The sequence below is a fragment of the Nocardioides sp. genome (genome assembly GCF_964228225.1).
Lineage (GTDB): Bacteria > Actinomycetota > Actinomycetes > Propionibacteriales > Nocardioidaceae > Nocardioides.
This window is the reverse complement of record NZ_CAXQZB010000061.1, coordinates 1-52,890: the sequence shown is the minus strand read 5'-3', so window position 1 is coordinate 52,890 and position 52,890 is coordinate 1. Positions and strand designations below refer to the sequence as shown.

Below are 52,890 nucleotides of genomic sequence, written 5' to 3'. Positions count from 1 at the left end.
CGGCGCGTGCCGCGCGCTGGCGCGCGCGCCGCGCCGCCCGGGCCGGCGCCGGGCGCCGCGGAGGCGCCCGTGCCGTCGCCGGTCGTCGAGGAGGCGCCCCGGCGCCGTCACGAGACGCCGCGAGGTGGGGGCGGCGCTGGGGCGGGGTGGGGTGTCGGGTGCGGGCGCCTCGTGACGCTCGCTGGGGGCTCGCTCCTCGACGTCCGTGCCACCGGCGGTCGTCGAGGAGGCGCCCGTGCCGCCCGACGGTCGTCGAGGAGGCGCCCGTGCCGCCCGACGTTCGTCGAAGAGGCGCCCGTGCCGCCCGACGGTCGTCGAAGAGGCGCCCATGCCGCCCGACGGTCGTCGAGGAGGCGCCCCGGCGCCGTCACGAGACGCAGCGAGGTGGGTGGCGGCGCCGTCGGAAACCGGGTCGAGGCGGGGCGTCGTGCTGTGACAGGGTGGCGGGGTGTCTCGGCCGAATCGTCTCTCGGGTCTGCTGCCGCCGACCGCCCTCGAACGCAACCTGGCCCTGCAGTCGGTGCTCTCGGCGTTCGCCACCGGCTCCTTCCTCACCGGCACCGCGGTGTTCTTCACCCAGATCGTGGGGCTCTCCGGCGCCCAGGTCGGGCTGGGCATGTCGGTGGCGGCCGCGGTGGGCCTCGCCCTGTCGATCCCGCTCGGGCGGCTCACCGACCGCGTCGGGGCCAAGCCGCTGTGGATCGTGACCGCGTTGCTGGAGGCGGGTCTGTACTTCATCTGGCCGCTGATCGGTTCGTTCGCGGCCTTCGTGGTGATGCTCGCGGTGCTGGCGAGCGTCGAGACCGCCGGCCGGGCCGCGCGGCAGGTGTACCGGATCGCCGCCTTCCCGCGCGACACCCGGGTGCGGGCGATGGCCTACCAGCGGGCGGCGCGCAATGTCGGCTACACCCTCGGCGCCGGTGCGGGCGGCGTGGCCCTCGGCATCGGCACCCGTGAGGCGATCATCGCGGTGCCGCTGCTCACCGGGGCGCTGCTGGTGGTCAACGCCGTGATGGTCGCGGGACTGCCGGCCATCGAGCGGCCCCCGGACGTCGAGACCGACCTCGAGGCGATGGGCCCGGCGGCCTGGCGCAACCGCGGCTACGTCGGCGTCGCGCTGTGCAACGCGGTGCTGGCCTCCAACCAGCAGCTGCTCAACGTCGTCGTGCCGCTGTGGCTGGTGGAACGCACCGACGCACCCCAGGAGCTGCTGGCCTGGCTGTTCGGCACCAACACCGTGCTGGCCGTCGCGCTGCAGGTGCGCGCCGCGCGCGGCGCCGACAGCGTCGCCGGCGGACTGCGCGCGTTCCGCTGGTCGGGGTACGCCTTCCTCGCCTCCTGCCTGGTGATCTCGGTCACCCACGAGACCGTCGGGTGGGTCTCGATCGTGCTCATCTGGGTGGGCCACGTGACGATCACCGGCGCGGAGCTGTGGCAGTCCGCCGGCGACTGGAGCCTCTCGGTCGAGCTCGCCGACGCGCGCCGGCAGGGCGACTACCAGGGGCTGTGGGGCATGGGGTACTCGGTGGAGTCGATCGTGTTCCCCGCCCTCTACACCTTCCTCGCCCTCACCTGGGGACCCCCGGGCTGGCTGGTGATCGCCGCGCTCGCCCTCGCCGCGACCGCGCTCGCGCACCCGGCTGCCCGCGCCGCCGAGCGTCACCTCGTCCGGGTGGGAGCGCCGGTCGCGGCCTGAGGGTGCGGCCTCCCTAGACTGAGCGCCGTGACTGCGCAGAAGCTGGACGGGGCCGCCACGCTCGCGGCGATCAAGGCCGAGCTCACCGAGCGGGTGGCGGTGCTGCGCGAGCGCGGCGTCGTGCCCGGGCTGGGCACGGTGCTGGTGGGCGACGACCCCGGCTCGCACTGGTACGTCGGTGCCAAGCACAAGGACTGCGCCGAGATCGGCATCGAGTCGATCCGCGTCGACCTCCCGGCCGGCACCTCCCAGGAGGAGGTCGAGGAGGCCATCGACACCCTCAACGCCGACCCCGCCTGCACCGGCTTCCTCGTCCAGCAGCCCACCGGCCTGGACGAGTTCCGGCTGCTCTCCCGCGTCGCCCCGGACAAGGACGTCGACGGCCTCCACCCGGTGAACCTCGGCAAGCTCGTGCTCGGCGAGCAGGGCCCGCTGCCCTGCACCCCGATCGGCTGCATCGAGCTGCTGCGCCGCCACGGTGTGGAGCTGAACGGCGCCGAGGTCGTGGTCGTGGGTCGCGGCCTCACCGTCGGGCGCCCGATGGGCCTGTTGCTCACCCGCCGCAGCGAGAACGCCACCACGACGCTGTGCCACACCGGCACCCGCGACCTCGCCGCGCACGTCCGCAACGCCGACGTCGTCGTGGCCGCCGCGGGCGTGCCCGGGATCATCCGCGGCGACATGGTCAAGCCCGGCGCCGCCGTGCTCGACGTCGGGGTGTCGCGGGTCGACGGCAAGATCGCCGGCGACGTGGCCGACGACGTCTGGGACGTCGCCGGCTGGGTCTCGCCCAACCCCGGCGGCGTGGGGCCGATGACCCGGGCCATGCTGCTGTCCAACATCGTGGCCAGCGCCGAGCGCGCGCTGTCCTGAGCCGGTCGGCCCCGCCCGTGAGCGCCCCGGCGCCGCCGCCCTCCCCGGAGGGTCGCCGCTACCCCTCGACCCTGGGCGGTCTGTGCTACCTGGTGCTGCTCGTCGTGGCCGCCGTCGCGGTGCTGCTCAGCGCCTTCGACGACTGGCGGCTCGGCGTGCGCATGCTGGCCGGCGTGCTCGGCGCCGCCGCCCTGCTGCGCCTCGTGCTGCCCCAGCGCGACGCCGGCATGCTCGCCGTCCGGCACCGCGCGATCGATGTCGCACTGCTGCTCGGCGTCGCCCTCGCGCTGTTCCTGCTGGTCGGCAGCATCGCCGCCGACCAGCCCCGCTGACCCCGCACCGACGGCCCCACGGCCCGGACGCGACGACGCCCCGGCCCCCCACGCGGGGGACCGGGGCGTCGTGGCGTCGGGTGGGAGGTGCTCAGATCAGGCCGAGCTCGGTGACGGCGTCGCGCTCCTCGGCCAGCTCGGCGGTCGAGGCGTCGATCCGGGCGCGGGAGAAGTCGTCGATCTCCAGGCCCTCCACGATCGTCCAGTCGCCGCCGGAGGTGGTGACGGGGAAGGAGGAGATCAGGCCCTCCGGCACGCCGTAGGAGCCGTCGGAGACGACCGCCATCGAGACCCAGTCGTCGGCCGGGGTGCCGTACAGCCAGTCGCGGGCGGCGTCGATGGTGGCGGAGGCGGCCGAGGCGGCCGAGGACGAACCGCGGGCGTCGATGATCGCCGCGCCGCGCTTGGCGACGGTCGGGATGAAGTAGTTCTCCAGCCACTCCTGGTCGCCCACGACCTCGGCGGCGTTGCGACCGGCGATCTCGGCGTGGAACAGGTCGGGGTACTGGGTGGCGGAGTGGTTGCCCCAGATCGTCATCTTGGTGATGTCGGTGACCGCGGCGCCGGTCTTGGCGGCCAGCTGCGAGATCGCGCGGTTGTGGTCCAGGCGGGTCAGCGCCGAGAAGCGCTCGGCCGGGATGTCCGGGGCGTTCTTCGAGGCGATGAGGGCGTTGGTGTTGGCGGGGTTGCCGCTGACGCCGATGCGCACGTCGTCGGCCGCCACCTTGTTGAGTGCCTTGCCCTGGGCGGTGAAGATCGCGCCGTTGGCGGAGAGCAGGTCGCCGCGCTCCATGCCCGGGCCGCGCGGACGGGCGCCGACCAGCAGCGCGAGGTTGACGCCGTCGAAGATCTTCTCGGCGTCGTCGCCGATCTCCACGCCGGCCAGGCCGGGGAAGGCGCAGTCGTCGAGCTCCATGACCACGCCCTCGAGGGCCTTGAGCGCCGGGGTGATCTCGAGCAGGCGGAGCTCGACGGGCCGGTCGCCGGTGAGCGCGCCGCTGGCGAGACGGAAGAGCAGGCTGTAGCCGATCTGGCCGGCGGCGCCGGTGACGGCGACCTTCAGCGGGGTGGTGCTCACGGGGGACTCCCTGTCATGTACGTCGGACTGGACGTCCGACGCACGGTGCGGCCGGACGGGTGGAGGACGGTGTCGCTGGTCGGCGGTGTCGTCCGCGCCCGGCATGCCGGTCCGCAGGGCCCGCCAAGGGCGAAACTAGCAGCGCCGGGGCTCCGAGCGGGTGTCGGGCCCCGGCGCTGGACGCCGTCGCCGCGGGCTCAGCCCTGCGGTCGGATCTGGGTGCGCTCGCCGGCGCCGGGGTCGCCGCCGGTCGGCGCGGACGGTGCGGACGGCGCCGGGAACCACTGCTGCGCCTGCGGGTCCCACTGCCAGCCGTCCTGGATGATCGGCGGCTCGGGAGCTGCGGGCGCCGCGGGGGCCGCGTAGGCGGCGTGCTGTCCCGGCTGGCCGGCCTGGGGGGCCTGCTGTCCGGCGTACGGGGACGCGCCTCCCCAGCCCTGGCCGGCCGCGGGCGCGGAGGCGCCGGGGGCTCCCCAGGTCTGGGGGGTCGCGGCCCACGGCTGCTGCGCGCCGGCGGTGCCCGAGGAGAGCGCGAGGCCGGAGCCGGGCACGGGGTCGGCGTCGCGGCCGAAGATCGCGGGGTGGAGCAGGCCGGCCGCGGCCGCGCCGAGCAGCGGGGCCAGGACGAAGAGCCACAGCTGCACGATCGCGTCGGAGCCGGAGAAGGGGGCGGTGGCGATCGAGAGGGCCGGGTTGAGCCCGCCGCCGGTGGCGGGAACGGCCGCGAGGTAGGTCGCGGTCACGACGAAGCCGATCGCGACCGGCGCGGCGGCGACCGACTCGTGACGCCCGTCGCGCGCGGCGAGCACGACCAGGACCACCACGAAGGTCAGCACGAGCTGGAAGAGCAGCGCCCCGAACAGGGCGTAGGTCCCGTTGTCGCCGAAGCCGCCCACCAGACCGAGTGGGTCGCCGGTCTCGTAGCCGAGGTCGGCCGCGAGCACCGTCACGAGCACCACGACGCCGCCGAGCAGACCGCCCAGCACCTGACCGGCGACGTACTTGCCGGCGTCGCCCCACGACAGGCGGCCCGCCAGGGCGGCACCGACCGTGATCGCGGGGTTGAGGTGTCCGCCCGACACCCGGCCGAAGGCGAAGGTGAGCGCGGTGTAGGTCAGGCCGAGCGCAAGCGCGACCACCACGGGCGCCTGGTCGCGCGAGAACACGGAGACGACGCCGACGACGACGAGCAGAGCGGTGCCGACCGTCTCGGCGAGCACGCGCGAGAGGACGGGGGAGGGACTGGCTTCCATGGCCGCTGACCTGCCCGGACCGCTCGCGGCGCAAACCTGCGGGTGCCGCGGACGCTCCCGCTCGCGCGGGGGTTGGCCGGCGGCGCCCGGCCTGGGAGGCTCTCGGGGTGCGCGGGGTCGCCCCGCGCCCCTCTTCCATGTATCTTGACGTCAAGACATCTGCGTCACCCAGTGACCCTCACCTCGCAGGAGCGGACCGCACCCATGGCCGACCAGCCGAAGATCATCTACACCCACACCGACGAGGCGCCGCTGCTGGCGACGTACTCGTTCCTGCCGATCGTCTCGGCCTTCGCTGCGAAGGCGGGGGTGGCCGTCGAGACGCGCGACATCTCGCTCTCGGGCCGCATCATCAGCCAGTTCCCCGAGCGCCTCACCGAGGACCAGCGCATCGCCGACCACCTCGCCGAGCTCGGCGAGCTGGCCACGCGCCCCGAGGCCAACATCATCAAGCTGCCCAACATCTCGGCCTCGATCCCGCAGCTCAAGGCCGCGATCGCCGAGCTGCAGTCGCAGGGCTACGACATCCCCGACTACCCCGAGAACCCGAGCACCCCCGAGGAGCAGGAGATCCGGGCGAAGTTCGACAAGGTCAAGGGCTCCGCGGTCAACCCGGTCCTGCGCGAGGGCAACTCCGACCGTCGCGCCCCCGCCTCGGTGAAGAACTACGCCAAGGCCCACCCCCACCGCATGGGCGTCTGGAGCCCCGACTCCAAGACCAACGTGGCCACGATGGGCGAGCGCGACTTCCGCAGCAACGAGATCTCGGTCGTGATCCCGGCCGACGACACCCTGCAGATCGCCCACGTCGCCCCCGACGGCACCCGCACGGTGCTCAAGGAGGCCGTGAAGGTGCTGGCCGGCGAGGTCGTCGACGCCAGCTACCTCGACGTCGCCGCGCTGCGCACCTTCCTCGCCGAGCAGGTGCAGCGCGCCCAGGACGAGGGCGTGCTGTTCTCCGCCCACCTCAAGGCCACGATGATGAAGGTCTCGGACCCGATCATCTTCGGCCACGTCGTCGAGGTCTTCTTCGCCGACGTCTTCGCGACCTACGGCGCCGACCTCCAGGCCGCCGGCCTGTCGGCCAACGACGGCCTCGGCGCCATCCTCGCCGGGCTCGACAAGCTGCCCAACGGCGCGGAGATCAAGGCCGCCTTCGAGGCCGGCATCGCCGCGGGCCCCGCGCTCGCGATGGTCGACTCCGACAAGGGCATCACCAACCTCCACGTGCCGAGCGACGTCATCATCGACGCCTCGATGCCCGCCATGATCCGCACCTCGGGCCACATGTGGAACGCCGCGGGCGAGGAGCAGGACACCCTCGCGGTGATCCCCGACTCCTCCTACGCCGGGGTCTACCAGGCCGTGATCGACGACTGCCGCGCGAACGGCGCCTACGACCCCGCCACCATGGGCTCGGTGCCCAACGTGGGGCTGATGGCCAAGGCGGCCGAGGAGTACGGCTCCCACGACAAGACCTTCGAGATCCCCGCCGACGGTCTCGTGCAGGTGAGCAACAGCGCCGGTGAGGTGCTGCTCGAGCACGCCGTGAAGGCCGGCGACATCTGGCGCGCCTGCCAGACCAAGGACGCGCCGATCCGCGACTGGGTGAAGCTCGCCGTGAGCCGCGCCCGCGCCACCGGTTCGCCGGCGGTGTTCTGGCTCGACCAGGACCGGGCCCACGACGCCAACCTGATCGCCAAGGTGCGCGAGTACCTGCCCGAGCACGACACCGAGGGCCTGACCATCGAGATCATGGCGCCGGCCGCGGCCGCCGCCTACTCGGTGGAGCGCATCCGTCGCGGCGAGGACACCATCTCGGTGACCGGCAACGTGCTGCGCGACTACAACACCGACCTGTTCCCGATCCTCGAGCTCGGCACCTCGGCCAAGATGCTCTCGGTGGTCCCGCTGATGAACGGCGGCGGCCTGTTCGAGACCGGTGCCGGCGGGTCGGCGCCCAAGCACGTGCAGCAGCTGGTCAAGGAGAACTACCTGCGCTGGGACAGCCTGGGCGAGTTCTTCGCCCTGGTGCCCAGCCTGGAGCTCTACGCCGAGCAGGCCGACGCCCCGGGGGCCACCGTGCTCGCCGGTGCGCTCGACCGCGCCACCGAGACCTTCCTCAACGAGGATAAGTCGCCCACCCGTCGCGTCGGTGGCATCGACAACCGCGGCTCGCACTTCTTCCTGGCCCTGTACTGGGCCCAGGAGCTGGCGGCCCAGACCGAGGACGCCGACCTCGCCGCGGCGTTCGCGCCGCTCGCGGCGACCCTGGCCGAGCAGCAGGAGACCATCGTCGCCGAGCTCAACGGCGTCCAGGGCAGCCCGGCCGACATCGGCGGCTACTACCGCCCCGACGACGCCCTGGCCTCGGCGGTCATGCGGCCCTCCGCCACGCTGAACGCCGCGCTCGACGCGTTCTGATCCACCCGCACACCGGCCCGTCGTCCCTCCCGGGACGGCGGGCCGGTGGCGTCTGCGGCCCGCCGACCATTCGTCAGGTACCTGACGTCTTCTCGGCGCGCCGGGGAGCGCCGGGGTCCGCCGGGGAGCGTCGCGGAGCGCCGGAGGTGGCGGGGCGGGCGGGTGCTCAGGAGCGGGTGAACCCGGCGAGGAGCAGCAGGTCCCGGTCGTGGCGGCCGACCTCGGTGGTGAGCAGGGTCCAGCCGGAGCCGAGGGCGAGGGCCCGCAGCTGCGCGGGAGTGGCCACGGCCTCGTGGTCCCGGGGGAACGGTGCCGAGCCGCCGCCGGCCGCCGCAGGCGGGGCCGGGGGCGCGTCGGGGTTCGGGGCGAAGGTGGCGGTCCAGAGCCGCCCGCCGGGCCGCACGACGCGCGCCCACTCCCGCAGCGCCGCCCGGCGGTCCGGCAGCAGGTGCAGCACGGTCGCACACGTGACGACGTCGACCGCGGCGTCGGGCAGCGGCAGCCGCGCGGCGTCGGCGAGGGCGAGCGGGAGGTCCGGGTCGGCCGCACGGGCGCGGGCGAGCAGGCCGGGGGAGCGGTCGACGCCGAGGCGGCGCACGCCCGGCGCGTCGGTCGGCGCGTCGGTCAGGTGTGCGGCGAGCGCGCGGAGCACGAGCCCCGTGCCGGTACCGACGTCGAGCACGAGGGACCCCGGGCGCGGCCCGACCGACCCCGCGGCCAGCCGGGCGAGCCCGACCGCCACGCTGCGGTGCATCGCGGAGTCGTCGTAGGTCGCGGACCGCGCGTCGTAGTGCGCCGTGCACGCCGCCGCGGCCGCCTCCGTCCCACCCACGCGGATCAGCATGCCAGCCTCCGCGGCGCGGGTCGTGCGGTCGCGCGGCGGTCGCGGGGGAGGATCTGCGGCGGGAGCGGTTATCGAGTCGAGAACCGTCGGTGATCGCGCGTAGGGTCGCCAGCGATGTCCACGAGCACCCGCGCCGACCGCACCGATCCCACGGGTCGCCCCGACCCGACCGACGGGTCCGGCGCGGCCCCGCCCGCGACGCCGCGCGACCCGGCCCGCACGGTCGGCCTCGCGCGGCTGCGCCGACCCCTCACCGCCGTCGCGCTCGCGCTGGCCGGGGTCGCGGCGATCGGCGGCGCGCTCGGCACCGTCGTCGCCGGTCGGCTGGCCGAACAGGCCAGCACCCGCCTGGTGCTCGTGCTCGCGCTGTGCCTGGTGGGGGCGGCCCTGCTCGACGCCGCCGGCCGCACGGTCTGGGCCACCGTCGTCGACCGCGCCGAGGGCCGGCTGCGTGCCGATCTCCTCGCGGCCGCGCTCCACCAGCCGCTCAGCGCCCTCTCCGACCAGGCGGTCGGCGAGATCCTCGACCGGGTCGACGACGACACCCACCAGGTCGGCGCCATGCTGCGCCGCCACGTCTGGGGACTGATCCGCACGATCGTGGCCTCGGTGCCGATCTGGATCGTCGCCGGCCTCACCTGGTGGCCCGCCTGGGTGCTGTTCCCCCTGGTGGGTGCAGGGGTGTTCGCCAGCATCCGTTCGATGCTGGGCGAGATCTCACGGCGCAAGATCGTGGAGGAGATCGCCTGGACCGACCACGCCGCTGCCCTGGAGGAGGGCATCGCGGGCCGCGACGACCTGCGCACCAGCCTCGGGCAGGCCCACGTGCTCCAGCGCGTCAGCGGGCTCTCGGCCCGGGTCCTGGCCCGCGTCGACGACGTCCTCGCGGTCGAGACCCGCGTCACCCGCCGCGCCGGACTGCTGCTCCACGGCCTGCTCGCCGGCGTGGCGGTCGGCGGCGTCGCCCTGGTCGAGCAGGGCGCGCTGGGCGTGGGTGCCCTGGTCACGCTGTTCCTGGTCACCACCACCTTCGTGGGCCAGCTCGACCAGCTGGCCCGCAACCTGCCCGACCTCCAAGCCGGCATCGGCGCGGTCCTGCGGCTGCGGCAGCTGGTCGAGACCGAGCCCGAGCCCGTCGGCGGCGCCCCGATGCCCTCGGCCCGTCCCCGGCTGCGGTTCCGGCACCTCGACTTCGCCTACGTCGAGGGCGCCTTCGCCCTGCGCGACGTCGACCTCGAGATCGCGGCCGGCCACACCCTCGCCCTCGTCGGGCGCTCCGGCTCCGGCAAGTCCACGCTCGCCTCGCTGGTCTCCCGGGCGGTCGACCCGCCGCGCGGCACCGTCCTGCTCGACGACGTCGACGTACTCGACCTCGACCTGCACCAGCTGCGGCGCGCCGTCGGCGTCGTCACCCAGCGCACCGAGATCCTCGCCGGCACCCTCGCCGAGAACATCGCGCTGTTCGCCCCGGTGGACCGCGCGGTCCTCGAGACCGCGGTGGAGGAGCTCGGGCTCGGCGACTGGGTGGGTGCCCTGCCCGCCGGTCTCGACACCCTGCTCGGGCCGGGCGGCACCACGCTGAGCGCGGGGGAGGAGCAGCTGGTGGCCTTCGCCCGGCTGCTGGTGCGCGACGTCGCCATCGTGGTGCTCGACGAGGCCACCGCACGCATGGATCCGCTCACCGAGGAGCTCGTGGTCCGGGCGGCCGACCGGCTGCTGGTGGGTCGCACCGGGCTGCTCGTCGCCCACCGGCTCTCCACCACCGCCCGCGCCGAGGCGGTCGCGGTGCTCGACCACGGCCGCGTCGTGCAGTCCGGCCCCCGCGCCGAGCTGGCCCTCGAGCCGGGTCCCTTCCGGGCCCTGCTGCTGGCCAGCGGTGAACTCGACCCGGCCGACCCGCCGCCGGGTGAGGACGAGGCCGCCACCGGCGCCGGCGACGCGCTCACCGTGGGCGGCACCCGCCGCAGCGGGCCGGCGCCGGAGTTGCCCGACCCCGGTGACGGTCCGTCCCTGGCGCGCGGGATCGCCCACGCGTTGCGGGTCGAGCCGCGCTGGGGCCTGCTCGGCGCGGTCCTCTTCTTGCTGACCACCCTGGTCGGGGCCTACGGCGCCCTCACCGGCTGGGTCTGGGGGCACGTCGTGCAGGACCTGCGCGCGGGCCGCCACGACTGGTGGCTCACGCTCGCCCTGGTCGCGACCCTGCTCGCCGGTCCGCTGCTGCTGAGCATGGCCTTCCGCCGCTACCCGCTGTGGTGGATCAGTGTCCTGCTGCGCACCCGCATGTCGGTGCTGGCCGGCCAGACCCGCACCCGTCGACTCACCCGCACGCCCCCGGGCGAGGTCGTCGCGCGCTCGATGGACGCCGACCGCTTCGCGATGTACGCCGACCGGTGGGTCGACCTCACCAACGGTGCGATCGTCGTGGTGATCACGGCCGCGGTCGCCGGCACGCCCCTGGCCGGCCTGGTGCTCCTCGTGGTGATGGCCGGGTCCGCCGCCGCCTCCCTGGTGGGTCGACCCATCGCCGGACGCTCGGCCGCGGCCTCCTCCGCCGCGCGGGCCCGCTTCGGACGCTCCCTGGTCTCGGCGCTGGAGTCGGCGCGCACCGTCAAGCTCGCCGCGGCCACCCCCGACGTCCACCGCCACCTCCGCGCGGTCGACGCCGGCCGGGTCGACGCCGCCGTCCGGGAGCACCGCGTGCAGGCCATCCTCGACGGCGTGCCCACGGTCATCGTCCAGGCCGGCGTCGTCACCTCCTGGGCCGTGTACGTCGGCGGCGGCTGGAGCCTGGCCACCGCACTCCTCGTGGCCGGCGCGGTCACCGGCTTCGACTGGTTCGGCCGCGTGGCGGGCGCGGTGATCACCGAGGCCCCCGGCACCCGCGCCTGGCAGCGGGCCACCAGCCGGCTGGCCGGCGGCACCGACCTCATGGACCTCCCGCCCGGGGTCGACCTCGTGGCCGGTCGCGCGCCCGCGCCCGCCGAGCCGCCGCGCGTGCCGCTGCGCCGGCTGGAGCTGCGCGGCCTCGACGCGGTGCACGACGACGGCACGCGCGGCGTCACCGGCGTCGACCTCACCCTGGAGGCCGGCGAGCTGGTGCTGCTGCTGGGGCAGGTGGGGTCCGGCAAGTCCTCGCTGCTCTCCGCGCTCGCAGGCCTGGTCGAGCACGAGGGGTCGCTGCGGTGGAACGGCCAGGAGGTCACCGATCCGCAGACGTTCCTGCGCCCCGGGCAGGTCGCCCACGTCGCGCAGGTGCCGCGGGTGCTCTCGGGCACCTTCGCCGACAACGTGCACCTGGGCCACGACCGCGACTGGCAGGAGGCCCTCGACCAGGCCCGGCTCGGCCTCGACGTCGCCGACGCCGGCGGCGCGGACTCGATGGTCGGACACCGCGGCGTGCGGCTCTCCGGCGGCCAGGTGCAGCGCCTGGCCCTGGCCCGGTCGCTGGCCACCGACGCCGAGCTGCTGTTGGCCGACGACGTGTCCTCCGCCCTCGACGCCGCCACCGAGCTCGAGCTGTGGGCGGGCCTGCGGGCGCGGGGTCGCACGGTCCTCGGAGCCACCTCCAAGCGGGCGGCGCTGAGCCAGGCCGACCGGGTCGTGGTGCTCGTCGACGGTGCCGTCGCCGCCGTCGGACCCTGGACGGACCTCGAGGAGGCCTGGGGTCACCTGGCGGGCTGAACCGGGGCCGCGCCGCGCCCGACACGCTCCTGGACAGGATGTCCAGACGTGATGCCCAGCATGTGGGCGGCGCCGTTGACCGGCGGGGTGACCGCGGTCACGCTGGAGCAGTGAGCACGACCCTGCCCGCCCTGCGTCGCCGCGACCGCGGCCTGCCCGTGTTCGGCAAGCTGTTCAGCTACCTCAAGGACCCGGTGGCGCTGATGCAGCACCACTGGGACACCTACGGGGCCGTGTCGCCGTTCCCGTCGCTGGCCGGCCGTCATGCGGTGCTGCTGCTGGGGCCGGAGGCGTGCGAGGCGGCGCTGGTCAACCGGGACAAGGCCTTCGTCAACGGCCCGGCCTGGTCGCGCATCATCGGACCGTTCTTCCACGACGGACTGATGCTGCTGGACTTCGAGGAGCACCACCAGCACCGCAGAATCATGCAGGGCGCGTTCACCCGCGACCGGCTCGCCGGCTACGTCGACCTCCTCCACCCCGCCCTCGACGCCGGCCTCGCCGACTGGCGGCCCGCCGATGCCTTCCCGGCCTATCCGCGGCTCAAGCAGCTCACCCTCGACATCGCGGCCCACATCTTCATGGGCGGCGCCGAGGACACCTCACCGGCCGAGATGGACCGGCTCAACGCCGCCTTCATCGACTGCGTGCAGGCCGCGGCCGGGGTCGTCCGCGCCGACGTGCCGTTCACCCGCTGGGGGCGGGCCTACCGCGGGCGCCGCGAGCTGGAGACCTGGATCCGCCACTACGTCCCGAAGCGGCGGGCCGAGCCGCGCGAGGACCTGCTCTCCGCGCTGTGCCACCTCGACGACGAGGGCGGCACCGGGTTCAGCGACGACGCCATCGTCGACCACATGATCTTCTTGATGATGGCGGCCCACGACACCTCCACCATCACGGTCTCCACCATGCTCCAGCACCTCGGTCAGCACCCGGAGTGGCAGGAGCGCTGTCGGGCCGAGGCACTGGCCCTGGGGCCGACGCCGAGCCTGGCCGAGCTGGAGTCGATGACCGACACCGCCCTGGTGATGAAGGAGGCGCTGCGCCTGGTCGCGCCCGTCACCGTGCTGATGCGGCGCACGGTCGCCGACACCGAGGTCTGCGGGGTGGCGATCCCCGCCGACACCGACGTGATCGTCGGGGTGCAGTTCTCCCACGTCATGCCGCGCTACTGGCGCGATCCCGAGCGGTTCGACCCGGAGCGCTTCGCGGAGCCGCGGCGCGAGGACAAGGGCCACCGCCTGGTCTGGCAGCCCTTCGGCGGCGGCGTGCACAAGTGTCTGGGCCTGCACTTCGCCGGCGCGGAGGTGCACGCGATCCTGCACCGGATGCTGCGCGAGTTCACCTGGCAGGTGTCGCCCGACTACCGCGCGCCGCTGGACTTCCACTCCCTGCCCTACCCGACCGACGGCCAGCCGATCCGGTTGCGGCACCGGTGACCGTTCCCGCCCGCCGGCCCGGCTGGGTGCGGTTTGGCATCCTGTGCGCATGCGACGCGCTCTCGTGATCTCCTCGGCCCTGCTGGTCACCACGCTCACGCTGTCGGCGTGCGACGCCGTGGGGGAGGCCGCCAGCAACGCGGCCGGCGCCGCCGGCTGCGCGGTGGCGCAGGAGACGTTGGACCAGGTCACCGCCGACGCGCGCGGCGCGGTCGATCGCCTCACCTCCGACCCGCAGGCGGCCCAGGAGGACGTGCGGGCGCTCAGCATCCTGCTCGACACCCTCGACAGCACCCTCGGCGACGACATCGCCGCGCCGCTCACCGAGGCCCGCGACGCCGTCGACAGCCTCACCGACCAGGCTCGCCAGGCGGCCGACGGCACCCAGGTCGACGACGTCGCCGTCGACGCCGCCCGCGCCGAGCTCGACCGTGCGGTGGCCGACATCACCCAGATCTGCTGAGCGGAATACGGCCGGGGGCACGTGAGGTTGGTCCGGGGTGAGTGACATCTCGGAGCGCGCCAGAGCACCCCGTCCCCGAACCGACCGCCCCCGGTCCGCCGGTGCCGCGATCGTGGCGCTCGCCGTCGGCGGCTTCACCATCGGCACGACCGAGTTCGTCACGATGGGGCTGATCCGCGAGATCGCCGCCGGGGTCGACGTCTCGATCCCCACCGCCGGGCACGTCATCTCCGCCTACGCGCTCGGCGTCGTCGTCGGTGCCCCGCTGCTGGCCCTGCTCGGTGCCCGGCTGCCGCGTCGCGCCCTGCTGGTCGGGCTGATGCTGGGCTACGCCGCCGCCAACCTGCTCTCCGCGGTGGCGTCGTCCTACGAGGTGCTCATGCTCGCCCGCTTCCTCGACGGCCTGCCCCACGGCGCGTACTTCGGCGTCGCCTCGCTCGTGGCGGCCGACCTCGTGGCGCCCGAGCGGCGCGGACGCGCGGTGGCCGGCGTGATGCTCGGACTCTCGGTCGCCAACGTCGTCGGCGTGCCCGCCGCCACCTGGCTGGGGCAGCACCTGGGCTGGCGCGCGGCCTTCGCCGTCGTGGCGGTGCTCTCCCTGGTCACGGTGGCCTGGGTGCTGGCGATCGTGCCCTCCCTGCCCGCCGACCGCGGGGCCAGCGGCCGCCGCGAGCTGCGTGCGCTCGGCGACCCCCTGGTGCTGCTGACCCTGCTCGCCGGCGCGATCGGATTCGGCGGCATGTTCGCCGTGTACTCCTACATCGCCCCGACCGTCACCCGGGTCGGGGGGCTCGGCGACGGCGCCGTACCGGTGTTCCTCACCGCCTTCGGACTCGGCATGGTCGCAGGCACCTGGCTCGCGGGCCGGCTGGCGGACTGGTCGGTGGACCGGTCGCTGCTGATCGGCGCCGGGGGCATGGCGCTCTCGCTCGTGGCGTTCTGGGTGCTCGCCCCGCTGGGCTGGGCCAGCGCCCCGGCGGCGTTCGCCCTCACCACCCTCGGCTCGGTGCTGGTGGTCAACCTGCAGATGCGGTTGATGTCGGTGGCCACCGACGCCCCGACCCTGGGCTCGGCCATGAACCACGCCGCCCTCAACGTCGCCAACGCCCTCGGGGCCTGGCTCGGCGGCCTGGTCATCGCCGCCGGCGCGGGCTACCGCGCCACGGCCCTGGTCGGCATCGCGCTGGCCCTCGCCGGGCTCGTGGTGCTCCTGCTCGCGGCCGCCGTGGCCCGCGGCCGCGCGCTCGACCCGCAGCCCGTCACCCCGGGCCCGTCCGGCGTCCCGACCGGCCCGACCAGACCGACCGGCCCGACCCGGCCCGTCGCGGTCGCGGCTCAGCCCGAGAACTCCTCGCGCAGGACGTCGTAGCGCACGGCGTCGCTGGGTCCGGTGCGCAGCACGGTGCCGATCCGCTCCGGCCCGGCCTCGCGCAGACCGGCCGAGCGCAGGACGTGGCGCGAGGCGGCGTTCTCCACCGCCGCGGTGGCCCGGACCCGGGTCAGGCCCGGCCCCGTCGGCGGCGCGGTGAAGGCCCAGGCCAGGCAGGTGCGCACGGCGGCGGTCATCAGCCCGCGCCCGCGGGCCTCGGGATGCGCCCAGTAGCCCACCTCGGCGTCGCGGGCGGTGAGGTCGAAGAGGTTGATCGCCCCGAGCAGTCGGTCCTGCCGCTGGTCCTGCTCAGGGTCGGTCAGGGCCCAGGTGACGGAGTCGCCGCGCGCCTCCTGCTCGCGGATCGCGTCGAGCCAGATCCGGGCGTCCTCCGGACCGTAGGGTGCCGGCATCCGGCCCAGCCAGTGCTGCGTCCGCGGATCGGAGCAGGCCTCGACCACCCGGGGGAGGTCGGTGTCGCGGACCGCGCGCAGCCGCACCCCGGTGCCGATGAGCACCGGCGGGCGCCACCACGGCGTCGTCGGCTCGCGGGGGTCCTGCGGGGACAGGCTCGCCAGCCACACCTCGCGCGCCTCGGGGTCGCCGGCCGCGCCGCGCAGCACGCCGTCGTGGCGGAAGCCGAGGCGCCAGGCGATCCGGCGGGCGGCCCCGTCGCCGACCGGGATCCGCGCCCGCAGCAGTGCCGGAGCGGCGTCCGAGCCGTCGTCGGCGCGGCGGGAGAACACCAGGTCGCGCGCCCGTCGCGCCGCCGCCGACGCCAGGCCCCGACCACGGTGGGCGGGATCGATCTCCACCGACAGCACGGCGACCAGCGCCGACTCCGCGTGCAGGGTCACCGTCCCGACCGGGACGTCGTCCTCCAGGACGCGCCAGCGGCCGGTCGCGGCGACGTCGGGCACGAGGACGGGGTCGCTCACAGCACCGCCGTGTCGTGCCACAGCGGCCAGACGGGGGAGTCGGCGAGCTCCTCGCTGCGGTGCCACAGCGCCAGGTACAGCTGCACGGCCGTGCCGCGCACCACGAGGTCGCCGTCGGGCTCGGGTCCGGTAAGGGTGCCGATCGGCGGGGCGTCGTGCACGTCGAGGGTGAAGCCGACGGCGGCGTCGGTCACGTGCACCGCGACCCGCACCGGCGTCGTCGAGCGGATCCGCGTCTTCGAGCGGGGCAGGAACCCGAGGATCAGCTCGTCGACGCCGTCGAGGGCGAACCCGGGGTCGAGCCAGGTCTGTGCGGCCGTGGGGAGGGCGCCGGTCCGGGCGGCCAGCGCGTCGACGGCGTGCATGGTGGTCTCGTGCGCCTGGCGGCGGGTCCAGAACGCACGGGGCGCGGGCGCGTCCTTGAGGAACGTCACCGCGACGGCGTCGTCGGCGGCCTCGACGAGGGTCGTGCGCAACCGCGCGGCGCCGTCGGCGAGCCACGCCAGCGGGTCGGCGCTGTCGCGGCACTCCTGCTCCAGCGGTTCCCAGGCGAGGTCCTCCCCGGCGAAGGCGCCGGTGGCCCACCGGTGCACCGCCCCCTGGTGGGCCAGCAGGTCGAGCACGGTCCAGCCGGGGCACGGCGGCACCGGTGCGTGGGCGCCCGCGGCCCGGGCGTGGTCGATCAGCTCGCTCAGGGCCCGGTCGAAGGCCGCGAGGTGCTCCGCGATCGTCATCGTGGTCGGCATGGGCCCAGGGTGGCATCCGCGCGCGTCGCCCGCACCCGGGAATCGCGGGGTACGGTCCGCTCGCGATATCCGGTGGCGGGCCGCGGGCGGGCACCGGCCAGAATGGACCCCATGTCCAGCGCCGCCCCGGAGAATCCCGCCCCGACCGCCCGTCCCCGGGTGCTGTCGGGCATCCAGCCCACCGCCGACTCCTTCCACTTCGGCAACTACCTGGGCGCGCTGCGGCAGTGGGTGGCGCTGCAGGAGGACCACGAGCCGTTCTTCTTCATCGCCGACCTCCACGCCATCACCGTGGAGCAGGACCCGAAGGTGCTGCGCGACCGCTCGCTGCGCGCCGCCGCCCAGCTGATCGCGATGGGCATCGACCCGGAGCGGGCCTCGATCTTCATCCAGAGCCAGGTGCCCGAGCACGCCCAGCTGAACTGGGTGCTGCAGTGCCTCACCGGGTTCGGCGAGGCCCGTCGGATGACGCAGTTCAAGGACAAGTCCGCCAAGGGCGGGGAGGGGGCCGCCTCGGTCGGCCTGTTCACCTACCCCATCCTCCAGGCCGCCGACATCCTGCTGTACCGGCCGCAGTACGTGCCGGTGGGGGAGGACCAGCGCCAGCACCTCGAGCTCACCCGCGACCTCGCGCAGCGCTTCAACCACCGCTACAAGAAGACCTTCCGGCTGCCCGAGCCCTACATCCTGGCGGCCACGGCGAAGATCCTGGACCTGCAGGACCCGACGTCGAAGATGTCGAAGTCGGGGTCCTCGCCGGCCGGCATCATCACGATGCTCGACGACCCGGCGGTGAGTGCGAAGAAGATCCGCTCGGCCGTCACCGACTCCGAGGCCGAGATCCGCTTCGACCCCGAGTCCAAGCCGGGGGTCAGCAACCTGCTCACGATCCACTCCGCGCTGGTCGGCACGCCCGCCGCCGAGCTCGCCGAGCAGTACGCCGGCCGGGGCTACGGCGATCTCAAGAAGGACGTCGCGGAGGCCGTCGTCGCCTTCGTGACGCCGTTCCGCGACCGCACCCTGGAGCTGCTCGAGGACCGTGCGCACCTCGCCGCGGTGCTGGACGCCGGGGCCGCGCGGGCGCGCGAGGTCGCGCAGCGCACCCTGGCCGACGTCTACGACCGGGTCGGTTTCGCCGCCCCCGCGGGCCGCTGAACCCTCCGACCCCCGCCACGGGATAGGTTGGTCGCATGCCGACGATCGGGGTCGCCGTCGCCGTCCCGGATCCGTGGGGTGAGCGGCTGCAGCAGTTCCGCATCGGCCTCGGCGACCCCGCGGCCGCGCTCGTGCCGACCCACATCACGCTCGTGCCGCCCACGGAGGTCCCGGACGAGACCGAGGTGCCGACCATCGTGCGCCACCTCGAGCAGGCCGCGGCCTCGGTGCCGGCCTTCGGGGTCCACCTGCGTGGCACCGGGACCTTCCGGCCCGTCTCCCCGGTGGTGTTCGTGGGGCTGGTCGAGGGCATCAGCCAGTGCGAGCAGCTGGCCGCCGCGGTGCGCACCGGGCCGCTGGCGGTGCCGCTGGACTTCCCGTACCACCCGCACGTGACCGTGGCCCACCAGGTCGACGACGACGTGCTCGACCGCGCCTTCGCCGAGCTCGCCGGCTTCGAGTGCGAGTTCGAGGTCACCGAGTTCCACCTCTACATCCACAGCGCGGAGCGCGGCTGGGAGCCCACCCACCGCCTGCCGCTCGCGCGGGGCTGAGGCGGCGATGGGTCCGCAGGAGCGGCTCGCCGCGGCCCGCCGACGCTCACCGCTGCTCGACCACGCGGTGCGCACCCAGGAGCACTACGGCACGGTGCAGGCCGCCCAGCAGGCCGGGGCCGTCACCTACTTCGCGTTCCTGTCCTTCTTCCCGCTCCTGGCCCTGGGGTTCTTCACCGTCGGCCTGATCTCGCGGGTCTATCCCGACGCCGACGCCGACCTCGTGGCCGCGATCGACTCCGTGCTGCCCGGCGTGCTGGGGGAGGGGGTCAACCAGCTCTCGCTCGACGACGTCGCCGACTTCTCGGGCCTGGCCGGCGTGGTCGGGCTGGTCGGCGTCCTCTACGCCGGGCTCGGCTGGGTCTCGGCGCTGCGCACGGCGCTGGTCACCGTGTTCTCCACCCCGCGCGAGCAGCTGCCGAACTTCGTGCGCGGCAAGCTGCGCGACCTCGAGGCGCTCGTGGTCATCGGCCTGGTGCTCGTGCTCTCGGTGGCGGTGGCGGGCTTCGTGGCCGGCTTCTCCGCCGACCTGCTCGACCTCCTCGGGCTGGACGCCACCCTGGGCTGGCTCGTGCGCCTGCTCGCGGTGGTGGTCGGGCTCGGCGCCAACATGGTGCTGTTCTTCGCGATGTTCCGGCTGCTCGCCGAGCCGCGGGTGCCCCCGCCCGTGCTGTGGCAGGCCGCGGCGATCGGCGCCGTCGGCTTCGAGCTGCTCAAGCAGCTCTCCGGGCTGCTGCTCGCCGGCACCCAGGGCCAGCCGGCGTTCCAGGCCTTCGGCATCGCCCTGATCCTGGTGGTCTGGATCAACTACTTCTCCCGGCTGGTGCTCTACGCCGCCGCCTGGGCGCAGACCTCACCGCGCACGCGCGACCTGCTCGTCCACGAGCCCGTCGCCCCGGTGCAGGGTCCCTCCGCGCCGCCCGAGGACCCTGATCCCGAGACACCCGCCGAGGGCGCGGAACCCGTGACCGCGCCCGCCCTGAAGGCGGGCGTGCCCGGGTTCGTGGCCGGCCTGGGTGTGGGCCTGCTGCTGCGTCGTCGTCGCTGACCCCGCGCCGACGGCACTCACCCGGGAAGACGCCGACGGGCGCCCCGCCCGGAGGTGGGGCGCCCGTCGGCGTCAGATGACGTGCGCTGAGTCAGAGACCCTGCTTGATCGCGGTGCGCAGGTCCTTGTTGAGCTGGCTGATGACGTCCAGCGGGATGCCCTTCGGGCAGGCCGAGGTGCACTCGCCGATGTTGGTGCAGCCGCCGAAGCCCTCGGCGTCGGCCTGGGCGACCATGCCGACCGCGCGCGACCACCGCTCGGGCTGACCCTGCGGCAGCTCGCCGAGGTGGGTGATCTTGGCACCCACGAACAGCGAGGCCGAGCCGTTCGGGCACGACGCCACGCACGCACCGCACCCGATGCAGGTGGCCACGTTGAAGGCCCGCATGGCCTTGTCGCGCGGCGCCGGCACCGAGTTGGCCTCGGGGGCCGAGCCGGTGTTGGCCGAGATGTAGCCGCCGGCCTGGATGATGCGGTCGAAGGCGGAGCGGTCGACCACGAGGTCCTTGAGGACCGGGAACGGGTCGGCGCGCCACGGCTCGACGGTGATGGTGTCGCCGTCCTTGAACGAGCGCATGTGCAGCTGGCAGGTGGTGGTGACCTCGGGGCCGTGGGGCTGGCCGTTGATCATCAGCGAGCACGAGCCGCAGATGCCCTCACGGCAGTCGTGGTCGAAGGCCACCGGCTCCTCGCCCTGGGCGTTGAGCTGCTCGTTGAGCACGTCGAGCATCTCGAGGAAGCTCATGTCGGCGGACACGCCGCTGATCTCGTAGGTCTTCATGGCACCGGTGGCCTCGGGGGAGGCCTGGCGCCAGATCTTGAGCGTCAGGTTCACTTGTAGCTCCGCTGCTTCATCTCGATGGCGGTGTAGATCAGGTCTTCCTTGTGCAGCACCGGCTGGCCGTTGTCGCCGCCCCACTCCCAGGCCGCCACGTAGGCGAACTCGTCGTCGTGGCGCAGCGCCTCGCCGTCCTCGGTCTGCGACTCGGCGCGGAAGTGGCCGCCGCAGGACTCGCGACGGTTCAGCGCGTCGATGCACATCAGCTCGCCGAGCTCGATGAAGTCGGCCACGCGGCCGGCCTTCTCCAGGCTCTGGTTGAGGGTGTCGGCGGCGCCGAGCACCTTCACGTTGGACCAGAAGTCGGCCTTGAGCTCGCGGATCATGTCGATCGCCTTGCGCAGACCCTCCTCGGTGCGCTCCATGCCGCAGTACTCCCACATGATGTGGCCGAGCTCGCGGTGGTAGCTGTCCACCGAGCGGGTGCCGTTGATGGAGAGCAGCTTCTCGACCCGGGACTCGACGTCGGTGCGGGCCTCGACCACCGCGGGGTGGTCCTCGGTGACGGCCGGGAACGGGCCGTCGGCGAGGTACTCGCGGATGGTGTTCGGCAGCACGAAGTAGCCGTCGGCCAGACCCTGCATCAGCGCCGAGGCACCGAGGCGGTTGGCGCCGTGGTCGGAGAAGTTGGCCTCGCCGGTGACGAACAGGCCGGGGATGTTGGACTGCAGGTGGTAGTCGACCCACAGGCCGCCCATGACGTAGTGCACGGCGGGGTAGATGCGCATCGGCACCTCGTAGGGGTTCTCGCCCGTGATCCGCTCGTACATGTCGAAGAGGTTGTCGTACTTCTCGCGCACGGCGTCCTCGCCCAGACGCTTGATGGCGTCGGCGAAGTCGAGGTAGACGCCGCGGCGGAAGTCGCCGACCATCGGGCCCACGCCGCGACCCTCGTCGCAGACGTTCTTGGCCTGGCGGGAGGCGATGTCGCGGGGCACCAGGTTGCCGAAGGAGGGGTAGATCCGCTCCAGGTAGTAGTCGCGGTCCTCCTCGGGGATGTCGCGCGGGTCCTTGGTGCAGTCCTCGGCGTTCTTCGGCACCCAGATCCGGCCGTCGTTGCGCAGCGACTCCGACATCAGGGTCAGCTTCGACTGGTGCTCCCCGGAGACCGGGATGCAGGTGGGGTGGATCTGCGTGAAGCAGGGGTTGGCCATGTAGGCGCCCTTGCGGTGCGCGCGCCACGACGCGGTGACGTTGGACCCCATCGCGTTGGTGGAGAGGAAGAAGACGTTGCCGTAGCCGCCGGAGGCGAGCACGACGGCGTCGGCGAGGTGGGTCTCGATCTCGCCGGTGGCGAGGTCGCGGGCGATGATGCCGCGGGCCTTGCCGTCGACGACGATGAGCTCGAGCATCTCGTGGCGCGTGAACTGCTCCACGGTGCCCGCGGCGACCTGGCGCTCCATGGCCTGGTAGGCGCCGATCAGCAGCTGCTGACCCGTCTGGCCGCGGGCGTAGAAGGTGCGCGAGACCTGCACGCCGCCGAAGGAGCGGTTGTCGAGCAGGCCGCTGTACTCGCGGGCGAAGGGCACACCCTGCGCCACGCACTGGTCGATGATGTTCGTGCTGACCTCGGCCAGGCGGTACACGTTCGACTCGCGGCTGCGGTAGTCGCCGCCCTTGACGGTGTCGTAGAAGAGGCGGAAGACGGAGTCGCCGTCCTCCTTGTAGTTCTTGGCCGCGTTGATGCCGCCCTGGGCCGCGATCGAGTGGGCGCGGCGGGGGGAGTCCTGGTAGCAGAAGGACTTGACGTTGTAGCCGGCCTCGCCGAGCGTGGCCGCCGCCGCGCCACCGGCCAGGCCGGTGCCGACGATGATCACGGTGAGCTTGCGGCGGTTCGCGGGGTTGACCAGGCGGTTCTCGAACTTGCGCGTGGTCCACCGGTCGGCGATCGGGCCGGTCGGGGCGATCGGGTCGACGATCTTCTCGCCCATGGTGTAGTAGCCGTGGGCGTCGTCGGACTTCTGGACGGGGGCCGAGTTGAGCGGGGTCAACCCGTCGTGGAGCTGGGAGCCTGCCATGAGGACGCCTTCCTTACTTCTCGATGATGCCGAGCAGGACCGACACGGGGACGAGCGAGAAACCGCCCGCCACGACGACGGCGACGACCCAACCGGCCAGCTTGGCCCGGGTGCGCGCCGCGACGCTGTTGGTCAGTCCGAGGGTCTGGAGAGAACTCCACGTCCCATGGTGCAGGTGGAGGCCGAGGGCCACCATCGCCACGAGGTAGATGATCGTGAGCCACCAGACCTCGAAGTTGGCGACCATCAGCTCGTAGGGGTTCTTGACGCCGGTGTCGCCGTTGCTCACGTCGACCTTGACGATCGTGAAGTTGAGCAGGTGCCAGATCAGGAACACCAGCAGCGTGGCGCCGCCCCAGCGCATCGTGCGCGAGGAGATCGCCGACTTGGTGTACTTGCGGGCCACGTACTTCGTGGTGCGCGCCCGGCCCGCTCGGCGGGCCAGCGCCACCGCGGAGGCCACGTGGACCACGAGGGCGGCGATGAGGCCGACCCGGATGATCCACAGCAGGCCGCCGTAGGGCAGGAGGGGCTCGCCGATCTCGCGGAGGTGCTCCGCGTAGTCGTTGAACTTCTCCTCGCCGCCGAAGGCCTTGAGGTTGCCGTACATGTGCCCCAGCACGAAGGCGATGAACAGCACGCCGCTGGTGGCCATGAGGAGCTTGAGCGCGATGGTGGAGCGGGTCCCGCGCGGATCGCGGACCAGGCTCGGACGTGTCGTGACTGCCACGTCTGCCCACTTTACGCTTCTCTCAGGTTCGGATGTGACGCGTCCCATGTGAGATAAGTCCGGTTAGGACACCCTCAGAAACCGCAGGTCACACCGCTTTCACCCTCCTTCGGGGGTGGTGACGGACCGACGGTCGGATCCGCGCTTCACCTCGCTCGCCCACGCGGCTAGAGTTCGAACATGCGTTCGCATCGCGGTGGGTGCGCCGACCAGGGCGTGCTGCCCTTCGACGTCGCTCCCGACCCCGCGGCGGCTCCCCTCCCGCGCCGCCGTCCGGCGTCGCGGGCCCTCCCCGAGGCCGAGCGCCAGGTGCGACGCCGCCTGCGCAGCGACGCGTTCGGCTCCCGCGGCTGGCCGGCGGGCACCGAGCTGCTCATCGACCTCGACCGCACTCCCCGGGAGGGCGAGCTCGCCCTGGCCCGCGACCGGGGACGACTGCAGATCGGGGTCCTCGAGCGTCGGCTGGGGCGCTGGGCGCTGCTCTCCGACCACGGCACGACCTGGCTCAGCAACGCCGCCCGCTACGTCGGCACCGTGATCGAGATCAGTCCGCCGCTGGCGGGCATGCCCTCCGACCCTCCGGCCGACCCCGCCTAGGCTGGGGCCCTCCATCGTCCGTCCGACCGGGAGGTCGCCGTGCCCGCCAGTCGTTCCGCCCGGCAGAGGAAGGCCGGCGCCGACGCCGGCGAGCTGGCGACCGTGCGCATCGACGTCGGCGCCGACCAGTCGTTCGTCTACACGATCTCGTGCACGGTCTGCGAGGTGCCGCGGCCGGGCACCGGCACCCGCGCGTGGAGCACGAAGCGACGGGGCGAGGACAACGGCTACCTGGCGGCGATGGACCGGTGGATCCTGCACCTGGACGCCCGGCACCCCGGTGCCGACGCACCCTGTCTGACGTACCTGCCCGAGGCGCAGACGCGGGTGCAGGAGCGGCGCGACGCCCGGCGATGACGGGCGGTCCTGCGGCCTAGGCGGCGGCGGTGGCACCCACCAGCGAGCGGTACCGCGCGGTGACCTCGTCCACCGCCTGCACCCAGGTGCGGCGCAGGGCCCGCTCGCGCGCAGCCTCGCCCAGCAGGTGGCGCCGGGGGTCGGCGGCGATCGAGGCGACGGCGTCGGCCAGGCCGCGGGTGGCGCCGGGCTCGTAGAGCAGTCCCGTCTCCAGCGGCACGACGACGTCGCGGGCCCCGCCGGCGCGCGGGGCGATGACGGGCACGCCGCTGGCGCCGGCCTCGCGCAGCGCGTGCGCGCACGTCTCGTGCTCACCGGGGTGCACCAGGACGTCGAGGCTCGGCAGGGCGATCGTGAGGTCGCCGGTGCTGAGCGGGCCGGTGAAGCGCGCCCCCGGCAGCCGGCTCTCCAGCCAGTCGCGCTGGCTGCCGGCGCCGATGATCACCGGTCGGACGCCGGGCACCCGGCCGAGCTCGGCGAGCCGGCGCACGCCGTGGCGCTTCTCCAGGCCCCCGACGTAGCCGACCACGAGCCGGGGACCGCGTCCGTGGGGCGAGCCGGGGGAGCCGTGCGCCCGCCCCCAGGACTCGTGCAGCCACTGGTCGCGCAGGGCGGGGGTGAAGGCGACGGGGTCCACCCCGGGCTCCCAGTGGTGGGCGCCCACCCCGAACTCGCCCATCCGCCCGAGCATCCACTGCGCCGTCACGACGACGAGGTCCGCCCGGTCGGCCACCCGGCTGCGCCAGTAGTCGGCGGCGACGTCGAGCACGGGTGAGGTCGCGAGCACCACCGCGGGCACGCCGACCCGGCGCGTGTGCTTGAGGGCCTTGCGGCCGACTGTGCCCGGGGACACGACCTGCACGAGGTCGGGCCGGAAGGCGTCGAGGGCGGCCCGCACCTGACCGCCGACCGGCTCCAGCGGCCGCAGCCGCACCACCGTCGCCGTCCGGTAGGAGGCGATGCCGGGCGTGGCGGTGATCACACGCACGGTGTGGCCGAGGTCGACCCAGCGGTCGATCTGGGCCTTGAGGGTGGTCGTCGTCCCGTCGAGGGCGGGATAGAAGGTCTCGGTCACCACGGCGATGCGCAGGCTGGTCACGCGGCCGAGCGTGACGCCGTCACCCGTCCGGGTGGCGGCGCGCCGGCGACCGCCCGGGGGGACCCGCGTGTCGCGGGGGTGAATCCTGCCCGGACGCCGGGGCCGGGGGCGCCGGTTCATCCCCTGAACGGGGGGCGTGCCGTGCTGCCCCGCTCTTCTAGGGTGCGACCTATGACGTCGCAGGAGAAGGTCGGCGGCGCGGGTGCCGCCGATCCCGAGGAGGGCCCGCTGCGCCTGCAGCAGCCCCAGGATGACCATGCCCGCTCCGACTGGGAGCGGGAGACGGCCGCGGTGCTGCGCAAGGGTCGACGGCTGGCCGAGGACGCCGCCGACGACGCCGTGTGGGCGACGCTGACCCGCACCACCCTCGACGGGGTGCCGATCACGCCGCTGGGCACCCCCGACCTGGTGGAGAGCCTGGTGACCGCGGGCCGTCCGACCCGCGAGGGTGCCTGGGACGTGCGCTCGGCGCTCGGCCCCGGCGTCACCGACGCCGTGCGCAACGAGGAGTCGCTGGCCGAGCTCGAGACCGGGGCCACCTCGCTGTGGCTCACCGTCGACGCCGACACCGACTTCGCCACGCTGCTGCGCGGGGTGTTCCTCGACCTCGCGCCCGTGGTGCTGGAGACCCGCGACGCCGCCGGTGCGCTCGCCGCGGCCCGGGCCTACCTGGCCCACCTCGCGGCCGAGCACGTCACCGCCCACGCCGGCACCAACCTCGGCGTCCCGGCCGAGCTGGCCGGCACCCCGGAGGCCGTCGAGGTGGCCACCGCGGCCCGGCAGGCCGGCATCCTCGCCTTCGTGGTCGACGGCACCGCCGTGCACGACCGCGGCGCCTCCGACGCCCAGGAGCTCGGCCACGTGCTGCGCGTGGGCGCGGAGTACTTGCGCGCCCTCACCGGCGCCGGGCTCGACGTCGCCACCGCCGCCTCGCTGGTCGAGTTCCGCCTCGCCGCCACCGACGAGCAGTTCCCGACCATCGCCAAGCTGCGGGCCGTGCGCCGGCTCTGGGCGCGGGTGCTCGAGCTCAGCGGGGTCGCCGAGCCCGCGCCGATGAGGCTGCACGTGGTCACCAGCCGGCCGATGATGAGCCGCTACGACCCCTACGTGAACATGCTGCGCGGCACCGTGGCCGCCTTCGCCGCCGGCGTGGCCGGGGCGGACGCGCTCACCGTGCTGCCCTTCGACGCCCCCCTGGGCCGCCCCGAGGCGTTCGGGCGCCGGATCGCGCGCAACACCTCCGCCCTGCTCATCGAGGAGTCGCACGTCGCGGTCGTCACCGACCCCGCCGGCGGTTCCTACCACGTGGAGAAGCTCACCGACGACGTCGCGGTGGCCGGGTGGACGTTCTTCGGCGAGCTCGAGGCGGGCGCCTCGCTCGACGACGCCGTGGCCGCCACGGTCGCCGAGCGCGACCGCCTCGTCGCCACGCGCGCCCGGCCGATCACCGGCCTCACCGAGTTCCCGAACCTGGCCGAGGAGCTGCCGCAGCGCACCCCCGACGGCCTCTTCGACGCCGTGCGCAGCTACGGCGCCAGCTTCGAGGCCCTGCGCGACGCCCCGGCGTCGCAGCCGGTGTTCCTGGCCACGCTGGGCCCGATCGCGGCCCACACGGCCCGGGCCACGTTCGCCTCCAACCTGTTCGCCGCCGGCGGCATCGGTGTGGAGGTGGCCGGCGCCACCGCCGACGCCGACGCGCTCGTGGCCGCCTACGGCGGTCAGTCGGTGGTGTGCCTCGCGGGTGCCGACACCGCCTACGCCGCGTGGGGTCAGGCCGCCGCCGAGGCCCTGCGCGCGGCCGGTGCCACCCACGTGATCATCGCGGGCAAGCCCACCGACTACGCCGACGACTCCTGCGCGATGGGCCTGGACGCCCTCGCCTTCCTCACCCGCACCCGGGAGAAGCTGTCATGAGCACTGTCCCCTCCTCCTTCGCCGGCCTGCCGCTGGCCGGGGGTACCGCCGCCGCGGCCCCGGCACCCACCGGTGCCCCGTGGGCCAGCCCCGAGGGCATCGAGGTGCTGCCGGTCTACGGCCCCGAGCACCTCGCCGGCCTCGACGCGCTGGGCACCTTCCCGGGCCTGAGCCCGTTCCTGCGCGGGCCCTACCCCACGATGTACACCACCCAGCCGTGGACCATCCGGCAGTACGCCGGCTTCTCCACCGCCGAGGAGTCCAACGCCTTCTACCGCCGCAACCTCGCGGCGGGCCAGAAGGGCCTCTCGGTGGCCTTCGACCTCGCCACCCACCGCGGCTACGACTCCGACCACCCGCGCGTGCGCGGTGACGTCGGCATGGCCGGCGTGGCGATCGACTCGATCTACGACACCCGCACCCTGTTCGACGGCATCCCGCTGGACCAGATGTCGGTGTCGATGACGATGAACGGCGCCGTGCTGCCCGTGCTCGCCCTCTACATCGCGGCGGCCGAGGAGCAGGGGGTGACGCCGGAGCAGCTCGCGGGGACCATCCAGAACGACATCCTCAAGGAGTTCATGGTCCGCAACACCTACATCTACCCGCCGGCGCCCAGCATGCGGATCATCTCCGACATCTTCGCCTTCACCAGCCAGCGGATGCCGCGGTTCAACTCGATCTCGATCTCCGGCTACCACATGCAGGAGGCCGGGGCCACCGCCGACCTCGAGCTCGCCTACACCCTGGCCGACGGCGTGGAGTACATCCGCGCGGGCCTGGAGTCGGGCCTGACGATCGACCAGTTCGCGCCGCGGCTGTCGTTCTTCTGGGCCATCGGCATGAACTTCTACATGGAGGTCGCCAAGATGCGCGCGGCCCGGGCGCTGTGGAGCCGGCTGGTGCGCCAGTTCGACCCGCAGAACCCGAAGTCGCTGAGCCTGCGCACCCACAGCCAGACCTCGGGCTGGTCGCTCACCGCCCAGGACGTGTTCAACAACGTCGGGCGCACCTGCCTGGAGGCCATGGCCGCCACCCAGGGCCACACCCAGAGCCTGCACACCAACGCCCTGGACGAGGCCATCGCGCTGCCCACCGACTTCTCCGCGCGCATCGCCCGCAACACCCAGCTGCTCCTGCAGCAGGAGAGCGGCACGACCTACTCGATCGACCCGTGGGGCGGCTCGTACTACGTCGAGAAGCTCACCCACGACCTCGCCGAGCGCGCCTGGGCGCACATCATGGAGGCCGAGGCCGCCGGCGGCATGGCCGCCGCCATCGAGCAGGGCATCCCGAAGATGCGCATCGAGGAGGCCGCGGCCCGCACCCAGGCCCGGATCGACTCCGGCGCGCAGAAGGTGATCGGCGTCAACACCTACCGGCTGGCCAGCGAGGACCCGCTGGAGGTGCTCAAGGTCGACAACGACGACGTGTACCGCCAGCAGATCGCCAAGCTGGAGCGGCTGCGCGCCGAGCGCGACGACGAGGCCGTGCGCTCCGCGCTGGAGGCGCTCACGAACTCCGCCGAGCGCGGCCCCGCCCCCGGCGGCAGCCTCGACGGCAACCTCCTCGCCCTCGCCGTCGACGCGGCGCGCGCCAAGGCCACCGTCGGGGAGATCTCCGACGCCCTGGAGAAGGTCTACGGCCGGCACCAGGCCGTCATCCGTACGATCAGCGGCGTGTACCGCGACGAGTCGGCCCTGAGCGAGCACGGCACCTCCCTGGTGGGGCAGGTGCTCAGCGCCACCGCCGAGTTCGAGGAGGCCGAGGGCCGTCGCCCGCGCATCCTGGTGGCCAAGATGGGCCAGGACGGTCACGACCGCGGCCAGAAGGTCATCGTGTCCGCCTTCGCCGACATGGGCTTCGACGTCGACGTGGGGCCGCTGTTCTCCACGCCGGAGGAGGTCGCGCAGCAGGCCGTCGACGCCGACGTCCACCTCGTGGGTGTCAGCTCGCTGGCCGCCGGCCACCTCACCCTGCTCCCGGCGCTCAAGCGGGCGCTGGCCGAGCAGGGCCGTGACGACATCATGGTCGTCATCGGCGGCGTCATCCCGCCCGACGACGTGCCCACCCTGCTGGAGATGGGGGCCGCGTCGGTCTTCCTGCCCGGCACGGTGATCGCCGAGTCCGCCCTCGACCTGCTGGCCAAGCTGCGCGAGCAGCTCGGTCACTGATGTCGGACGACCCCGCAGCGGCATCCACCGGAGCGCGGCCCGGCGTCGAGGACCTCGTCGCCGGGATCCGCGCCGGACGACGCGCGGCGATGGCGCGCGCCATCACCCTGGTCGAGTCGGCCCACCCGCGACGCCGCAGCGAGGCGCGCGAGCTGCTCACCCGTCTCGGCGAGGACCCGGCCTCCGGTGTCCACTCGCCGGCGGTGCGGGTAGGCGTCAGCGGCGTGCCCGGCGTCGGCAAGTCGACCTTCATCGAGTCGCTCGGGTCGATGCTCACCGCCGCGGGCCACCGGGTCGGGGTGCTGGCCGTCGACCCGTCCTCGGTGCGCACCGGCGGCTCGGTGCTCGGCGACAAGACGCGGATGGCGCAGCTGTCCGCCGACCCCCGCGCCTACATCCGGCCCTCGCCGTCGGCCGGCACGCTCGGCGGTGTCGCCCGCGCGACGGCGCAGGCGATGACGGTGCTCGAGGCCGCCGGGTACGACGTCGTGCTGGTCGAGACCGTCGGGGTCGGCCAGTCCGAGATCACGGTGGCCGGCATGGTCGACACCTTCCTGTTCCTCACCCTGGCCCGGACCGGCGACCAGCTGCAGGGCATCAAGAAGGGCATCCTGGAGATCGCCGACGTCGTGGCGGTCAACAAGGCCGACCCGGCCGACCCGGCGCGTGAGCTGGAGGCGCGGGGGGCCGCACGGGAGCTGGCGGGCGCGCTGCGGCTGGTGCGGGGCATGGACGAGTGGGCGCCGCCGGTGGTCACCTGCAGCGGCCTGCACGGCGCCGGCGTCGAGGACCTGTGGGGCCAGGTGATGCGGCACCGCGAGCACCTCGGCGACACCGGGCTGGCGCGCAAGCGCGCCGAGCAGCAGCTGGACTTCACCTGGGCGCTCGTGCGCGACGAGCTGGACCAGCGGCTGCGGCACTCGCCGTCGGTGCGGGCGATCCGCGAGGAGGTGCGGAGCGCCGTCCTGGGTGGCGACCTCGCCGCGTCCCTGGCCGCCGACCGGATCCTCGCGGCCTACGACGCCGGGCCCGCCGAGGCCTGAGCGGGGTTCTCCACAGCCTCCGGGGCGACCGGTGGCGATCGCGCGCCCTCCCGTTGACACTCGCTCGGGTCGGGGCGCTCGGGCCCCGCGCTCGGGACGGGGAGGCCGCGATGGCCGTACGACACGACGCCGGCGGAGGAGTGGGCGACCTCGCAGCGCCCACCGCCGCCGCGGCCGCGAAGGCCCAGCTGTGCCACGACGGGTGGCAGGACGTGGGGGAGACCCGTGCGCGACGCGAGATCAACGTCGCGGCCGGCTCGTCCTCGGTGCTGGTGCTGGTCGAGGTCGACACGCTCACCGGCCAGGTCCACGGCGAGGGCTTCGGGCCGGGCTCGGAGGTGTGCCGGGCCGACCTGGAGGCCGGCGCCCGCGAGGTCGTCGTCGGGTGGCGCGACGCCGTCGCGGCGCTGTGGCGGGACTGGCAGGACCTCCCGCGGCCCACCGGCGCGGTGGAGCAGCTCGTGGCCGCGGCCGCCGAGATCGCCGTCGACCCCGAGGCCCCCGACCACGTCGGCGCGCACGTGTCCTCGGTGAACGCGCGACTGGCCGGCGACCTCGTCCGCCTCCAGATGCGCACCGCGCAGCTCGCCGGGGCCTACGCACGGTCCTTCGCCGAGCACGTCGTGGCCGCGCTGCCGAGCACGGTGGGCTCGCTGCACCAGCTGCTCGTCGTCGTCGCGCTGGTGGCCCGCACGCAGGAGGAGCTCTGGGCGCGGGCGCGCGCCGACGCCGCCCGGCTCGAGGTCGACCTGCTGGCGGCGATGCGGTCGGCCGGACCCGCGGGCGGGCCGGACTCCGGGGTCGCGCTGACCCTGACGGTGATCACCGCGCTCGCCACCGCGGCCACCGCGCTCCCCACGGGCGGTGCGTCGTCCGCAGTCCTCGCGATGATCCGGGCCGCGGGCACGGCGGGGGCCGGCATCGTCAACGCCGCCTCCGGCACCGACCCGGGCGCCGGCCCGGACGGCCCGCTCGCGCTCGGCGCCGGGCACCCTCGCGATGTCCTCGACCGGGCGAAGGACGCCCTGCGCGCCCTCGACACCGGGATCACGGAGGTGGAGGCGCAGCTGGTCGCCCTCGTCGATGCCGCGCTCGACCTCATCGACTCCGGCGCCGTCGACCTCGACCACGCGGGCCGAGCGCCGCGTCGCGCGACCGAGGTGCTGGACCCGCACCAGGACGTCGTCGTCGACGACGCCGCGATCGCCTCCATCACCGGACTCTGGCTGCCCTCCATCGCCGCCGACCTGCGCCGGGCCCGTCGTGGGCTGACCCTCACGGCAGCGGACGGGTTCGAGCGCACCGGCACGATCGGACTCGCGCCCACCGGGGCCTGGTCGGGCCTCGAGCGGGTGCAGCGCCGCAGCGAGCTGCACCTCGACCGGCTCGCCGAGCAGATGGAGGCCGCCGCCGTCGGACTGGCCCGCGCGGCGCGCGAGCTGCATCTCGTCGACGCGGCCGCGCTCCGCCGGGCGCGACAGCTGGAGCGACGCGTCGAGCGCCTCGACATCGACGACCCCGACCACCCGGCGGTGGTGCGCGGGGTGCGGCGATGAGGCGCCGGTGCCGCCGCCTCCCGGCGCTGCTCCTCGCGATGGTGGTCCCGGTGGTCCTCGGCCTCGCCGCATGTCGCCCTGACGCCCCGCTGCCGGTGCCCCGTCACCTCGACTGGTTCGGGACCCCGGCGGGCCCGCGCGCGGAGCTGACGGGCCAGACCCCGGTCGGCCGGTTGTCGCTGCTCTACTCCGCGGCCGAGTCCGACCTCCCGCCGATCGAAGGACGGCCGTTGCCGCCGTCGCAGGATCCGCCTGACACCGTCTACCTCCAGACCAGCCTGATCTTCACCCCCGACGCCGGAGTGCCGCTGGAGGCGTTCATCGCACCGATGGCCTCCTACGGACCGCCGGAGCTCACGGCCGTGGCCATCCGATTCGAGGGCGAGCCCGGCACCGACGCCGGCACGGTCCCGATCTCGCTGTGGGACCCGTCGTGGGCGGCCGTGCACGCCGATCACGCGGTGCCGCTCGGGCTGCGGATCACCTTCGACGGCCTCACCTACGAGACCGATCGGGACGGACGCGTGGTCCCGGACCCGACCGGTGCCGACTCCCCGGCCGCGCGGATGATCGACCTGCCGCCGGCCGAGGAGAGGTCCTGCCGCGGCGCCCTGCGTGAGCACACCACGGTGGTCGTGCCGCGCCTGCCACGGCTGTGCTCCTACCGGCTCCAGGTCTACCCCTACGCGCCCGGTCTGGGGTGGGCGTCGCGCCGCGAACCCGGCGCGGTGTGGGCGCTGGTGTGGGCCCACACGTGGATCCGCGACGACCTCCTCACCCTGGCCGGAGAGCCCTGCCCCGACGACGGCTTCACGAGGCGGGTCACGGGGCGGGTCACGGTCACCGTCGACGGCCGCCCTCGGGCGTTGGAGGTGCCGATGACCGAGAATCCCATCCCGGGCGGTCCCGGGTTGTCCACGCGGGAGGTCTTCCTGGTGCCCGACCTGGGCCGTCACCGCCTCTCCGTGGCGAGCAGCTGGACCTGTCGGAGCGCGGGCCGCGCCCGCACGGTCGGGTTCGCCGACCACGTCGTGCACCGGATGCCGCCGTCCGACGAGGTCCCGGCCGTTTCAGACCCGCGGCCCCGGGCAGGGTGCCCCTCGTCGGGCGAGGCGTCCGGCGAGGGAAGGGGAGAGGGATGCGGATCTCGGACGGCGGCGGTCCCGGAAGCGGGTTCGGCTCCTCGGCCTGGCGCATCGCGGCCGCGGCCGCACGCGCGGAGTTCGCCCACAACCTGATGTGGCGCCTGGAGGACGAGTGGACCGTCGTCCGGACGTTCGGCATGTACGACCCCGGCGCGCACGTCTCGGTCAACCTGCTCACCGGCGACTACGAGATCCAGGGCCCGTTCTCGACCTCGATCACCGCGGACGCCGCCCAGGAGACGCCGCAGCTGGTCCAGGACCGGATCGACGGCTGGCGCAGCCGCATCGACGACCTCTTCGAGCGGTGGCTGGACCTGCCCCGGGTGCCGCTGGAGGCCTACGAGCTGACGCGCGCTGCCGGGGAGCTCAACATCGATCCCGACGATCCGGAGGCCACCGAGGACCGTTTCGGGTCCGTGAACACCCGCCTGGCCGGCGACCTCTCGAACCTGGCCCTGCGCTGTGCCCAGCTCAACGGCGAGTACGCCGCCACCTTCACCGAGCGGTACGTGACGGCGCTGCCCGCGACCTGCCAGTCGTTGGGGCAGGTGGTCGCCGCGCTGGGCGTGGGGCGGCGGGCCCAGGGCGAGCTCTGGAGCCGCGCCACGAGCGACCTGGCCGACTTCGAGCAGGCCGCCTACGACGCGATGCGGGCCGCCGTGCCCGAGTCGGGCGAGGGTGCGACGTTCGCCCTGAGCCTGTTCGGGGCCGTCGCCGGGGCGCTGAGCGCGATCCCCACGCTCGGCGGCTCCGCGGTGCTGCTGGCCGCCATCAGCGGCACCGCGTCCGTGCTCGGCGACATCGAGCAGGACGACACCGCGCGCGAGGAGATCCCGCTCGGTGCCGGTGACCCCGAGGGGGTCTTCGCGAACATGACCGATGCGCTGAACCGGATGGACGACGTGATGCTGGCACAGGAGAAGGCGGTGCGCGGGCTGATGGAGGCCGCCTACGACTTCGCCCGCGGCGGTGCCTGCGACCTCAACCCGCCCGGGTTCGCGGGCGCCCCGCCGGGAAGCGTCCTCAGCCACGCCCAGGACGTCGTCGTCTCGCCCGAGGCGATCGCCAAGATCACCGAGCTGTGGCTGCCCTCCATCGCCGCCGACGCCCGCCAGGCGGCGGCGGGTCTGACGATCACCGCCTCCGACGGGTTCACCCGCTCCGGGGACATCGGGCTGGCGCCGCAGGGGGCGTGGCCGCAGTTCTCCGAGCTGCAGCAGGAGACGCGGCGTCTGCTCGGCCGTCTCTCCACCCAGCTGGAGGGGGCGGCCGACGCCCTGGCGGCGGCAGCGCGCACGATCGGCCTGGCCGACGACGCCGTCTCCGAGCGCTACCAGGGCATCGAGCGGCGGGTCGAGCACCGCAACATCAACGACGTCGACGCCGTCCCGCAGGTCTGAACCGCCCCCACTAGCCTGAGCGGGTGGACGTCGCGATCACCCTGCTGCAGCGCACGGTCGAGGCGGCCGAGGCCGAGCTGATCGCGCTGCGGCGCGACCTGCACGCCCATCCCGAGCTGGCCTGGGCCGAGGAGCGCACCACGGGGGTCGTGGCCGCGGAGCTGGAGCGCGCCGGTTGGCGGGTGGAGCGCGCCCCCACGAGCGGGCTGGTGGCCGAGCTCGGTGCGGTCGACGGTCCGGCGATCGCGCTGCGCGCCGACCTCGACGCCCTGCCGGTCACCGACACCACCGGCGGTCCCTGGGCCAGCACGGTCCCCGGGGTGGCCCACGCCTGCGGCCACGACGTCCACACCACGGCGCTGGTCGGTGCGGCCCGGGGCCTCGCCGCCGTGCACGCGGCCGGTCTGCTGCCCGGGCGGGTGCGCCTGCTCGCCCAGCCGGCCGAGGAGGTGATGCCCGGCGGTGCGGCGCAGTTCGTCGCCGACGGCCGGCTCGCGGACGTGGAGCGCATCTTCGCCCTCCACTGCGACCCCGGCGTCGACGTCGGTCGGGTCGGTCTGCGGGTGGGCCCGCTCACCAGCGCGGCCGACCGGCTCGAGGTGCGCCTCGAGGGAGCCGGCGGCCACACCTCCCGCCCCCATCTCACGGGTGATCTCACCTACGCCCTCGCCACCGTCGCCACGCAGCTGCCCGCGGTGCTGAGCCGTCGCCTGGACCCGCGCAGCGGGGTGAGCGTGGTGTGGGGGGTGCTGCAGGCCGGGAGCGCGGCCAACGTGATCCCCGGTCACGGTCGGCTGGCGGGCACGGTGCGGATCCTCGACGCCGAGGTCTGGGAGCGGTGCGAGCCGGTGGTGCGCGCGACGGTGCTCGACCTCGTGCGGCCCTACGGCGTGAGTGCCGCCGTCGACTACGTGCGCGGCGTGCCGCCGGTGGTCAACGACGCCGACTCCCACGACCTGCTGGTCCGCGCCGTGGGTGCCACGCTGGGCGAGGGCGCGGTGGTGCCGGTGCCGCAGAGCCTCGGCGGCGAGGACTTCGGCTGGTACCTCCAGCACGTTCCGGGCGCCATGTTCCGGCTCGGCACCCGTACGCCTGGCGGGGTCGTCTACGACCTCCACCAGGGCGACCTGCGGGTCGACGAGCAGGCGATCACGGTCGGTGCCCGGGTGCTGGGCGCCGCCGTGCTCGCCACGACTCAACCCTTGCGGTAGGGAAGGCCGACCGCGGCAGGGGCGCGGGAGCGGCCGACGAGGCCGGCCACGGCGAAGACCGTGACGACGTAGGGAAGCATGAGCATGAACTGGCTGGGCACCGGAGACCCGATCACCGACAGCACTCCTTGCAGGTTCGAGGCGAATCCGAACAGCAGTGCGGCCAGCGTGGCACGGACGGGGTCCCACTTGCCGAAGATCACCGCAGCCAGCGCGATGTACCCCGCCCCTCCCGTCATCTCGCGATTGAACTGGGACACCGAGACCAGGGTGTAGAAGGCACCGCCCATCCCCGCGATCGCGCCGGCGAGCAGCACGGTGCGGTACCGGGTGCGGAGCACGTCGATGCCCACGGTGTCGGCTGCCTTGGGGTGCTCACCCACCGCGCGCACCCGCAGACCCCACCGGGTGCGGTACAGCGCCCAGGTGACCAGCGCGACCGCGATGTAGAGCACGTACACCAGGGGGGTCTGCCGGAACAGGATGGGGCCGAGGAGGGGGATGTCGCCGAGGAGCGGGATGTCCCATTGCGAGAATCGCGGCGGCGTGTTGAGGTCGGCGGTGTTCGGCACGAGCAGCTGACCGAACAGGAAGCTGGTGACACCGATGATCAGGACGTTGAGCACCACGCCGACGATCACCTGGTCGACGAAGTAGGTGATGGCGAGGACCCCGAGTACCAGCGCGACGAGGGTGCCGGCCATCATGGCGCCGAGCACGCCCGCCCAGGCCGAGCCGGTCACCGATCCGACGACGGCCGCAGCGAAGGCCCCGGCCAGGAGTTGACCGTCGATGGCGATGTTGACCACGCCGGCCCGTTCGCCGAGGACACCGCCGAGGGCTCCGAAGACCAGCGGGACGGCCAGAGCGAGGGACCCCGCCAGCAGCCCGACCACGGGGAGCGAGCCTCCGGCGGCCGCCCACGACAGGAAGCCGACCAGCGCGATGATCGCGAAGACGCTCGGCAGCATCCGTGAGGTCCGTCGGCGTCGCATGACGTCGCTCCAGGCCAGCGCGCTGAGCAGACCCATCACGACGACCGCGACCAGGGCGGTCCCCTCGGCCGGGACCGTGATGTCCGGGAGTTCGACGAGGTCGGAGCGGCTGGCGAGGACGAAGGTCGTGTCCCCCGACTGCGAGCCCGCTGCCACTGCGGCGCCCAGACCCAGGGTGAGCAGCGTCAGCAGGATCGGCGTCTTGCGACTGACCACCGTGACGACCGCCGGTTCGAGCGCCACCGGCGTCGTGGGGATCTCGGGTTCCACCGGTTGTGCCGATGGCACGTGGGTACTCACGCGGCCTCCTTCGCGGGCAGACGGAACAGCGCCCGCACCAGCGGAGGTGCGGCGATGAAGAGCACGATCAGGGACTGGATGACCAGCACGATGTCCACCGGGATGCCCTCCGATGCCTGCATCGCGAAGCCACCCGCCTTGAAGGCGCCGAAGAGCAGGCCTGCGGCCAGGATCCCCCAGGGGCGTGAGCGACCGAGCAGCGCCACCGTGATGGCGTCGAAGCCGATCCCCGCGTCGAGGTCGACCGTCACGCCGCTGGTCACGGTGCCCAGCGCCTGGTTGGCCCCCGCGAGACCGACCAGGGCTCCGGCGATGAGCATCACCACCACGTAGGTGCGACCGACGTCGATGCCGGCGGCACGAGCGGCGTTCGGGTTCTCCCCGACGGCGCGGAACCGGTAGCCGAGCGCCGAGCGCTCCAGCAGCCACCACACCACGGCCACGGCGACCAGGGACAGCACGAAGCCGAGGTGGAGGTTGTACTGGTCGCCGGCGATCTTGGGCAGCTGGCCGTCGGCCGGGATCGGAAGCGACTTGGGGTTGAACGAGCCGGGCGCCTGCAGGAGCCCCTGGGTGGAGAGGGCGTAGAAGACGAGGTAGAAGCCGATGTAGTTCAACATGATCGTGACGATCACCTCGTGGGCGCCGGTGCGCGCCTTGAGCAGGCCGGCGATCCCCGCCCACAGCCCCCCGGCCGCCATCCCCGCCACCACCGAGGCGACCAGCAGCAGCGGACCGCCGAAGCCGGCGTTGATCGCCACGTACGCCGAGACGGCACCGCCGAGCAGCATCTGGCCGCGGCCGCCGATGTTGAACAGTCCGGCGCGGAAGGCCAGTCCGACGCCGAGTCCGGCGGCGATGAGGGGGCCGGCGAACTTCAGGGTCTCGAAGAGCGGACGGATGCCGGTCGCGACGTCGTCGGCGCGGGTGTTGTAGATCGAGCCGCGGAACAGGGCGGTGTAGGCACCCTCGATCGCCACCCGGGACTCGGCGAAGAAGTCGCCGGGGCGGGAGAAGAAGTAGCCCGCCGAGGCGCGGACGTCCTCGTCGGTGGCCATGATCATCAGCGAGCCCACGATCACCGCGAGCAGGACCGAGAGCACGGCGACCGTGGCGTTCCCGCTGGTGATGGAGCGCATCACCGTGTGCCACTGCGCGGCCCGGGGCGACGGTGCCACGTGTTCGTCCGGCTTCTCGGGGGTCTGGGTTCCGCTCATGCCGTCACCTCCGCGGGTCGCTCGCCGGTCATCATCAGTCCCAGAACCTCGCGCGGGGTGTCGGCAGGGACGATCCCCACGACCTGACCCCGGTAGAGCACCATGATGCGGTCGGCGAGTGCGACCACCTCGTCGAGCTCGGTGGAGACCACGACCACGGGGATCCCGCTGTCGCGCGCCGCCACGATCTGGGCGTGGATGAACTCGATGGATCCGACGTCCACGCCGCGCGTCGGCTGTGCGGCCACCAGCAGCCGCAGGTCGCGGGACAACTCGCGGGCGACCACGACCTTCTGCTGGTTCCCCCCCGACAGGTTGCCGGCGGGGGTGTCGATGCCGGGCGCGCGCACGTCGTACTCCACGAGCTTGTCCTGGGCGAAACGGCGCAACGCGGCGCGTGCGACCGATCCCCGCCGCACGAAGGGTCCGCCGTGGCTGCGGTCGAGCATCAGGTTCTCGGCGATGCTGAAGGAACCCACGAGCCCCTCGACCTGGCGATCCTCCGGGATGAAGCCCACGCCGGCGTCGAGGACCGCGCGGACGCTGCGTCCCACGAGTTCGGCGCCGGCGAGCCGGATCGAGCCCGTGACGTGGTGCTGCAGTCCGACGAGGGCCTCGGTGAGTTCGGTCTGGCCGTTCCCCTGCACACCGGCCACCGCGAGGATCTCTCCGCCCCGGACCTCGAAGTCGATGGCGTTGACGTGCACGAGGCCGCTGGCGTCGGTGACGGTGAGCCCTTGCACCTGCAGGCTGTGGTCCTGGTAGCGCGGTGCTTGTTTGTGCACGGTCAACTCGACGGGCCGGCCGACCATGAGCGCGGCGAGCTCGCTGTTGCTCGCGGCGGGGTCGGCCTCGCCGACGACCTTGCCGAGCCGGATGACGGTGATGCGGTCGGCGACGGCGCGCACCTCCCGCAGCTTGTGGGTGATGAAGACGATCGCGGTGCCGCTCTCACGCAGCTGTCGCATGATCGCCATGAGCTCGTCGGTCTCTTGTGGCGTCAGGACGGCTGTGGGTTCGTCGAAGACCAGGACCTTCGCCTCGCGCGAGAGGGCCTTGATGATCTCCACGCGCTGCTGCACCCCGACGGGAAGGTCCTCGACGACGGCGTCGGGGTCGAGGTGGAACCCGAAGCGCTCGGAGATCTCGCGGACGCGCGCTCGCGCGGCGTCGAGGTCGAGGGATCCGGCGACACCGGTCCGCTCGTCACCGAGCATCACGTTCTCCGCCACGGTGAAGACCGGGACGAGCATGAAGTGCTGGTGGACCATCCCGATACCGGCGGCGATGGCGTCTCCCGGGCCCGCGAAGTGCTGGACCTCGCCGTCGAGCAGGATCTCGCCCTCGTCGGCCTGGTAGAGGCCGAACAGGACGTTCATCAGCGTCGACTTGCCGGCGCCGTTCTCGCCGAGCAGACAGTGGATCTCACCGGGCTCGACGGTGAGGGAGATGTGGTCGTTGGCGACCAGGGTGCCGAAGCGCTTGGTGATGTCGCGCAGAGTGAGCTGCATTCCTGACCTTCGTGTGCACGGGGGTGAGGGTGGTGCGGGCGTCTCGCAGGTGAGGGAGGCCGACCCCCGGGGATCGGCCTCCCTCTCCGCGCTCGTGTCTGGTGCGTCACCACCGGCGGGTGACGTCCAGGGTCACTCGTCGAGGTAGGAGGTCACCGGGATCGAGCCGTCGACGATGCCGGCCGTGATGGTGTCGAGCTCGGCCTGCAGCTCGGGGTTCACCTTGGACTCGAAGTCGTGGAACGGGGCGATGCCGACACCGCCGTTCTCCAGGGTGCCGACGTACGGGGCCGGGTCGAAGGCGTCGTTGCCGGCCGCGAGCACGGCCTCGTAGGTCGAGACCTGCATGTTCTTCAGGATCGAGGTGAGCACGACGTCCTGGGTGTTGGGGTCGGTCTCGTAGAAGTCGGCGTCGACGCCGATGAGCGCCACGTCCTCGCCGGAGTCGGCGATCGCGGTGAGGGCGCCCTGGTAGATCGGGCCGCCGACCGGGAGGATCACGTCGACCCCCTGGTCGAGCAGCTGGGCCGCGGTGGTGGTCGCCGTCTGGTTGGCCTCGAAGCCTCCGGTGAAGGAGCCGTCCTCGCCGTCCCAGCCGATCACCTCGACCTCGGTGCCCTTCTCCGAGTTGTAGTACTCCACACCCTGCCGGAAGCCGTCCATGAACACGGTGACCGTGGGGAACGGCAGGCCGCCGTAGGTGCCGACCTTGCCCGTCGTGCTGTAGTCGGCCGCGGTGTAACCGGCGAGGAACGCCGCCTGGGCGGTGTTGTAGAGCAGCGGCTTGATGTTGGGCTGATCTGCCTGGCCGTCGAAGGTCTGACCGTCCTCGCCGCCGTCAGCGGCGTCGTCGATCAGGACGTACTCGATGTCGGGGTTGGCAGCGGCGGACTCCTTGGTGGCCGCGGCGAGGGCGAAGCCGACGGTGACGATGACGTCGCAGCCCTCGGAGACGAGGCTCTCCAGGTTCGGGCCGTAGTCGTTCTCGCTGTTGGACTCCACGGCGGTGAACTCGGCGCCGAGTTCGTCCGCTGCCTGCTCGACCCCCTGGTAGCTGAGCTGGTTGAACGACTTGTCGTCGAAACCGCCGGCGTCGGAGACGATGCAGGGCAGGAAGTCGGTGGTGGGAGCCGCGTCGGTGGAGGCGTCGGTGTCCTCGCTGCTGTCCGAGGTGCTGGTGTCCGTACCCGACTCGGACGGGGCCTCGCCGCAGGCGGCGAAGGTGGTGGTCACGGCGAGGGCGGCGATGCCGCCGACGAGTGCCTTGCGGATCTTCACGACAGAGTCCTCCATGCAGGAATCGAGGCCCGCTCCGTGGGGGGCCAGAGGGGCGACACGCTACCTGTCCACCGGTCCCCTGGGGAGCACGGGAGGTCACGAAGTTCGTAACGTTTACCGAGTCGGAACCTTCCGACGCGAGATGCTGCGGTCACCACCTCCATCGGGGGGAGGTGCCGCACCCGGTCCGCGCCGCGGAGCCGGCACACCGAAGCGATGGCGAGGTTCGACCGATGACGGATTCCCCTGGCTCCACGGCTGCGATCTGGAACGAGCTGCGGGAGACCGCCGAGCGCTCCCGACTGGCCGCCTACGCCCCGTACTCCGACTTCCTCGTCGGCGCGGCCGCCGAGGTGGACGACGGGCGCATCGTGGCGGGGTGCAACGTCGAGAACGCCGGGTACGGCGTCACCCTGTGTGCCGAGTGCGGCCTGGTCGGGCAGCTGCACCTCAGCGGTGGCGGCCGGCTGCGACGGTTCGTGTGCGTGGGGGCGCCGCGCGGCGAGGAGCCGCGGTTGGTGATGCCGTGCGGACGCTGCCGGCAGCTGCTGTGGGAGAACGGCGGTGCCGAACTGCGGCTGCTCACCCCGAGCGGGGAGCGTGGGATGCAGGAGGTGCTGCCCGATGCCTTCGGTCCCGACGACCTGGCGTGACCTGTCGGACCCGGCCCTGAGCGCCGATCCGTATCCGGCGCTGGCCGCGGACCGCGCCCGGGGGGCCGTGCTGCGGCACGAGCCGTCGGGGGCGTGGTGGGTGCTGGGGCATGCGGCGGTCACGACGGCACAGCGCGACCGTCGGCTCGGTCGGGTGTGGCGCGACCGCGAGCCGCGGGAGCTGCTCGAACCCTTCAACCTGCTGCACCGGCACCAGATGATGGAGAACGAGCCGCCGGAGCACACCCGGCTGCGGCGTCCGGTCGCCGGGGCGTTCGCCCGGGGTCACGTCGAGCGGCTGCGCCCTCGGGTGCGCGAGCTGGCCACGGGGCTGCTCGATGCGGTGGCCGGCGAGGACTTCGACCTCGTGCACGACTACGCCGAGCCGCTGCCGGTGCTGGTGATCGCCGAACTGCTCGGCGTGCCGAGCACCCACGCCGACGACCTGCGCCTCTGGTCGCAGGCGATCGTGCGGATGTACGAGCCCGGTTCCGGTGATCCCGACGGTCCCGTGGTCCGCGCGGCCGTCGCCGCCGCCACCGACTTCGCTGACCTGGTGGCCGACCTCGCCGACGAGCGGCGCCGTCGTCCTGCCGAGGACCTGATCACCGATCTGGTCGCCACGCAGCTGAGTCGCGAGGAGGTGGTCGCGGCGGTCGTGCTGCTCCTCAACGCCGGTCACGAGGCGAGCGTGAACGTGTTCGGCAACGGCGCGGTCGCGATGCTGCGCGCCGGCCTGCGGCCCGGTGACGACGTGCCGGCCTGCGTGGAGGAGATGCTGCGCTTCGACGCCGCGCTGCAGCTCTTCGAGCGCACCGCCCTGGCCGACCTCGAGATCGCGGGGGTGCCGGTGACCGAGGGCGAGCGCGTCGCCCTGCTGCTGGGCGCCGCCAACCGTGATCCCGCGGTGTTCGAGGAGCCCGACCGCTTCGACGTCGCCCGCGCCGTGAACCCGCATGTCGCCTTCGGTGTGGGCGTGCACTTCTGCCTCGGGGCCCCGCTGGCCCGCATGGAGCTCGCCGAGGCCGTCGGACTGCTCTGGCAGCGGTTCCCGGACCTCGCGCTCGCCGGCGAGCCGGTCTCGCGGGGCACCTTCGTGCTGCGCGGCCACTCCTCGGTGCCCGTCACGGCGCAGCCGTCCTGAGGCCAGCACGACGGGGCGGCACCCGGGGTGGGTGTCGCCTGTCGGTGCTGCTCGCGCGTGCCGGGGGTCGGTCAGTCGAGTGGGGCGGTGCCGGTGGGGCTCGGAGGTAGCGGCTGCCGGAGGGGAGGGTCCAGAGGTACGACCTGCCCTCGGGAGTGGGGGTCGGTTCGTAGGTCCAGCCGTGGTGGGTCTTGAGCCGGTGGTGGCGTCGGCAGAGCGTGGCGAGGTTCGCGGTCGAGGTCGGGCCGCCGCGGGAGGGGTGGGCGTGGTCGAAGGGGTGGATGTGGTCGAGGTCCGCCCCGCGCGCTGAGTGCGTGCAGTACGGGGCGACGCGTGCGAATGCACAGTCCCGCGCAGGTCGTCGGGCTGGGGGTCCCACCCGACTCGACCCGTACCCGACCTGCGACGGCAGGTCCCACGGCTCCCTCATCGCCAGCGCCTCTCGTCACCGGAGCGACCAGGAGCAGGCGGCACCGCCGACCATCGGCCGAAGGCGGGCGCCCGACACGCACCCGACCGGCGACGGCAGGTCCCCACGGGCCCCTCGTCGCCAGCGCCTCTCGTCACGGCGAGCGACCACGAGCAGGCGGCACCGCGTACCGCCGGCCTGCCGTGGGTCACCGCCTCTCCGTCGTCACCTGCGGAACGTGCAGACAGCGCCCTGGACCGCACGGCCGGCGCCTGCACGTTCCGCAGGTGACGACGGCCACCCAGCAGCAGCCGGCACCGTCCCCCACGGCCTCTCGTCGGGACGAGCAACCACGATCGGAGGGCAGCGCCGGGAGTGCGGCTCGACCGTCACCGTCGGCCGATCCCGGTCCCCGCGACGATAGGGTCGGGCGCATGAACGATGCGGTGCCCTCGAACGCCCACGACGCGGTGGAGGTCATCCTCGCCAAGCGCGACGGGGGAGTGCTGAGCGACAGCCAGATCGACTGGGTCATCGACGCCTACACCCGGGGTGCGGTGGCCGAGGAGCAGATGTCGGCGCTGGCGATGGCGATCCTGCTCAACGGCATGGAGCGCCGCGAGATCGCCCGGTGGACCGCGGCGATGATCGCCTCGGGGGAGCGGATGGACTTCTCCTCGCTGAGCCGGCCGACCGCCGACAAGCACTCCACCGGGGGCGTGGGCGACAAGATCACGCTGCCGCTCGCGCCGCTGGTCGCGGCGTGCGGGGTGGCGGTGCCGCAGCTGTCGGGGCGCGGGCTGGGCCACACCGGCGGCACCCTCGACAAGCTCGAGTCGATCCCCGGCTGGCGGGCCTCCCTCAGCAACGCCGAGATGCTCGCCCAGCTTGACGACGTCGGCGCCGTCATCTGCGCCGCCGGCGACGGCCTCGCCCCGGCGGACAAGAAGCTCTACGCGCTGCGCGACGTCACCGGCACCGTGGAGGCGATCCCGCTGATCGCGTCCTCGATCATGAGCAAGAAGATCGCCGAGGGCACCGGCGCGCTCGTGCTCGACGTGAAGGTCGGCACGGGGGCGTTCATGAAGGACCTCGACCGGGCCCGGGAGCTGGCGGCCACGATGGTCGACCTCGGCACCGACGCCGGCGTGCGCACCGTCGCCCTGCTCACCGACATGTCCACCCCGCTGGGCCTCACCGCGGGCAACGCGCTGGAGGTCGCGGAGTCGGTGGAGGTGTTGGCGGGCGGCGGCCCGGCCGACGTCGTCGAGCTGACCCTGGCCCTGGCCCGCGAGATGCTCCGTGCCGCCGGGGTGGACGACGTCGACCCCGCCGACCGCCTCGCCGACGGCACGGCGATGGATGCCTGGCGCCGCATGATCCGCGCCCAGGGCGGCGACCCCGAGGCGGCGCTGCCCGTCGCGCGCGAGCAGCACGTCGTGACCGCACCCGCCGACGGTGAGCTGGTGCGGCTGGACGCGATGGCCGTCGGTCTCGCCGCGTGGCGCCTCGGCGCCGGCCGGGCCCGCAAGGAGGACGCGGTGCAGGCGGGCGCCGGCGTGCAGTGGCACGTGCGCCCCGGTGACGCCGTCACCGCCGGAGCGCCGCTGCTGACCCTCCACACCGACGAGCCCGCCCGGTTCGAGCGGGCCCTGGCCGCGCTCGAGGGCGGGTGGGAGATCGGCGCGGTCGGCACGACGCCGACCGCACCCCTGCTGATCGACCGGATCGCGGCCGACTGACCCTCAGCCCTCGAGGAGCAGGACGACCGACTCGGCCACGCAGGCCGGCTTCGCCACGCCCTCGATCTCGATGATGTGGCTCAGCGTCACCTGCTTGCCGGTGGGCAGGTCGTCGCAGGCGGTGAGGGTGACGGTGACGCGGATGCGCTTGCCGACGTGCACCGGGTGCGGGAAGCGGGCCTTGTTCAGCCCGTAGTTCAGCTTCGCGCCCGGGGTGTCGAAGCTGAACACCGAGGAACCGAGGAACGGGATCAGCGACAGCGTGAGGTAGCCGTGCGCGATGGTGCCGCCGAAGGGGCCGGCGGCCGAGCGCTCGACGTCGACGTGGATCCACTGGTGGTCACCGGTGGCGTCGGCGAAGGTGTCCACCCGCGCCTGGTCGATCTCGAGCCACTCGCTGGTGCCGAGCTCGGTGCCGACCGCGGCGGCGACGTCGTCGAGGCTGGTGAAGGTGCGCATCGGTGGATCCTCCTGGGGGCATGCCGGTTCGTGGTCATCGGGCACCGCCGGGGTGCTTGGATGAGTCGCATGGAACCTACACGCGAGACCGTCGCCGCCGCCCCGAAGGTCCTGCTGCACGACCACCTCGACGGCGGGGTGCGACCGCAGACGGTCCTCGAGCTCGCCGAGGAGGTCGGCCACACGCTCCCGGCCGGCTGCGACGACGCCACGACCCTCGGCGCCTGGTTCCGCGACGCGGCCGACTCCGGCTCGCTGGAGCGCTACCTGGAGACCTTCGCGCACACGGTGGGCGTGATGCAGACCCGTGAGGCGATCGAGCGGGTGGCCCGCGAGTGCGCGCTCGACCTCGCCGCCGACGGCGTGGTGTACGCGGAGGTGCGCTACGCCCCCGAGCTGCACGTCGAGCGGGGCCTGGGCCTCGACGACGTCGTGGCGGCCGTGGCGGCCGGTTTCGCCGACGGCATGGCCGAGGCGGCCGCGCAGGGACGGCCGATCCGGGTGCGGCAGCTGCTCACCGCGATGCGCCACCAGGCGCGCTCGCGCGAGATCGCCGAGCTCGCGATCGCCTGGCGCGACCGCGAGGTGGCCGGCTTCGACATCGCGGGCGCGGAGGCCGGATACCCCCCCACCCGCCACCTCGACGCCTTCGAGTACCTCCAGCGCGAGAACGCTCACTTCACCATCCACGCCGGGGAGGGCTTCGGCCTGCCCTCGATCTGGGAGGCGATCCAGTGGTGCGGCGCCGACCGGCTCGGTCACGGGGTGCGCATCGTCGACGACATCACGGTGCACGACGACGGCGAGGTGATCCTGGGCCGGCTCGCGCAGTACGTGCGCGACAGCCGGATCCCCTTGGAGATGTGCCCGACGTCGAACCTGCAGACCGGGGCGGCGGCGTCGCTGGCCGAGCACCCGATCGGACTGCTCACCCGGCTGCGGTTCCGCGTCACGGTCAACACCGACAACCGGCTGATGAGCGGCACCTCGATGACGCACGAGATGCAGCAGCTGGTCGAGACCTTCGGCTACGGGGTGGCGGACCTGCGCTGGTTCACGATCAACGCGATGAAGTCGGCGTTCCTGCCCTTCGACGAGCGCCTGGCCCTCATCGAGGAGGTCATCAAGCCGGGCTACGCCGCGCTCTCGGCGCCCTGAGCCGCGAGCAGCTGCGCGATCCGGGCGCGCGCCTGCTCGTTGTCGACGGCATGACAGCCCTGCGCCACGGCGTGGGCGACCACGCGGCGCTGGGCGCGCATGAGGGCCAACCCACGGCGCACCAGCACCACGGGCGGCTTGCGCCGCTCGCGCAGGTCGCGGGTGAGGCGGCGCCAGAACGTCACGACGGGCGCCTGGCGCAGGCACAGCGCGTCGGCGAGCAGGCCCTCGGCGCGCAGCAGCGGCACGATCTCGGCGGCGAAGATGCCCTCGGCGACGAACAGTGCGGCGCCGTCGAGGTCGAACTCGCGCAGCCCGGTGCGGCCGTCGTGGGCGATGTCGTAGACCGGCACCTGCGCCCGGCCGCGCCGGCACAGCGCCCGCACCGCCTCGACCGCCTCGTCCTGCCACCACGACGCGGGGTCGTCCCAGTCGATGATCCCGGCGTTGGGGCCCGAGGCGATCCGCGGCATCCCGGGGTCGCCCGCGGACTTGTAGAAGTCGTCCAGGCGCAGCACCGCCAGTCCGGTGCGCTCGGCGAGCCGCGACTTGCCCGAGCCCGACGGACCGGCCAGCACGACCACCCGGGCGCCGCCCTCACGGGGCCCGGCCTCCTGCGCCACGCTCAGACCCCGCGGGGGTGCCAGACGGTCTTGGTCTCCAGGAACGCCGTCATGGCCGCCAGGCCGGGGTCGGCGGTCCAGTCCGGCTCGGCGGCCGGCGCGCGGCGCACCCGGGCGAGGTTCTCGGCCGCGGCGGCCTCCAGGTCGCGCGCGAGGTCGGCGCCGCCCTCCAGTCCGGCGCACCCGGCGAGATCGACGGCGTCGACGTCGCGGTGGGCGGCCAGCCAGGGCCCCAGCGTGGTGGTGTCGCCGGTGAGGATGTTCACCACCCCGCCGGGCACGTCGGAGGTGGCGAGCACCTCGGCCAGCTCGACGGCGGGCACGGGGCGGGCGTAGGAGGAGACCACGACCGCGGTGTTGCCCGACACGATCACCGGGGCCAGGGTCGAGACCAGGCCGAGCAGCGAGGAGGCCTGCGGTGCCAGGACCGCCACGACGCCGGTGGGCTCGGGGGTGGAGACGTTGAGGAAGGGCCCCGCCACGGGGTTGGCGTTGCCGAGCACCTGGGCCAGCTTGTCGGCCCAGCCGGCGTACCAGACCAGGCGGTCGACGCTGGCGTCGACGACCGCCTGCGCCGCGGCGTCGTCGAGACCCTCGGCGGCGACGACGGCGGCCACGAACTGCGCGCGCCGCGCCTCGAGCACCTCCGCGATCCGATACACCACCTGGCCGCGGTTGTAGGCGGTGCGGGTCGACCAGCCGCCGAAGGCCGCGCGGGCGGCGGTGACGGCGTCGCGGGCGTCCTTGCGGGAGGCGAGGGCGGCGTTGGCCACGAAGGTCCCCTCAGCGTCGGTGACGGCGTAGGTGTGTCCGGACTCGGAGCGCGGGAACGCGCCGCCGACGTAGAGCTTGTAGGTCTTGCGGACGTCGAGTCGCATCACGCACCGCCTCGCAGGTAGGCCGCCAGTCCGTGCCGGCCGCCCTCGCGGCCGTAGCCGGACTCCTGGTAGCCGCCGAAGGGACTGGTGGGATCGAACTGGTTGAAGGTGTTGGCCCAGACCACGCCGGCGCGCAGCTTGCCGGCGAGGTCGAGGATCCGCGAGCCCTTCTCGGTCCAGATGCCCGCGGAGAGGCCGTAGCGGGTGTTGTTGGCCTTCTCGACCGCCTCGGCCGGGGTGCGGAAGGTCTGCACCGAGAGCACGGGCCCGAAGATCTCCTCCCGCGCGATCCGGTGGCTGGCCGTGACGCCGGTGAACAGCGTGGGCGCGAACCAGAAGCCGCGCTCGGGCAGCTCGCACGGCGTGGACCAGCGGCTGGCCCCCTCGGCCTCCCCGCTCTCGGCGAGCTCGGTGATCCGGGCCAGCTGGGCGGCGGAGTTGATGGCGCCCACGTCGGTGTTCTTGTCCAGCGGGTCGCCCACGCGCAGGGTGGCCATCCGGCGCTGCAGCCGGTGCAGGAACTCCTCGGCGAAGGACTCCTGCAGCAGCAGCCGCGAGCCGGCGCAGCAGACGTGGCCCTGGTTGAAGAAGATCCCGTTCACCACGCCCTCGACGGCCTGGTCGATCGGCGCGTCGTCGAAGACGATGTTGGCCGCCTTGCCGCCCAGCTCGAGGGTGACCCGCTTGTCGGTGCCGGCGACGGCCCGCGCGATCTGCCGCCCGACCTCGGTGGAGCCGGTGAAGGCGACCTTGTCGACGCCGGGGTGGGCCACGAGCGCCGCACCGACCTGGCCGGCGCCGGTGAGGATGTTGACCACCCCGGGCGGCAGCTCGGCCTGCTGGCAGACCTCGGCGAACAGCAGGGCGGTGAGCGGCGTGGTCTCGGCGGGCTTGAGCACCACCGTGTTGCCGCAGGCCAGCGCCGGCGCGACCTTCCAGGCCAGCATCAGCAGCGGGAAGTTCCACGGGATCACCTGGCCGGCGACGCCGAGCGGGGTGGTGCCGTAGCCGGCGTGCTCGAGCTTGTCGGCCCACCCGGCGTAGTAGAAGAAGTGCGCGGCGACGGTCGGGACGTCGACGTCGCGCGACTCCTTGATCGGCTTGCCGTTGTCGAGGGTCTCGAGCACCGCGAACTCGCGCGCACGCTCCTGCAGCAGCCGGGCGATGCGGAAGAGGTACTTGGCGCGCTCGCGGCCGGGCATCGGACCCCAGACCTGCTCCTGCGCGCGCCGGGCGGCGGCGACCGCGCGATCGACGTCGGCCGCCGAGGCGGCGGCGACGTGGGCCAGCACCTCCTCGGTGGCGGGGTTGATCGTGGCGAACGCCTCGCCGCCACCGGGGCCGAAGGCGCCGTCGACGAAGAGCCCGTACTCCTCCTGCAGCGAGACGATGCCGGTGGATTCGGGGGCGGGGGCGTACTCGAACGGCGAGCCGGGCATGCGGTGTGGGTGTCCTTCGGGTCCGGGGGTCAGTCGAGCGTGACGTCGTCGGCGCCGGCGTAGCGGCCGGTGGTGAGCTTCTGCCGCTGGCGCAGCAGGTCGTTGAGCAGGGTCGAGGCGCCGAACCGGAACAGGTCGGGGTCGAGCCAGTCGGGGCCCGCGACCTCCTGCACCGTGACGAGGTACTTCAGCGCGTCCTTGGCGGTGCGGATGCCGCCCGCGGGCTTGACCCCGACCGTGCGCCCGGTGGCCTCGCGCCAGTCCCGCACCGCCTCGAGCATGATCAGCGTGACCGGCAGGGTCGCCGCCGGCTGCACCTTGCCGGTGGAGGTCTTGATGACGTCGGCGCCGGCGAGCATCGCCAGCCAGCTCGCGCGGCGGACGTTGTCGTAGGTCTGCAGCTCGCCGGTCTCGAGGATGACCTTGAGGTGGGCGGCACCGCAGGCCTGCTTGGTGGCCACGACGTCGTCGAAGACCTGCAGGTAGCGGCCGGCGAGGAACGCGCCGCGGTCGATCACCATGTCGATCTCGTCGGCGCCGGCCGCGACGGCGTCGCGGGTGTCGAGCAGGCGCACCTCGCGGCTGGCCCGGCCGCTGGGGAACGCGGTGGCCACCGAGGCGACCTTCACCCCGCTGGAGCCGAGGGCCTGCTTGGCGGTGGCCACGAGGTCGGGGTAGACGCAGACGGCGGCGACGGCCGGGCAGGTCGGGTCGAGCGGGTCGGGACGCTGGGCCTTCGCCGCCAGGGCGCGCACCTTGCCGGGGGTGTCCTGGCCCTCCAGGGTGGTGAGGTCGACCATGCGGATCGCGAGGTCGAGGGCGTGCGCCTTGGCGCCGGCCTTGATCGAGCGGGTGCCGAGCGCCGCGGCCCGGGCGTCGGCGCCGACGCGGTCCACCCCCGGGAGGCCGTGCAGGAACCGGCGCAGCGAGGCGTCGCTGGCGGTCGCCTCGGCGACGTCGGGGGTCGTGGTGAGGACCAGGTCGGACCGGGGGGTGGGCATTGCCTCAGCATAGGCTTGCCTGCATGGCCCCCGACAACCCAGCGGACGTCCCCGGGGTGCCCACCCTGACCCTGCGTTCCACCGGCGGGGTCGTGCTCGGCACCCTCGGTGCGATCGGCGGCGCGATCGGTGCGGTGAGCTCCCTGGTGGCCGGCGACGCCCCGTCCTGGGCCGGCGCCTGGGGCCTGCTGCTGCTCGCCGTCGTGAGCCTGGCGGTGCTGGTGCGACCCCGGCTGGTGGCCGGCCCGGACCGGCTCACCCTGGTTGGCACCGTGCGCACGGTCACCCTGCCCTGGGAGGCGGTGGAGAGCGTGGTCGTGCGGCAGGTGGTCGTGGTGCGCGCGGGGGATCGGCGCTACACCAGCCCCGCCGTCTCCCGCAGCCGCCGGCAGCTGCACCGCGACGACCGTGCGGCACGGTCGGGCGGCTCCGGGGCGGCCCCCGCCGACGACCTCACGCGGCTCGGCACGGCCGAGCTCACCGAGCACACCCTGGCCGCCCGGGCCCGCGACGCGCGCGACCGGGCCGGCCTGCGGCGGGGCGACGACGTCGTCGGGGCCGGGTTCGCGCCGGTGCGCACGACGCTGGACCCGGCCTGGGTGGCCGCGCTCGCCGTGCCCGCCGTGGGGTTCGTGCTCGCGCTCCTGGTCTGAGCGCCGACGGCCTTCGGGATCAGAGACCCAGCACCTCGCGCACGTCGGCGGCGAGCGCGGCCAGGGTGGCCGTCGCGCTCGTGCGGGCCTCGGTGAGACCGTGCTCGCCGGGTGCGACCGGCTGGACCGCCTCGAGGTAGCACTTCAGCTTGGGCTCGGTCCCGCTGGGGCGCACGATCACCCGGGCGCCGCCGGCGAGGTGGTAGCGCAGCCCGTCGGTGGGCGGGAGCCCGCCCACGCCGTCGCGCAGATCCTCGGCGCGCTCGACGGCGAGACCGCCCAGCGCCGCCGGCGGTGCGGCGCGCAGCCGCTCCATGGCGGCGCCGATCAGCCCGAGGTCGCTCACGCGCACCGAGACCTGGTCGGTGGCGTGCACGCCGTGGGTGCGGGCGAGGTCGTCGAGCAGGTCCAGCAGCGTGCGGCCCTGCGCCTTGAGCGCCGCGGCCAGCTCGCAGACCAGCAGCACGGCCGAGACGCCGTCCTTGTCGCGCACGTGCTCGGGGTCGACGCAGTAGCCCAGCGCCTCCTCGTAGCCGAACGCCAGACCCTCGAGCCGCCCGATCCACTTGAAGCCGGTGAGGGTCTCGACGTGCGGCTGGCCGGCGGCGCGGGCGATCGCCCCCAGCTGGGAGGAGGAGACGATCGAGGTGGCCAGGATCCCGCGACGCCCCGTGGCGAGCAGGTGGTGGGCCAGCAGCACCCCGACCTCGTCACCGCGCAGCATCCGCCAGCCCGCGTCCGGCACCGGGACGGCGACGGCGCAGCGGTCGGCGTCGGGGTCGTTGGCCACCGCGAGGTCGGCGTCGTGGGCGGCCGCGAGAGCGAGCGCGAGGTCCATCGCCCCCGGCTCCTCGGGGTTCGGGAAGGCGACCGTCGGGAAGTCGGGATCGGGCTCGTCCTGCTCGGGCACGGTGATCGGCGGCTCGAAGCCGGCGGTCTCGAGCACGGCGTGCACGCTGGTGGAGCCCACGCCGTGCATCGCGGTGTAGACGACGGTCAGGTCGCGCGCACCGTCGCCCACCAGACCGGCCACGGTGTCGAGGTAGCGGTCCACGAGGTCCTCCCCGACCGGCTCGCCGGCGTCGCCGCGCGGCACCTCGCGCAGGTCGCCGACCGCGGCGATGCGCGCCGCGATGTCGGCGTCGGCCGGCGGCACGATCTGGCTGCCGTCACCGAGGTAGACCTTGTAGCCGTTGTCCTGCGGCGGGTTGTGGCTCGCCGTCACCATCACCCCTGCGCTGGCCCCCAGCTCGCGCACGGCGTAGGCCAGCACGGGCGTCGGCAGCGGCCGCGGCAGCACGAGCGCGCGCAGGCCCGCGCCCGTCACGATCTCGGCGGTGTCGCGGGCGAAGTCGGCGGAGCGGTGGCGGGCGTCGTAGCCGATCACCACCGGCCCCGGGGCGTGGGTGCCGGCGTGGTCGAGCAGGTAGCGGGCCAGTCCGGCCGCCGCGCGCC

General features: G+C 73.8%; 45 protein-coding genes. 25 read left to right on the top strand and 20 right to left on the bottom strand.

Annotation, left to right across the window (positions count from 1 at the left end):
- Positions 1 to 448: 448 nt before the first annotated feature.
- From ACERUJ_RS15655 to ACERUJ_RS15645, 3 genes are read left to right on the top strand one after another with little or no spacing between them, the layout of a single operon-like run.
- On the top strand, positions 449 to 1,696 hold the full coding sequence (locus ACERUJ_RS15655; RefSeq protein ID WP_370249704.1) for an MFS transporter: 1,248 nt from the start codon (positions 449 to 451) through the stop codon (positions 1,694 to 1,696).
- A 27-nt stretch (positions 1,697 to 1,723) separates the two neighbouring features.
- Positions 1,724 to 2,569, top strand: coding sequence for a bifunctional methylenetetrahydrofolate dehydrogenase/methenyltetrahydrofolate cyclohydrolase (locus ACERUJ_RS15650; RefSeq protein WP_370249703.1), 846 nt, complete (start codon positions 1,724 to 1,726; stop codon positions 2,567 to 2,569).
- Between the two features lie 17 nt (positions 2,570 to 2,586).
- On the top strand, positions 2,587 to 2,901 hold the full coding sequence (locus ACERUJ_RS15645) for a DUF3017 domain-containing protein (RefSeq protein WP_370249702.1): 315 nt from the start codon (positions 2,587 to 2,589) through the stop codon (positions 2,899 to 2,901).
- A gap of 91 nt (positions 2,902 to 2,992) precedes the next feature.
- On the opposite strand, the gene ACERUJ_RS15640 is transcribed toward ACERUJ_RS15645, so the two are convergent.
- Both ACERUJ_RS15640 and ACERUJ_RS15635 read right to left on the bottom strand, forming a co-directional pair.
- Positions 2,993 to 3,979, bottom strand: a complete 987-nt coding sequence (locus ACERUJ_RS15640; protein ID WP_370249701.1) for a malate dehydrogenase — start codon at positions 3,977 to 3,979, stop codon at positions 2,993 to 2,995.
- 197 nt (positions 3,980 to 4,176) lie between these two features.
- Positions 4,177 to 5,232 carry an aquaporin gene (locus tag ACERUJ_RS15635; protein ID WP_370249700.1) on the bottom strand — a complete coding sequence of 352 codons (1,056 nt, stop codon included), beginning with the start codon at positions 5,230 to 5,232 and terminating at the stop codon, positions 4,177 to 4,179.
- A 204-nt stretch (positions 5,233 to 5,436) separates the two neighbouring features.
- On the opposite strand from ACERUJ_RS15635, the gene ACERUJ_RS15630 reads away from it, so the two are divergent.
- Entirely contained in the window at positions 5,437 to 7,656 is a 2,220-nt protein-coding gene (locus ACERUJ_RS15630; protein ID WP_370249699.1) for an NADP-dependent isocitrate dehydrogenase, read from the top strand.
- 166 nt (positions 7,657 to 7,822) lie between these two features.
- Here ACERUJ_RS15630 and ACERUJ_RS15625 read toward each other — a convergent pair whose 3' ends face one another.
- The gene (locus ACERUJ_RS15625; protein WP_370249698.1) at positions 7,823 to 8,488 is read right to left on the bottom strand and encodes a class I SAM-dependent methyltransferase; all 666 of its coding nucleotides are present in this window, start codon (positions 8,486 to 8,488) and stop codon (positions 7,823 to 7,825) included.
- Between the two features lie 126 nt (positions 8,489 to 8,614).
- Between ACERUJ_RS15625 and ACERUJ_RS15620 the strand changes: the two genes are divergently transcribed.
- The 4 genes from ACERUJ_RS15620 to ACERUJ_RS15605 all read left to right on the top strand — a co-directional run bounded on the left by ACERUJ_RS15620 (position 8,615) and on the right by ACERUJ_RS15605 (position 15,452).
- Positions 8,615 to 12,181 (top strand): ATP-binding cassette domain-containing protein, encoded by a 3,567-nt coding sequence (locus ACERUJ_RS15620; protein ID WP_370249697.1) that lies wholly within the window; start codon positions 8,615 to 8,617, stop codon positions 12,179 to 12,181.
- Positions 12,182 to 12,291: 110 nt separating this feature from the next.
- Positions 12,292 to 13,620 (top strand): cytochrome P450, encoded by a 1,329-nt coding sequence (locus tag ACERUJ_RS15615; RefSeq protein ID WP_370249696.1) that lies wholly within the window; start codon positions 12,292 to 12,294, stop codon positions 13,618 to 13,620.
- A gap of 49 nt (positions 13,621 to 13,669) precedes the next feature.
- A complete protein-coding gene (locus ACERUJ_RS15610) occupies positions 13,670 to 14,083 on the top strand; it encodes a hypothetical protein (protein ID WP_370249695.1) in 414 nt (137 codons plus the stop codon).
- A 37-nt stretch (positions 14,084 to 14,120) separates the two neighbouring features.
- Positions 14,121 to 15,452, top strand: a complete 1,332-nt coding sequence (locus tag ACERUJ_RS15605; protein ID WP_370249694.1) for an MFS transporter — start codon at positions 14,121 to 14,123, stop codon at positions 15,450 to 15,452.
- On the opposite strand, the gene ACERUJ_RS15600 is transcribed toward ACERUJ_RS15605, so the two are convergent.
- Both ACERUJ_RS15600 and ACERUJ_RS15595 read right to left on the bottom strand, forming a co-directional pair.
- Positions 15,419 to 16,390 (bottom strand): GNAT family N-acetyltransferase, encoded by a 972-nt coding sequence (locus ACERUJ_RS15600; protein WP_370249693.1) that lies wholly within the window; start codon positions 16,388 to 16,390, stop codon positions 15,419 to 15,421. The two genes, ACERUJ_RS15605 and ACERUJ_RS15600, sit on opposite strands and share 34 nt — an antisense overlap.
- The gene (locus ACERUJ_RS15595) at positions 16,387 to 17,136 is read right to left on the bottom strand and encodes a maleylpyruvate isomerase family mycothiol-dependent enzyme (protein ID WP_370249691.1); all 750 of its coding nucleotides are present in this window, start codon (positions 17,134 to 17,136) and stop codon (positions 16,387 to 16,389) included. The genes ACERUJ_RS15600 and ACERUJ_RS15595 overlap by 4 nt, the downstream gene beginning before the upstream one ends.
- A 111-nt stretch (positions 17,137 to 17,247) precedes the next feature.
- Between ACERUJ_RS15595 and trpS the strand changes: the two genes are divergently transcribed.
- Genes trpS through ACERUJ_RS15580 form a run of 3 tightly spaced genes read left to right on the top strand, consistent with a single transcriptional unit; the run spans position 17,248 to position 19,893 of the window.
- Positions 17,248 to 18,291 (top strand): tryptophan--tRNA ligase, encoded by a 1,044-nt coding sequence (gene trpS / locus ACERUJ_RS15590; protein WP_370249690.1) that lies wholly within the window; start codon positions 17,248 to 17,250, stop codon positions 18,289 to 18,291.
- A 35-nt stretch (positions 18,292 to 18,326) separates the two neighbouring features.
- Positions 18,327 to 18,845 carry a 2'-5' RNA ligase family protein gene (locus tag ACERUJ_RS15585; protein ID WP_370249689.1) on the top strand — a complete coding sequence of 173 codons (519 nt, stop codon included), beginning with the start codon at positions 18,327 to 18,329 and terminating at the stop codon, positions 18,843 to 18,845.
- A gap of 7 nt (positions 18,846 to 18,852) precedes the next feature.
- On the top strand, positions 18,853 to 19,893 hold the full coding sequence (locus ACERUJ_RS15580; RefSeq protein WP_370249688.1) for a YihY/virulence factor BrkB family protein: 1,041 nt from the start codon (positions 18,853 to 18,855) through the stop codon (positions 19,891 to 19,893).
- A 91-nt stretch (positions 19,894 to 19,984) separates the two neighbouring features.
- Here the strand turns inward: ACERUJ_RS15580 and ACERUJ_RS15575 are convergent, their stop codons facing one another.
- The 3 genes from ACERUJ_RS15575 to ACERUJ_RS15565 form a co-directional block, all read right to left on the bottom strand.
- Positions 19,985 to 20,728, bottom strand: a complete 744-nt coding sequence (locus ACERUJ_RS15575) for a succinate dehydrogenase/fumarate reductase iron-sulfur subunit (RefSeq protein ID WP_370249687.1) — start codon at positions 20,726 to 20,728, stop codon at positions 19,985 to 19,987.
- Entirely contained in the window at positions 20,725 to 22,662 is a 1,938-nt protein-coding gene (locus tag ACERUJ_RS15570) for a fumarate reductase/succinate dehydrogenase flavoprotein subunit (RefSeq protein WP_370249705.1), read from the bottom strand. Before ACERUJ_RS15570 ends, ACERUJ_RS15575 begins: the two co-directional genes overlap by 4 nt.
- Before the next feature lie 100 nt (positions 22,663 to 22,762).
- Complete coding sequence (locus tag ACERUJ_RS15565) at positions 22,763 to 23,479, bottom strand: succinate dehydrogenase cytochrome b subunit (RefSeq protein ID WP_370249686.1); 717 nt, start codon at positions 23,477 to 23,479, stop codon at positions 22,763 to 22,765.
- Between the two features lie 180 nt (positions 23,480 to 23,659).
- Here ACERUJ_RS15565 and ACERUJ_RS15560 point away from each other — a divergent pair, with 180 nt between their 5' ends.
- Both ACERUJ_RS15560 and ACERUJ_RS15555 read left to right on the top strand, forming a co-directional pair.
- Positions 23,660 to 24,076 (top strand): hypothetical protein, encoded by a 417-nt coding sequence (locus tag ACERUJ_RS15560; RefSeq protein ID WP_370249684.1) that lies wholly within the window; start codon positions 23,660 to 23,662, stop codon positions 24,074 to 24,076.
- Positions 24,077 to 24,115: 39 nt separating this feature from the next.
- Complete coding sequence (locus tag ACERUJ_RS15555; protein ID WP_370249683.1) at positions 24,116 to 24,433, top strand: hypothetical protein; 318 nt, start codon at positions 24,116 to 24,118, stop codon at positions 24,431 to 24,433.
- 16 nt (positions 24,434 to 24,449) lie between these two features.
- On the opposite strand, the gene ACERUJ_RS15550 is transcribed toward ACERUJ_RS15555, so the two are convergent.
- A complete protein-coding gene (locus ACERUJ_RS15550) occupies positions 24,450 to 25,532 on the bottom strand; it encodes a glycosyltransferase (protein WP_370249681.1) in 1,083 nt (360 codons plus the stop codon).
- A 171-nt stretch (positions 25,533 to 25,703) separates the two neighbouring features.
- Here ACERUJ_RS15550 and ACERUJ_RS15545 point away from each other — a divergent pair, with 171 nt between their 5' ends.
- The 7 genes from ACERUJ_RS15545 to ACERUJ_RS15515 all read left to right on the top strand — a co-directional run bounded on the left by ACERUJ_RS15545 (position 25,704) and on the right by ACERUJ_RS15515 (position 35,975).
- Positions 25,704 to 27,446: a methylmalonyl-CoA mutase family protein gene (locus tag ACERUJ_RS15545; protein ID WP_370249680.1), complete on the top strand. Its 1,743-nt coding sequence runs from the start codon at positions 25,704 to 25,706 to the stop codon at positions 27,444 to 27,446.
- Complete coding sequence (scpA, locus tag ACERUJ_RS15540; protein WP_370249679.1) at positions 27,443 to 29,620, top strand: methylmalonyl-CoA mutase; 2,178 nt, start codon at positions 27,443 to 27,445, stop codon at positions 29,618 to 29,620. The genes ACERUJ_RS15545 and scpA overlap by 4 nt, the downstream gene beginning before the upstream one ends.
- Positions 29,620 to 30,663 carry a methylmalonyl Co-A mutase-associated GTPase MeaB gene (meaB, locus tag ACERUJ_RS15535; protein ID WP_370249676.1) on the top strand — a complete coding sequence of 348 codons (1,044 nt, stop codon included), beginning with the start codon at positions 29,620 to 29,622 and terminating at the stop codon, positions 30,661 to 30,663. Before scpA ends, meaB begins: the two co-directional genes overlap by 1 nt.
- Before the next feature lie 110 nt (positions 30,664 to 30,773).
- Complete coding sequence (locus ACERUJ_RS15530) at positions 30,774 to 32,219, top strand: hypothetical protein (RefSeq protein WP_370249674.1); 1,446 nt, start codon at positions 30,774 to 30,776, stop codon at positions 32,217 to 32,219.
- A complete protein-coding gene (locus tag ACERUJ_RS15525; protein WP_370249673.1) occupies positions 32,216 to 33,457 on the top strand; it encodes a hypothetical protein in 1,242 nt (413 codons plus the stop codon). The genes ACERUJ_RS15530 and ACERUJ_RS15525 overlap by 4 nt, the downstream gene beginning before the upstream one ends.
- The gene (locus ACERUJ_RS15520; RefSeq protein WP_370249672.1) at positions 33,358 to 34,764 is read left to right on the top strand and encodes a hypothetical protein; all 1,407 of its coding nucleotides are present in this window, start codon (positions 33,358 to 33,360) and stop codon (positions 34,762 to 34,764) included. Before ACERUJ_RS15525 ends, ACERUJ_RS15520 begins: the two co-directional genes overlap by 100 nt.
- Before the next feature lie 23 nt (positions 34,765 to 34,787).
- Positions 34,788 to 35,975 (top strand): amidohydrolase, encoded by a 1,188-nt coding sequence (locus tag ACERUJ_RS15515; protein ID WP_370249671.1) that lies wholly within the window; start codon positions 34,788 to 34,790, stop codon positions 35,973 to 35,975.
- Here ACERUJ_RS15515 and ACERUJ_RS15510 read toward each other — a convergent pair.
- The 4 genes from ACERUJ_RS15510 to ACERUJ_RS15495 all read right to left on the bottom strand — a co-directional run bounded on the left by ACERUJ_RS15510 (position 35,960) and on the right by ACERUJ_RS15495 (position 41,291).
- Entirely contained in the window at positions 35,960 to 37,240 is a 1,281-nt protein-coding gene (locus tag ACERUJ_RS15510) for an ABC transporter permease (protein ID WP_370249670.1), read from the bottom strand. The two genes, ACERUJ_RS15515 and ACERUJ_RS15510, sit on opposite strands and share 16 nt — an antisense overlap.
- A gap of 26 nt (positions 37,241 to 37,266) precedes the next feature.
- Entirely contained in the window at positions 37,267 to 38,487 is a 1,221-nt protein-coding gene (locus tag ACERUJ_RS15505) for an ABC transporter permease (RefSeq protein WP_370249669.1), read from the bottom strand.
- Positions 38,484 to 39,998, bottom strand: coding sequence for an ABC transporter ATP-binding protein (locus ACERUJ_RS15500; protein WP_370249668.1), 1,515 nt, complete (start codon positions 39,996 to 39,998; stop codon positions 38,484 to 38,486). The genes ACERUJ_RS15505 and ACERUJ_RS15500 overlap by 4 nt, the downstream gene beginning before the upstream one ends.
- Before the next feature lie 132 nt (positions 39,999 to 40,130).
- Positions 40,131 to 41,291, bottom strand: a complete 1,161-nt coding sequence (locus ACERUJ_RS15495; RefSeq protein ID WP_370249667.1) for a BMP family protein — start codon at positions 41,289 to 41,291, stop codon at positions 40,131 to 40,133.
- 218 nt (positions 41,292 to 41,509) lie between these two features.
- On the opposite strand from ACERUJ_RS15495, the gene ACERUJ_RS15490 reads away from it, so the two are divergent.
- Positions 41,510 to 41,929 carry a cytidine deaminase gene (locus ACERUJ_RS15490; protein WP_370249666.1) on the top strand — a complete coding sequence of 140 codons (420 nt, stop codon included), beginning with the start codon at positions 41,510 to 41,512 and terminating at the stop codon, positions 41,927 to 41,929.
- Complete coding sequence (locus ACERUJ_RS15485; RefSeq protein ID WP_370249664.1) at positions 41,901 to 43,073, top strand: cytochrome P450; 1,173 nt, start codon at positions 41,901 to 41,903, stop codon at positions 43,071 to 43,073. The genes ACERUJ_RS15490 and ACERUJ_RS15485 overlap by 29 nt, the downstream gene beginning before the upstream one ends.
- Here the strand turns inward: ACERUJ_RS15485 and ACERUJ_RS15480 are convergent.
- Entirely contained in the window at positions 43,054 to 43,503 is a 450-nt protein-coding gene (locus ACERUJ_RS15480; protein WP_370249663.1) for an HNH endonuclease, read from the bottom strand. The two genes, ACERUJ_RS15485 and ACERUJ_RS15480, sit on opposite strands and share 20 nt — an antisense overlap.
- Positions 43,504 to 43,916: 413 nt before the next feature.
- Between ACERUJ_RS15480 and ACERUJ_RS15475 the strand changes: the two genes are divergently transcribed.
- On the top strand, positions 43,917 to 45,224 hold the full coding sequence (locus ACERUJ_RS15475) for a thymidine phosphorylase (RefSeq protein ID WP_370249661.1): 1,308 nt from the start codon (positions 43,917 to 43,919) through the stop codon (positions 45,222 to 45,224).
- 3 nt (positions 45,225 to 45,227) lie between these two features.
- On the opposite strand, the gene ACERUJ_RS15470 is transcribed toward ACERUJ_RS15475, so the two are convergent.
- Positions 45,228 to 45,683, bottom strand: coding sequence for a MaoC family dehydratase (locus ACERUJ_RS15470; RefSeq protein ID WP_370249660.1), 456 nt, complete (start codon positions 45,681 to 45,683; stop codon positions 45,228 to 45,230).
- Positions 45,684 to 45,752: 69 nt separating this feature from the next.
- Between ACERUJ_RS15470 and ACERUJ_RS15465 the strand changes: the two genes are divergently transcribed.
- Positions 45,753 to 46,841 (top strand): adenosine deaminase, encoded by a 1,089-nt coding sequence (locus ACERUJ_RS15465; RefSeq protein WP_370249658.1) that lies wholly within the window; start codon positions 45,753 to 45,755, stop codon positions 46,839 to 46,841.
- On the opposite strand, the gene ACERUJ_RS15460 is transcribed toward ACERUJ_RS15465, so the two are convergent.
- Genes ACERUJ_RS15460 through deoC form a run of 4 tightly spaced genes read right to left on the bottom strand, consistent with a single transcriptional unit; the run spans position 46,817 to position 50,782 of the window.
- Positions 46,817 to 47,464 carry a uridine kinase gene (locus tag ACERUJ_RS15460; RefSeq protein ID WP_370249657.1) on the bottom strand — a complete coding sequence of 216 codons (648 nt, stop codon included), beginning with the start codon at positions 47,462 to 47,464 and terminating at the stop codon, positions 46,817 to 46,819. The two genes, ACERUJ_RS15465 and ACERUJ_RS15460, sit on opposite strands and share 25 nt — an antisense overlap.
- A gap of 2 nt (positions 47,465 to 47,466) precedes the next feature.
- Positions 47,467 to 48,342: an aldehyde dehydrogenase family protein gene (locus tag ACERUJ_RS15455; protein WP_370249655.1), complete on the bottom strand. Its 876-nt coding sequence runs from the start codon at positions 48,340 to 48,342 to the stop codon at positions 47,467 to 47,469.
- The gene (locus tag ACERUJ_RS15450; protein ID WP_370249653.1) at positions 48,342 to 49,781 is read right to left on the bottom strand and encodes an aldehyde dehydrogenase family protein; all 1,440 of its coding nucleotides are present in this window, start codon (positions 49,779 to 49,781) and stop codon (positions 48,342 to 48,344) included. Before ACERUJ_RS15450 ends, ACERUJ_RS15455 begins: the two co-directional genes overlap by 1 nt.
- A gap of 29 nt (positions 49,782 to 49,810) precedes the next feature.
- Complete coding sequence (deoC, locus tag ACERUJ_RS15445; protein WP_370249651.1) at positions 49,811 to 50,782, bottom strand: deoxyribose-phosphate aldolase; 972 nt, start codon at positions 50,780 to 50,782, stop codon at positions 49,811 to 49,813.
- Between the two features lie 23 nt (positions 50,783 to 50,805).
- Between deoC and ACERUJ_RS15440 the strand changes: the two genes are divergently transcribed.
- Positions 50,806 to 51,435, top strand: a complete 630-nt coding sequence (locus ACERUJ_RS15440; protein ID WP_370249649.1) for a PH domain-containing protein — start codon at positions 50,806 to 50,808, stop codon at positions 51,433 to 51,435.
- A gap of 19 nt (positions 51,436 to 51,454) precedes the next feature.
- Here the strand turns inward: ACERUJ_RS15440 and ACERUJ_RS15435 are convergent.
- On the bottom strand, positions 51,455 to 52,890 hold a 1,436-nt coding region (locus ACERUJ_RS15435; RefSeq protein WP_370249647.1), incomplete at its 5' end, for a phospho-sugar mutase.

What these genes read in the sequence shown, in the direction of transcription:
- ACERUJ_RS15635 (WP_370249700.1), bottom strand. Translation starts at nt 5,232, where the DNA reads ATGGAAGCCAGTCCCTCCCCCGTCCTCTCGCGCGTGCTCGCCGAGACG.
- ACERUJ_RS15630 (WP_370249699.1), top strand. Translation starts at nt 5,437, where the DNA reads ATGGCCGACCAGCCGAAGATCATCTACACCCACACCGACGAGGCGCCG.
- ACERUJ_RS15620 (WP_370249697.1), top strand. Translation starts at nt 8,615, where the DNA reads ATGTCCACGAGCACCCGCGCCGACCGCACCGATCCCACGGGTCGCCCC.
- ACERUJ_RS15610 (WP_370249695.1), top strand. Translation starts at nt 13,670, where the DNA reads ATGCGACGCGCTCTCGTGATCTCCTCGGCCCTGCTGGTCACCACGCTC.
- ACERUJ_RS15595 (WP_370249691.1), bottom strand. Translation starts at nt 17,136, where the DNA reads ATGCCGACCACGATGACGATCGCGGAGCACCTCGCGGCCTTCGACCGG.
- trpS (WP_370249690.1), top strand. Translation starts at nt 17,248, where the DNA reads ATGTCCAGCGCCGCCCCGGAGAATCCCGCCCCGACCGCCCGTCCCCGG.
- ACERUJ_RS15585 (WP_370249689.1), top strand. Translation starts at nt 18,327, where the DNA reads ATGCCGACGATCGGGGTCGCCGTCGCCGTCCCGGATCCGTGGGGTGAG.
- ACERUJ_RS15580 (WP_370249688.1), top strand. Translation starts at nt 18,853, where the DNA reads ATGGGTCCGCAGGAGCGGCTCGCCGCGGCCCGCCGACGCTCACCGCTG.
- ACERUJ_RS15570 (WP_370249705.1), bottom strand. Translation starts at nt 22,662, where the DNA reads ATGGGCGAGAAGATCGTCGACCCGATCGCCCCGACCGGCCCGATCGCC.
- ACERUJ_RS15560 (WP_370249684.1), top strand. Translation starts at nt 23,660, where the DNA reads ATGCGTTCGCATCGCGGTGGGTGCGCCGACCAGGGCGTGCTGCCCTTC.
- ACERUJ_RS15545 (WP_370249680.1), top strand. Translation starts at nt 25,704, where the DNA reads ATGACGTCGCAGGAGAAGGTCGGCGGCGCGGGTGCCGCCGATCCCGAG.
- scpA (WP_370249679.1), top strand. Translation starts at nt 27,443, where the DNA reads ATGAGCACTGTCCCCTCCTCCTTCGCCGGCCTGCCGCTGGCCGGGGGT.
- meaB (WP_370249676.1), top strand. Translation starts at nt 29,620, where the DNA reads ATGTCGGACGACCCCGCAGCGGCATCCACCGGAGCGCGGCCCGGCGTC.
- ACERUJ_RS15530 (WP_370249674.1), top strand. Translation starts at nt 30,774, where the DNA reads ATGGCCGTACGACACGACGCCGGCGGAGGAGTGGGCGACCTCGCAGCG.
- ACERUJ_RS15525 (WP_370249673.1), top strand. Translation starts at nt 32,216, where the DNA reads ATGAGGCGCCGGTGCCGCCGCCTCCCGGCGCTGCTCCTCGCGATGGTG.
- ACERUJ_RS15520 (WP_370249672.1), top strand. Translation starts at nt 33,358, where the DNA reads ATGCGGATCTCGGACGGCGGCGGTCCCGGAAGCGGGTTCGGCTCCTCG.
- ACERUJ_RS15505 (WP_370249669.1), bottom strand. Translation starts at nt 38,487, where the DNA reads ATGAGCGGAACCCAGACCCCCGAGAAGCCGGACGAACACGTGGCACCG.
- ACERUJ_RS15500 (WP_370249668.1), bottom strand. Translation starts at nt 39,998, where the DNA reads ATGCAGCTCACTCTGCGCGACATCACCAAGCGCTTCGGCACCCTGGTC.
- ACERUJ_RS15495 (WP_370249667.1), bottom strand. Translation starts at nt 41,291, where the DNA reads ATGGAGGACTCTGTCGTGAAGATCCGCAAGGCACTCGTCGGCGGCATC.
- ACERUJ_RS15490 (WP_370249666.1), top strand. Translation starts at nt 41,510, where the DNA reads ATGACGGATTCCCCTGGCTCCACGGCTGCGATCTGGAACGAGCTGCGG.
- ACERUJ_RS15485 (WP_370249664.1), top strand. Translation starts at nt 41,901, where the DNA reads ATGCCTTCGGTCCCGACGACCTGGCGTGACCTGTCGGACCCGGCCCTG.
- ACERUJ_RS15480 (WP_370249663.1), bottom strand. Translation starts at nt 43,503, where the DNA reads ATGAGGGAGCCGTGGGACCTGCCGTCGCAGGTCGGGTACGGGTCGAGT.
- ACERUJ_RS15475 (WP_370249661.1), top strand. Translation starts at nt 43,917, where the DNA reads ATGAACGATGCGGTGCCCTCGAACGCCCACGACGCGGTGGAGGTCATC.
- ACERUJ_RS15470 (WP_370249660.1), bottom strand. Translation starts at nt 45,683, where the DNA reads ATGCGCACCTTCACCAGCCTCGACGACGTCGCCGCCGCGGTCGGCACC.
- ACERUJ_RS15465 (WP_370249658.1), top strand. Translation starts at nt 45,753, where the DNA reads ATGGAACCTACACGCGAGACCGTCGCCGCCGCCCCGAAGGTCCTGCTG.
- ACERUJ_RS15455 (WP_370249655.1), bottom strand. Translation starts at nt 48,342, where the DNA reads ATGCGACTCGACGTCCGCAAGACCTACAAGCTCTACGTCGGCGGCGCG.
- ACERUJ_RS15450 (WP_370249653.1), bottom strand. Translation starts at nt 49,781, where the DNA reads ATGCCCGGCTCGCCGTTCGAGTACGCCCCCGCCCCCGAATCCACCGGC.
- deoC (WP_370249651.1), bottom strand. Translation starts at nt 50,782, where the DNA reads ATGCCCACCCCCCGGTCCGACCTGGTCCTCACCACGACCCCCGACGTC.
- ACERUJ_RS15440 (WP_370249649.1), top strand. Translation starts at nt 50,806, where the DNA reads ATGGCCCCCGACAACCCAGCGGACGTCCCCGGGGTGCCCACCCTGACC.